Raw genomic sequence first — 56524 nt, 5'->3', positions numbered from 1 at the left:
GAGATTCGGGAAGAGTATTTAGAATTTCCTAAAGGAGATTTCACTCCTGCCTTTCCAGAAGAGACCATTCCTGGTGAGAAAAAATACCAAGAAAGGGAATCTAGAGGAGACCGTGGTGGTCGTGGCCAGAAACCTTCGCGTGGTGGCGAACACCGGGGAGATCGAGGGGATCGTTCTGGCGGTGGCGGAGACCGTGGCGGTCGTGGTAAGGGGAAAGGGGACAAACACCAACCACCAGCCAAGATGGCCCATCCTCATGGACACCCGCAGCATCCAGGCAGTGGTGAGGATCACAAACACCCAGCCAAAATGACCCATCATGAAATGAAACATGGTCACCATCCCAAGGATGGGAAAGGGAAACATCCGCATAAGAAGAATCAGTCAGGAAATAGAAATCAAAAGAACAATGATCCAAGACGAAATCTCTTCGATATCAATGAAGTCAAAAAATCTAAACAAAAGAAACAATCGATTTGGCAGCGAATTCTTTCTATTTTCAAAAAAGACTAGTTCTCTTTTGTTTATGTTTTTTTCCTAATTTCTTAAGTGCGGAAGTCGCCAAACTTCCGCTTTACGGAAAGGGAAACTACCTGGCATTTTCCGATTTAAAATCGATTATGCCCGAACTTTCCACCAAACTAAGAAAATTCACAAGAGTGGGTTCTGTATTTACCCCGCAGGGGAATATTCAGTTTCGTCTCGGTGCGAGTTTTTACACACTCGATGGTAAAATTTATAAAATCCCCAAAGCCATTTTAAAAAAAGAAGAGGATGTTTACCTTCCTCTCGATTTAGTGGAAGCCATTTTACTCAATCTCATTTCCTATGATGTACGTTACGAGTTCAAAGAAACTGAACTTTGGGTTCTTATTCCCAAAGACCCCGTCCCCAAACGAAATATCAATGTGAAAGCCATTGTGATCGACGCCGGGCACGGTGGAAAAGATCCGGGCACTTCGGATCCTACGGGTGCCTTTGAAAAGGATGTGAGCCTTGGTGTGGCTCGTTATACCTATTTGTATCTTCGTAAATACTATCCCGAAATCCGAGTCCAAATGATCCGTAAAAATGATCAGTTTGTGGAGTTGGAAGATCGTTCCAAACTTGCCAATCAAGTTTTGAACGATACAAGGGATGTGGTTTTCCTCAGTTTCCATTGTAATGCCTCGCTTTCTGACAAGGCAGCAGGTTTTGAAGTGTATTACCTTTCGCAAAGTCCGAGCACAGAAGCTGCCCGAGAAACGGCTCTTTTGGAAAACCGCTATGTGGGAAAACACAAGAACCCAGTTGTCTCTCAGATCCAGTCTCAGATGTTGTCCAGTGTCACCCAAAGGCGGTCCCGGAAATTGGCGAGCGCTGTGGCTGAAGAGTATGAAAAGGGTTTAAGTCCCGACATTCCCTCGCGGGGTGTGAAAAAGGCAGATTTTTCCGTCTTGCGAGGAAGCCTTATGCCTGCGGTACTTGTGGAAATGGGGTATCTGACAAACCCTGAGGAAAGTAAAAGGCTGCGGGATAAAAACTACCAAAAGAAAATCGCACGCAGTGTCATCAAAGGAATTCATGAATACGCATCTTCAAAAGATTAAAGAATATCTTCGTTCTCTCAGCAAACTTTTAAAAGTCCTAATTATACGATTTTACAAAATCGGAACGGGAGAAACCAAACTCACTCGCGATTTTATATTTTTATTTGCTTCGTGGTTTTCACTCCTGATTTTTTTTAGTTTTTTTATTTTAGCCGAACAAAATCCCTTTCGGTTGTTTGTTCCCTTCCAGTTGTATTCCTATCCATCCCTTGACCATAGAGAACCAGTAGTGATTTATATTTCGAATGGAGAAGGGGAACAAATCCCCATCCACAGAAAGGTTTTGAAACAAGAAGAAACGAGTGCCTTTATTTACCAACTGGTGGGTGAAGTGGGATCTCCACCTTACTTTGATTCTGTGGAAGCTCTCGCAAAAGATGGGAAGTTGTTTTCTCCTAAAAAACTTTTAGACATTCGGTTTGCTCTGAAACAAACCTGGTTTGTGGAAAAAGGAAATAAACTTGTCATTGATTGGAATGTGGCCATTTTACAAGACGTGATGGAAAAATACAGACTTCCTCGTACCAAATCTGATGAAGCGGATGCTGATGCCGAAGAAGAAAATCCAAATGCTCCGGTGGATACCATCACTTATTATACTGGTGGAACGGAAACGGGACCAAAAGAACCAGAAGAAGTTCTGAACAAACGTAGGATCCAGGCAATGGAGGCCACAATACGGGCGTTAAATGCAAGTCTATTTGAAAACTTCAAAAACCTCGGCACAATCGAACACAAATTTTCCGGGGAAGCCAATGCGGTTTACCACTGGGAAACTCTCTCTCCCCTTGCCACACGCCCTAAATAGGGGTAACCCGAACAATTTCTCCCATTTTTCAAAATTCACTTATGGAAAATGGGAATTTGCCGATCTTCGTAACGGGAAAAGTAGAACTTTTTTTAAAAAAAATAAAACGCTAAAGTTACTAAAATCTCTCCAAAAATCGCAATAACTTGCGAAAAACTCCCAAAACACCTCCATTTCTTCGAATTAATTTCTTTTATCCGATCACCGACATACAAAGGGAACAAATAGAGATTTTAGGCACCAATGGGGCCTGAAAGCCAGACACAAAAAAAAGCGAGAGAAGGGATTCTCTCGTTTGCCAGATCAAGTTTCAAGGAGGAAACCCATGATCATAAACCACAATTTAGCCGCGATCAACTCACATCGCGTCCTCAAGTTCCAAAACGAGGAAGTCTCCAAAAGTATGGAGAAACTATCCTCTGGTATGCGAATCAACCGTGCAGGTGATGATGCATCCGGACTCGCCGTTTCGGAAAAGATGAGAACGCAGGTGAATGGTCTTAGACAAGCAGAGAGAAATACCGAAGACGGTATGAGCCTGATCCAAACTACGGAAGGGTATTTGCAAGAATCGAATGATATCATTCAAAGAATTCGAACACTTGCAATTCAATCGTCTAACGGTATTTATACTGAAGAAGACAGACAAATGATCCAAGTCGAAGTTTCACAACTTATTGACGAAGTGGATAGAATTGCTTCACAAGCTGAATTCAATAAAATGAATTTGCTTCAAGGTGATTTTGCACGTGGATCACGAGCTACCTCCATGTGGTTCCATATTGGAGCAAACCAACACCAAAGAGAAAGAGTGTTCATTGCAACAATGACTGCACGTTCACTGAATCTCAAAGGTCAAAGTGGAGAACTCCTGTCTTTGTCAACTGCTGACAAGTCAAACGATGCGATCGGAACTTTGGATGCTGCGTTAACTCGCATTAGCAAACAAAGGGCAAACTTAGGTGCTTACTTTAACCGTCTTGAGCATGCTGCAAAAGGGCTCATGAACGCTTATGAGAATACCCAAGCCTCCGAGTCTAGGATCCGTGATGCGGATATGGCAGAAGAAACTGTGGCTTTCACAAAGAATCAGATTTTAGTTCAATCTGGTACTGCTATGTTAGCTCAGGCGAATGTTCGTCCACAAGGAGTTCTTTCTCTCCTTCGTTAACATACGTTAACTAAGTGAGTGGTTAGTGTAACTGAAGAGTTGTAATTAGATAATCAGCCGGCTTTCCCCTGCCAGGTGGCAATATGAAAGCTCATCCTTGACACCGGACAGGGATTGTCCGGCTAAGAACGAAACATATACCGTTCTTGGTTATACACAAAGGAGTGTAGGCCAATGATTATCAATCACAACATGAGTGCGATTCAATCACATCGTGCTCTCAAGTTTACACAATGGGATGTAGATAAGACCATGAGGAACCTCTCCACTGGGCAAAGGATTAACCTTGCCGGTGATGATGCTTCTGGTCTTGCTGTTTCGGAAAAACTACGAACACAAATTCGTGGTTTACGTCAGGCCGAAAGGAATACGGAAGATGGACTGAGTTTCATCCAGACTGCAGAGGGTTACCTCGACCAGTCGGCAGAAATCATCCAACGAATCCGGACCCTTGCGATCCAGACATCGAACGGAATCTACACACCTGAGGACAGGCAGCTCGTGCAGGTAGAAGTATCTGCGCTGGTGGATGAGATCGATCGAATCGCTTCTCAAGCAGAGTTCAATAAAATGAAACTGTTTGAAGGAGACTTCGCTCGCAAGTCAACTAAGGCATCGATGTGGTTTCACATGGGAGCAAACGCCAGGCAAAGAGAGCGTTTCTACATTGGAACTATGACTTCGAAAGCTCTAAAGATGTCAGAAGGGGCAGTGAAAATTGCTCTCTCTACACCTGGAAAAGCAGATGAAGCGATTGCTAAAGCGGACTTCGCCTTGAACAAGATCATGAAGCAGAGAGCAGATATGGGAGCTTATCAAAATAGGCTCGAAAGTACTGCTAAAGGCCTCATGGGTGCATACGAAAATATGCAAGCATCCGAATCAAGGATTAGGGACGCAGATATGGCAGAGGAGATGGTAGCGCTCACGACGAAACAAATTCTCGTGCAAAGCGGTACGGCAATGTTAGCGCAAGCCAGTCTTCGGCCAAATTCTGTATTACGACTTTTGAATAATGCTTAAGTCGTAGTAAGGCAAGAGTTGCCTTAAAGACGGTTGCCTCTTCTCGAAGGATACTTCGGGGAGGGGCTTTTTTGTTGATTCATTGGAATGATTCTTAATTTTCTTTTTCCCAGATAGATCATTTCTTAGTGTAACAAGAATTACTTGACGGAAAATAGGCCAGAATTTGGATGTTATCTATGTCAAAAAACGCAGGTTATATGAGAAAAGTTTTATTTTTAGGAATGATATTCGCTTTTATCAGTTGTTCTGAGATTTACTCGCCAATGGGAGTTAAGGGAAAGGATGCGAAAAAACAGATTAGGGATTTGAATAGTAACTTAGACCTGTTGTCGTTACCTCTTCTTTTATCTTCGGCAAGTTCAGCTGGTTCTTCCAGTTCAAGCTCAAGTTTTGTATGCCCGACAGATCCAAACGCCATTCTAGGTTCTGCAAATGATAATACCTCGGCAAATTTTACTTTGCCAGCAGCTAATAATTATGTTGATTTAGATGCAAAAGCAGGTGGCACATTATATTTTCGATCCAATGTTTCTGCTCCCAATACGACCTATATGCTGAAGGTGCTACAGACGGCAAATACTAGTTCTACGGCATCTTGTACCTATACGGTAAGCGCAGGTGTCTGTGCGGGTGCGATCGTTGCGGGTTTGACTTTAACGTCGACAACCACCGCTGATTCTCCATCAAGTTGTCTTGCGATTCGATGTACTACAGCAGCTTATATTAGAATCCTGGCAACAACGACTGCAAGCACCACTCCTTCTTCTGTTAGTAGTTCTTTTTTATCCTTTTTAATAGCTCCAGAAATACAAAAGTCAGTTTCCGGAATCGAGGATGATAAATACTATACAAAAGAATCGTTAGATAAGTGTAAGGAAGGTCTAACTAATATTTCTTTGCTCCAAACAGCAATATTAAGTTCCTCTTTTGGTAACGTCCGAGAAGTTTCCTTTTGTAATAAACCTCTCTCTATTATTTCCTCTGGGTTAGATGGCAATGGAACCGCTGCCTTAAAAGGAAATGAGTGTAAATTAGAGGAAGTGAATTTGTTAGGATTTTAATTTAGGTAACGAGAAAATGTATCTTCGTTGGAATTCGAAGATACATACAATACTTCTATAAATTTTGAAGGATCAATCGTCTGGTGGCTTTGGTTTAATTCGAAGCAAACACTGTAATATGGAAACGATCAATACACCAATTTTGGATGTATCTTAAAGGTAAATAACTTCATTATTTGAATCCATACTAATCCAATCCTAGAAAAAAGGTTGAATCCACTTCGTTTCAGGAGGGATACTTACCAATTACAATGAAATGGATATACTTCTTTCTCGGAGATCCGAAAAAACACTCCCTCGAACATAGACTGTTTAATACGGTTTCTCTTGTAAATGGTCTTCTCAATTTGCTTGGGGTGTTTGGAGTTCTTTATTTAGAAAACTATGTGATTCTCACCGCACTCAATGTGGGTTCAGGCCTACTTATGCTTGTGATGTATTATTTAAGCCGAGTAAAGAGTATCTATTTTTCCTTATATTGGCCTTTCAATTTAACCATTCTCTTTTACCTATCAGCTATGTGGTTTTTTAACGGTGGTTCTCTCGGTGGAAATCATTATTATCTCATCCCGGCCCTTGTCATTGCCCTGATCCTCATTCGAAATCACAATGTGTTTATCGTTTATTCTCTTTATATCCTTTTATCTGCTTCTTTGTATGTTTTAGAATTTTATCATCGCGATTGGGTGACAACTTATGAAACAGATTTGGATCGGTATTTGGATGCCGGGGGAAATTACCTATTTGTCCAAATCCTTACAGGAATTCTGATTTTTATTTTGAGTAGAAACTTAAATGTGGAGAGAAAAAAATCGGAAACATTGCTCTTAAACATTTTACCAGAGTCCATTGCCGATGAGTTAAAAAGGGAAGCCCGTGTGATTCCCAAACGATACGAATCTGCCTCAGTTCTCTTTTGTGATATGGCAGGGTTTACAAAAATTGCAGAGAAGATGAATGCGGAAGAACTTGTCGGAGAATTGGATACAATTTTTCGTGAGTTCGATCGTTTGTGTAAGGAATATAGTTTAGAAAAAATCAAAACCATTGGAGATGCCTACATGGCTGTGGGTGGAATTCCTGAGGAAAATAGGACCAATCCCGTTGATTCGGTGTTATGTGGTCTAGCATTCCAATCTTATATGGCCGAACAAAAAGAAATCCATGCCTTACGAGGAAGGGAGTTTTGGGAGATTCGTCTCGGAATCCACGTAGGTCCACTGGTGGCTGGCGTGGTCGGAACGGATAAATTCGCCTACGATGTTTGGGGAGATACGGTAAACACTGCCAGTCGTCTGGAAAGTTCGGGACTAACAGGAGAGGTGAATATATCTTCCCAAATATTCGCAGAAGTAAAGTCTTACTTTGAATGTGAACCGAGGGGTTTTGTCTCTATCAAAAATAAAGCCGACATTGAAATGTACTTAGTCAAAGGATTTTTACCAGAATATGCTGATATTCTAAATCCCAAACAACCCAATGTTCTTTTCAAACGTCTTTATGAATCGGGAGCTCTTTTTGCAAGTAGTGATGAAATCGAATGAATCTAAATGTGAGGCAAGGTATTTCTATTTCTCTTTTGCCCCTTTTCATTTTCCAGTTTCTATTTTGTGTGAATCATTCTTTAGAAGGAGGGGAGAAGGTAGAAAGCCATACCTTGCAATCAGAACAAACCGAAATTCATTTTTTATCCAATGATTGTAAAAACAAAAAAAAACTTTTGGTTTTCATTCATGGGTCACCGGGTTCTTCTTCTGACTTTCTGTCCTATCTAAACGACAAAGACTTACAAACTCAGTTTTGTATATTGGTTCCAGACAGATTGGGTTATGGACAGTCTATGAACCAAGTATCTTTTCCGGATATCTTTACCCAAGGCAAAGCGATCCATGCTGCTCTTCTAAATTACTTTAAAAAGGAATCCCATTCTTTTACTAACGGATATGTCGTAGGCCATTCTTATGGTGGGCCGGTTTCTCTTGTCATTGCGATGGAGAAAGATCCTTCTTATCCCATTGTTTGGAAATGTTTTTTACTTTCTAGTCCCGCTGATCCAAATTTAGAGGAGTTGTATTGGTATAACAAATTAGCGAGTGTTACGTTTGTCAAATGGATCCTCCCTAAGTCTTGGGTTCATAGCAATGAAGAGATGTATACATTAAAGTCAGATTTGGAAAAACTAACAACAATATTAGGAAATTATCCTTTAGATATTTTTTCTCTTCACGGAGAGATGGATAAGTTGGTTCCTTTAGAGAACATTTATTACTTTACGAAATGGAAACCAATGATAAAACATAAGATTCAAATCTTAGAGGGTGAAAATCATTTCATTCCCTGGACAAGTTTTGCAGAAATTAAAGAGATTTTGTTAACGGAGGGTTCTTAAGTGAAGTTACCAGAAATGGGATCCATTTTTTTTCATGCGGCTCGGTTTGTTGCGGCCATCATCATAGGGCAAACATTGTATTTTAAATTTTCAGGATCCGAAGAATCAAAATTTATATTTTCTGTTTTGGGAATGGAACCTTGGGGGAGGTATGGACTTGCTGTATTGGAAACCTTCTGTGTTTTATTTTTGTTAGTTCCACGTTTTGTGTGGTTTGGAGCCCTTATGGGTTTTAATTTAATGTTAGGTGCTGTATTGTCTCATTTTGTTTTTTTGGGTATTGTGGTGCAAAACGATGGCGGTTTTCTTTTTGTTTTGGCTTTAGTTGTATTTTCTTTATCCACTTATCTTTTGTATGTTGAAAGAAAAAAGATTCCTTATCTAAATGAGTATTGGGATTGATCAGAGAAGCTCGCTTTGTATTTCCGATGGTTTTGCACTAAGTGGTAGAGTTTTTTGTAAGGATATAAGGGAACACCAACTTTATAGTTTTCATAACCGATCTGAAATAGAATTTTCCATTGGCGAAATAATATAGAATAACTTTCAAAAATAGAAAATTTAGGATCATAAAGATTGGTGGATTCACTTGTCGCACCATTCAGTTCAATAATTTTAAAACCAAGTCCTAACTGAAATTTTTCTGGATCAGAAAATCGAATGTCAAACCTTCCAAAATAAAAACCAGGAATGGAATCTCCAATAGAGATGAGTATTTTTTCCATCTCTAATGTCCTCCAATGGTTTCCGTCTTGGAACATACAACCTTGGATATGATTTCCAATGGAACCGATAGGGATGGTTTCCCCTACTTGTAAAATTCTATCTAATTGGTATTTGTTGTGTTTAATATGAGCCTCCTTTTGGAAACGAAACCTGGGATGGTTTGTGATGAGTGTTTTCAGGTCACAGATACCATCTCCTGTGACCTCTGGAAAAACTTTATCGGTAATGGAGAATATCTTTCCTTGTTTCTCTCTGGGGACACGATAATAAAAAACACCCACTTCATAAGGACCTTCTAAATATTCTTGGAAAAGCCAATCCATCGGATAAGATTTGAGGAGGGTGGAAGTTTCTTCAAGCGAGTGCAGTTTTTTGATCAAAAATCCACGTTCGCCTTTGTCTGGTTTGGCGATGATAGGAAATTCTAAGTTTTTTTGGACCATCCAATTTTGAATTCGACTTTCTGGGTCTTTTTCATCTTTAGAAAGAAATTGGTAACTTGCAACCCTATCTCCCGGAATGAGATTTAAGATCTCTGATTTGGATTCTCCGGCAATCCCAGAAGCTAAGATTCCAGGATTCACAACCGTAATGTAACGAAGTCCCCGATACCGTAGAGCCAAATAGAAAAGATAGGGAACAAGGGGTAGGTAAAAGAGAGAAGCCGGCCAAAATTCCAATTGATTGAGTGTTTTTAACAAGAGAATGAATTTCTCTCTTTCCGAGGGATCAATAGTTATGCGTAGAATTCTGTATAAGAGATAGAAACTAAGACCAACACCCAAACTCAAAAGAATTGAATGGTCTGGACTTCCATACAAACTCACTAAATTTCCATAGAGATAAACCAAAGAAACAAAGGTGATTGTCCAAATTGTAACGGCAAACAAACTAATATAGAAAAAAGAAAAGAAGGGAAGGGCAAAAAAACCACTGCTGAAATAGAGAGGAAGCCTGGTCCCTGGGAAAAATCGAGAAAGAAAAATTGACTTCTTATAGTGACGTTTCCAATTCGTGAGGACTTTCGTGGATTCCCATTTTTTTTGAAGGTTGAGTAAAAAATTCCATTTTACGATTCCTCGCCTAACAAGATACCCACCAAGATATAAGAGGCAATCCCCCACAAAAATGCCAAGTCCAGTACTGAGAATGGCTAAGGGTAAGGATAGTTTTCCTTCTTTGGCTAGGAGTCCTGCGGCAATACAAGTCAGGTCTTCGGATACAAAGGTCGAAAAAAAAATCGAAAGTATTGTCACAGAAGAAATCTGAAAGATATTTACAATCGAGGTCAATGGAAAACTAATTTTTTTTTACGTTTTACCAATCTATGGATTTTGTGAATTTGTCCCGTATGCCCAAAATTTTGATTCTGCTTGTCCACCCTGCACTTGAGAAGTCGAAAGCCAATCAAATGCTTTTGGATTCTATCCCAAATTCAGAAAATATCACCTTACATGATTTATATGAAGAATATCCCAATTTTTCTATCAATGTAAAGGCTGAACAAAAATTATTGGCAGACCACCAAATCATTTTATTCCAACATCCCTTGTACTGGTATAGTTGCCCTCCACTTATGAAATTATGGATTGATATGGTACTTGAGGATGGTTGGGCTTATGGACCTGGGGGCAACCAATTGTTAGGAAAAAAATGGATTCAAGTCATTACGACGGGTGGGTCAAGGGATGCTTATTCGAAAACTGGGTTTCATGGGTATGAGACTGAGGACTTTCTTCTCCCTTTTCGTAGAACAGCAGAACTCTGCGGTATGAATTTTCTAAAACCTTTTTTGGTCCAAGGAACTTTTCAGTTGAATGAACTGGATTTACAAAAAGAATCCAACCGGTATTTTAAATTTATCAATCAATTGTTAGGTGGCATTTATGAATGAACTTAGTTTTTTTATCCAAGCTCTGATTTATCTCACAAGTGCCATCATTATTGTACCCATTGCAAACAGGCTCGGGCTTGGATCGGTCCTAGGGTATCTGATTGCCGGAATTGTGATTGGTCCTTTTGTTTTTGGGTTTGTGGGAACAGAAGGAAAAGATATGTTACACTTTGCCGAATTTGGTGTGGTGATGATGCTTTTTGCCATTGGTTTAGAATTGGAATTGGACCTTCTCTGGCGGCTCAAATTTTGGTTACTTGGCCTTGGTGGATTACAAATCATCCTCACCACAGCGATTACGGCAGCCTTTTCTTTTGGATTCGGTTTCCAATGGAAACCGGCCCTGGCTCTTGGTCTGATTCTTTCCTTATCTTCTACGGCCATAGTTTTGCAAACTTTGAAAGAAAAGGGCCTTATGAAATCTGTTTCTGGCCAAGCTGCATTTTCTGTACTTTTGTTTCAAGATATGGCTGTGATTCCTATCCTTGCCATCTTTCCTATGTTAAGCGATTCGGATGTGGCAACTTCCTCTCATGGCCATTCTCTAATTGAACATTTTCCCGGTTATGTGAAAACCTTGGTTGTTCTTTCTGTTGTGATTGGAATCATTCTTGTGGGTAAGTATTTACTCAGTCCTTTTTTTCGGTTACTTGCCAAATCAGGGAATCGGGAAATTTTTACCGGTGCTAGTTTGTTACTTGTCATTGCCATTTCAGTGCTTATGGGAGCTGTGGGGGTGTCCGCTGCCCTTGGGACTTTTCTTGGCGGAGTGGTGCTTGCTAGTAGTGAGTTTCGTCATGAGCTAGAAAGTAATATTGAACCCTTCAAAGGTTTACTGTTAGGATTGTTTTTTTTAAGTGTCGGTGCCTCAATGGACCTACCTGTAGTAATGCAAAGTCCCTCTAAAATTTTAGGAATTGTGTTTGGGATTATTTTTACGAAAGCCCTAGTTCTTTTTTTACTGGGACTTGTGTTTCGGCTTCCGTTAGATCAAAATCTATATTTTTCCTTAGCACTTTCTCAAGTGGGTGAATTTTCTTTTGTACTTTTTGGATATTCGGAAGGTTTGGGTCTTTTCCAAGAGGAGACCATCATTATTCTCGTGGCTTGTGTGGCTGTCAGTATGGCCCTTACTCCCATTTTACTTTTGTTATATGAAAAAACCATTTTTGGATTTTTGGAATCCAAAATCCCCAAAAAACAAACAGAACAAAACATCCATAAACAAGAAAACCCTGTCATCATTTGTGGGTTCGGTCGATTTGGAAACATGCTTGGTCGATTCCTCAGATCCAACGCCATTGGAATTACCATTTTAGATTTTGATGCAGACCGGGTGGAGATGCTTGGTCGGTTCGGGTTTAAGGTTTATTTTGGAGATGCCACTCGTTTGGAGTTATTAGAAGCGGCGGGCCTCGAACATGCCAAGGTCCTTGTGGCTGCTTTGGACAATCCAGAAAAACAAGCGGAACTCATTCGGAACGTGAGCCAACACTATCCCAATATTAAAATCGTGGCAAGGGCTGGGGACAGAGAAGGGGCTTATGACCTGAAGGAAATGGGGGTTCAGTACATCTATCGGGAGACGAGAGAAACGGCTGTGCTTATGGGAAGGGATGTATTGAGACTCCTTGGGACAAGGTCCTATACGGCAGAAAAGGCAAAGAACCTATTTCTCAAACACGATGATGAGACCTTCCATGAACTTTTTGAACTTAGGCAAGACCGCGTGCAGTACATGAGTTTAGCCAAACAAAGAAATGCGGAACTGGAACGATTGATGTTAGTAGACTTAGGTCAGGAAGAAGAATTGGGTAGGGACCCGTGGAGTGAGATGGAGAGGTAAGGTTTGGATTTAAGAGAGAATAGAAAGTAGAAACTCTATTCCCGAATGGTCTTCTTTTTTCTTTCGAGAATAGAGTTTTTTAGAGGGTTTAACTTTTGTTGGTTTCATAGAAAAAATCATTCTAGAAGCCAGTTTGATTTGGGAGACTTGTTTTTCTTTTCCTTTTGTCTTCATAATCTTTAGACTTTCGAAAACAAAAGGAGAGAATCAATCTTTATTTTTTAGAATCGAGGATCTGGTTCCACTCATCCAAAAGTGGTTTTGCTACAGCTAAGACGGAAGTTGTATCGCCTTCGATAGTGATCGATTCCAAAACATCCCCTTGTCGGATGGCATTGACCACTTCTTGGTCGGAATCATCCACAACAGCACCAAATACAGAATGTTTTCCATCAAGCCAAGGAGTCGGGACATGGGTGATAAAAAATTGACTACCGTTGGTTCCGGGACCTGCGTTGGCCATAGAAAGAATCCCTGGTTTGTTGTGTTTTAAACTAGAATCAAATTCATCTCGGAATTTATAACCAGGTCCGCCCGTTCCTGTTCCTAGGGGGCATCCGCCTTGCACCATAAAGTCCGCAATCACTCGGTGGAATTTAAGTCCGTTGTAAAAATTCCTTTGTGCAAGGTTTACGAAGTTTGCTACAGTGTTTGGTGTTTTGTCCGGAAACAAATCGATGCGAATTTCGCCTTTGTTTGTTTTAATAATTGCTCTAAGTGCGCTCATTCATGTATCACAAATCCTTGAATTCCCCTGGCAAGCCGAAAAAAGGTTTGAGTTCCCGCGCCACCCTTATACACTCTAAGTCTGTTTTTGTAGGAGATTCTATCATGAAACCGTTCGTATTGATTTTACTCGTATTTGTTACTATCCCACTGGTTTCGGAATCTTCCAAAAAGAAAAAGGGTAAATCAAAACCGGTTCCGATAGAAAACAAACTCATTGATTATGGTGAGTTTAAAAGAATAGTCAATCGTTCGGAAAAAGAAAGGGAAACACACCGCCTAACTGAAGATCAGTTTCTGAAGTTGATGTCGGAGGAAGGTGTTGTTTTACTCGATGCACGGAGTGAAAGCAGGTTCCATCTTTTGCACATTCAGGGAGCAAAGAATCTCCCCTTTACCGAGTTCACCAAAGAATCGTTAGCCGAAATTATCCCGGAAAAAAAAATCCAAAATTCTAATTTATTGTAATAATAATTTTGAAGGAAACCAGGAAGCCTTTGCGGCCAAGAGTCCTGCGGCATCTCTCAATCTCTCCACTTACAATTCGCTAAAAGCCTACGGGTATGAATCCATCTATGAACTAGGGCCACTCCTCGATGTGAAAAAAACAGTCCTTCCTCTTGTCACAGATTCTCCGGCACCTTGAATTCGGTTGACCATGAATCTTTTGATAGTCTTCTGGAAATAAATTCATGATCCAAGGTGAACTTCTTTCCGATATCATTGAAGCCGTTTCCAATACCTTTGGGAACGAATTTTTAGACAGGCTTACACTCAAATTAGCTTCTACCATCCAGGCGGATTATACCTTCATTGCTATCTTTGATAAGGAAAAATACGAATCAAAGACGATCTCGCTTGTGGCCAACGGAGTGATCGCTGAAAACATGGCTTATTCCTTAAAGGATACACCTTGTGCGCAGGTGTTTGACAATTCTGTTTGTTACTATCCCACTGAGGTGCAAAAATTCTTTCCCTTCGACCAACTTCTGATTGAAATGAAGATTGAAGGTTACATTGGTTCTCCCTTACTCAATTCCAAAAAGGAAGTGATCGGTTTGATTGTAGGTCTTTTTGAAACAGAAATCCATAACAAAGACCAAATCCTTACCTTATTCCAAATTTTTTCAGGAAGGATTGCCGCCGAATTGGAAAGGTCAGAATATGAAAGTCGTTTGGAACAAAACAATCATGAATTGGAATCTCTTGTAGAAGAAAGAACGAGCGAACTCAAACAAACATTAGATGAACTAAAGGAAAGACAAAACCAACTCATCGAATCAGAAAAGATGGCAAGCCTTGGTTTACTTTCCGCAGGCATTGCTCATGAAATCAACAATCCTTTGAACTTTATCCTTGGTGGTTACTTCGGGGTTAGAGGTATTTTAGAAGGCTCTTCTTTAGAATCGGAAAAAACAAAATTGTATTTAGAAGCAATCAAGGAAGGAGTGGAGCGCACGTCCAAAATTGTGAAGGGTCTAAATCAATTCACCCGCAGTGGAGATTCCGTGGATGAACGATTTGACTTACATGATATTTTGGAAAACTGCCTTGTGATGCTTGGTCATTCGCTTAGGGAAAGGATTTCGGTAGAGAAAGATTTCCACTCACAACCATTAGTGGTAAAAGGAAATTCGGGAAAAATCCACCAGGTGTTTTTGAATATACTCACCAATGCCATCCAAGCCATGGAAGGAAGGTCTGGCACCTTAACCTTAGGTGTCAGGTCCACCCGCGATTCTCAGTCTGCGATCATTCTGATCTCGGATACGGGGGTGGGGATACGTAAGGAACACCAAAACCAGATCAGAAACCCATTTTTTACAACGAAAGAACCAGGGAAAGGAGTGGGACTTGGTTTACCAATCGCCTATAAAATCATTCAGGATCATGCAGGTTCTATGGAGATGGAATCGGAATGGGGAAAGGGAACCATCTTTCGGATCAAACTCCCCTTACAAGTATGAATCAAATCACAACCAAACAAAAGTTACTTTATGTGGATGACGAAATCCTAAATTTGTATTTGTTTCGTGAATACTTTCGAAATGAGTTTGAAGTGATTGTTGCTCAATCTGGACAAGAGGCCATAGAGGAACTTGCAGAAAATCAGGATGTAAAATTTGTCATCAGTGATATGCGGATGCCTAAGATGAACGGTTTGGAGTTTATTACAAAAGCCCAGGAAATCCGTCCCAACATTACTTACTGTATCTTAACTGGATATGACCTAACACCTGACATAGAAAAGGCGATTGGGGAAAAGAAGGTGGCTCGTTATTTTTCGAAACCATTTGATCCTACAGAGATTAGTTTGTTTCTCTCTGCAGGAAATGGAGAATAAACCTTTGTTTATTTATTTCTAAATTCGACTTCTACAACGCCACGTTTAGAGCTATTGATGCTAAGCGTTTTACTACTTAAAAAACGAAAACTAGAATCTTTTTTATACATCAACTCTTCGGCAAACATAGATTCTTTTCCCGGATAGGTGAGTTCCCATTCCGATCCATTCATTTCTGTTTTGCGATCATTGATTTGTTTCACAGAAGTGTATTCCATCAAATCGTTTTTGAAGTTAATGGCATCTTCTAGTCCGAGTCCTTTGAATTTTAAGATGACAGTATTTTGTTCTGTAAGTTTGAACCACTCATCTTTGATTTGTTTTCCCACTTTATTCGATACAAGGTTTGCCCAATCTTTGACGGCTTGTTCTCTGGAAACTTCTTGGGTGATGTCAGCCCCCCGTCCTTCCAAACTTCCTGATCCAAAAATTTTACCATCCCCCCAAAGTTGGATGATGCGGTAAGGACCTGTGGCCGCCGAACTTAAAAAATCGGTTTTTTTCCCACCAGGTAAAACCACTGGTTTTTGGTCCGTGGTGGTTACTTTGGCGATAATCAAAACTTCAGCTCCAGAATCTTGGGCCAGAGTGAGAAGAGGACTTCCTTCCTCGACGGAAGTGAGGTCAAGTTTGGCAAGACTAGGATTCTTTTTTAAGAGGGCTGTGAGTTGGGAACTATCCACAACCTTGTTTCCTTTGGTGCGGAGTTTTTCAATGAGTTCTGCTTCTGCAATGTTCGTTGCCGATCCAATGGGATAAGACTTTCCATTGACTACGGTTTGGACAAGGACAGCAATCCTAGGGTTCCCTACGTCATCCAGAAGGGCATCCACGGCAGTGGAAAGTTTGGTTGCTTCCACTTCACAGCGTACGTTCAAACGGATCATGTCTTGAGTATCCAATTTCCATTGTTCTTCACTGATGATGTCGTATTTTTTTACGAAACTGTCCGTTTTTCCATAGAGTTTGGAGCCGAGTGATTGGCCGTCAGACACTCCCGATTTTTCTGTAATCTGTTCGCCTACGAGTTTACGGATGGCATTGAGTTTTGCATCCTTCAAAGCCTTGTTTCTTGCAAGAGCCAAGTCTCCTTGGTAGATAGGTGCCTCTCCCATAGCTGTCACCACGTTGTCTGGAAGCGTAGGTTGTTTTTGGGCTGAATTGGATCCGGCACATGCCAAAATAGTAAGGATGAGAACTCCGGTTAAGGGAGCCAATCGAAGTCGGTTGAACATGAAGGACATTTCTCCTTGAAGATTTGCTATATTATAGAAACATATACTTACATGACCAATTACTTTTTTAGGTTTTCTCTCTGCTTTCTAGTCCTTGCTTGCCATGGGAACACAGTTCCGCAATTTCGTGTTCACCCGAATGATTCCAAGTTGCGGGTGTCTTCGGACATTTTTTATGAAAAAGTCCTCCCGACTATGGCGGGAAAAAAATTGATGCTTGCGACCAATCCTTCGGGAATTGGAACCAATCCAAAAAAGATCATCACATCCTTAGAAAAACATAAAATCACTCTCGAACATTTGATTGGACTCGAACATGGGTTTCTTGGGTTAGAAGAAGAGTTTAGTCAAACCCCTGTCACTATGGACTCTACTTTTAATCGTCCTTTGTATCATATCTATCGGATTAAAGATTCGGAATTACGGGAACTCGTGAAGGAAGTCGATTATGTAGTTTTTGATGTGCAAGATGTAGGTATGCGTTGTTATACTTATTTGAGTGTTCTAAAGCGCCTGATGGATGCGATGAAGAATACTAAAACAAAACTCATTGTTCTCGATCATATCCATGTGGCGATGCACCTTCCTCCTATGGGTGAAAAAATGAATCCTCGTAATTTGAATTTCGCAGGAGAGTTTCCCTCTCTTCTCATCACGGGGATGACCATCGGTGAGGCCACAAGGTTTTATAATAAGGAATATTTAAAAGACAGTGTAGATGTTCTTATCGTTCCGGTAGAAGGATATCGCCGGGGAATGTATTTTGAAGATACGGGAATTCCTTGGACCACTCCTTCACCAAACTTACCTATGGTGGACTCTGCAAGAAACTACCTTTCCTTAGTTTTACTTGAGGGAGTGAATGTCTCTGTGGGTCGGGGAACCCAAGCTCCCTTTGTTTATTTCGGAGCTCCTTGGATGACAAACCCAGAGGAACTTGCGAGTAAACTTGCGAGTATTGGATCGAAATCCTATTATTTTTCTCCTGTGTATTTTAAACCCACCTTTGGTCCCCATAAAGGTAAAATCTGCTCAGGCCTACGAATGAATTTGGTTCGGCCGGACTATGATCCCATCCAACTGGCTTATGATTTGATACGGCTTATGAAAGAAACCTATCCCAATGATTTTAAGTGGAGTAAGGGTGCCTCAAACCATTGGGTAGACCAACTTTGGGGGAACGACCATTTCCGAACTTCTATCAATGAAGGAAAAAGTTTTTCTGACTTCCATAAAACTTATTTATCAGAAGAAGAAAATGAAGGCAAAAAAATTGAGCCTTATTTGTTGTATTGAGGTTAGGATGAAACGGATTCTATTTATATTTTCTATTTTTCTTTTTACGCTCACAGTATTTGCTTCTGAAAAGGAATTAAAAACAGTTCCGAAAAACAAAACAGCCAAGGCTTTGAAATCAGTGGCCTTTGCTACCATTCGCTCTACACTTCTCGTTACCTACGGAGAGGCTGAAGAAAGGGAATCGGTTTACACTCCTTGTTCTGAAAATTTTCCAAGTATGCCGGGAGACTTCCCTTGTAACTATTTGGACTATGAAGGAACCACACTCGAAGTGGCTCCGAGTTCTGGAGTGAGTGCAGGAGAGGCAACAGAAGCATCGGATCCGGAAGATGTATATCCTGGTGGAAAGGTCATCATCAAACTCATCAAACAAAAGTCGCCAAACCTGAATGGAAAGGTGGTTTTTCTTGGTGAAGGAGAAGACCAATTGAAACTTTTTTACGGGCCAAAAGGGCAAATTTCTCATTACCTTTTTCGCCAAACTCTCGTTATTTTTAAATGGGATTCGTCCACTCCGATTCCAAGCCTTGTTGGTTTACTTTTTGTGAATGTAAACAAGGACTATTTTCCTGAAGAAGTAAAAGAGTATTCCTTCTAAATTATGCCAACGATCCAAGGATATGTTAGAAAAATGTCGCACAAAGGTCTAAGGCCTGTTTCCTATTTTTGGGAAACAGCGGTCTATTCTCAAGTAGACAAAAAAGATCTAACAGCAACTGAATCTACTTCCGAAAGCCCAGTGGAGTCTTGGATTGGAAAAAAAATTACCCTAAGTACCAATGATGAAATTCGTTGTCTGCATTGTGGGAAAAAAACAAAGAAGTCTTTTAGCCAAGGCCATTGTTTTACCTGTTTTACAAACTTAGCCGAAAACGATCTTTGTATACTGCGACCAGAAACCTGCCACCACCACAAAGGAACTTGCAGAGAACCCGACTGGGGCCTCAAAAATTGTTTCAAAAAACACACTGTGTATTTTGCGAACTCCAGTGGACTCAAAGTAGGAATTACAAAAGAAAATCCTGTATCCAATCGTTGGGTAGACCAAGGGGCGAGGTTTGGGATTCCCATTTTAGAAGTAGAATCTCGAAGGGATGCAGGCATTTTAGAACATTTTTTAAGTCAGTTTTTGCCAGACAAAACATCTTGGCAAAAGATGGTGGCGGGTGATCCGCCTGACATGGATTTGGTGCGGGAAGCTGGTAAGTTTTTAAACCATTTGGAAAAAAACGAATTCCTTTCTCCTCCTGATAGCAAATCCAAACTTGTTTGGAACCGTTTGGATCTAAAGGAAATCATAGAAATTTCATATCCCATCGATTCCTATCCTGGTAAAATCAAATCCCTCAAACTGACCAAAGAAACTCCCATCACCGATACCCTTGTGGGAATCAAAGGACAGTATCTTTTGTTTCAGTCGGGAGTGATCAATGTCCGTAGTCTCAGTGGTCTTTGGATTGAAGTCTCCGCGTAGAGAGATTCGCTTAAAAGGTGGATTCACCACCAACATTCTGTATGAATGTGATGAGTTTTTACTCGCAGAAAAACCAGCCGGTCTTCCTGTCCATGAAACCAAAGACCCAAACCGAAAAGACTTCACAAGACTTCTTGCCGGGTATCTCAATTTCCCTGAATTACGGACGGCCAACCGGTTGGATTTGGGAACGAGTGGAATTGTTCTACTTGGAAAAACTCCTGATAAAAATAAAGAAATCGATTCATTATTAATGAATGCCGAGAAAGAATATATTTTTTTATGTTCCGGTGTTCCCGATTGGAAAGAGAAACGTTTCGAATGTTTTTTAAAAGATGGTAACAAAGAAGTTCAAATGGTTTGGAGTGGAGGAAAAAAAGCCATCACGGAATTTACCATCCTCTCGCAGCACCCAGAAAAAAAATGTTCTTTTGGACTTGCCAAAATTCTAACTGGTAGGAGGCACCAAATTCGTGTTATGCTTCGTGAACTTGGGCATCCAGTTCTTGGAGATCAGGTCTATTCAAATTCAAAAACTGAGACTGAAGAAAAACGAATGTATTTACATTCCTTTCGATTGTGCTTTACCGACTTCCAAGGTCAAAAACAGTGGGTGGAGACGGAAATCCCAAAGGAATTTTTAGACCGTGTGGGGAAACCACTTTCCGTCCCAAACAAAACAGAATGAAAAACGAAGTTTTCCATCATTTTTTAAAAGAGCAAAAATTATATAAGATCCTTTCTCGGATCGCCAAATATGTTTCGATATTTTTTCTTATCGTTTATTTGTATTTGTTGTTTAGTTCGAGTTATACGGCAAGCCCTCTCATTGTTGTGATCAACTATCTAGCCATCCTCACCAGTTTTTCTGGAATCATTACATTTAAGTACTTCGAAATCCCAACTCTCCTTTTGGCTGTTTTTACAGAAGGAAAGTCGGCAGAGTTTTTCCAATTGGGTTTGCCAGAAAGACAACTCGTTTGGAGAAAGTCCGGCAGGGAAGATGTCCTGCCACCAGATCCTACACCTGAGTTTATCACTATGAACCTTCATTTGTATGACCGTTATCCTTGGAAACGAATCGGGAAAATTTACTCTATGGGATATTTGGTTGTGATTCTCACATCCATTTTCTATTTAACTTCCGTATATCTCGAGACCGGATTTCAAAACTAGGAGAGCAATTTTCCTTGTCTTACGGTCTCTGGATAAAAACCTATCCGTATGGCTTTGAATTGTGGAATTGTAGGTCTCCCGAACGTCGGTAAGTCGACTATTTTTAATGCACTCACTAAGGCAGGAGCGCAAGCTGCCAACTATCCGTTTTGTACAATAGAACCCAACACCGGTGTGGTAGAAGTTCCAGATGAGAGACTAAACCGTTTAGCTGAAGTTTACAAACCCAAACGAACGGTCCCCACAATGATCGAGTTTGTAGACATTGCAGGCCTTGTAAAAGGGGCAAGCCAGGGTGAAGGCCTTGGAAACCAGTTTTTATCTCATATCCGGGAAGTGGATGCCATTTGCCACGTGGTTCGTGCCTTCCAAGACGAAAACATAACACATGTTCACGGTAAGGTCGATCCTATCGAAGACATCACTGTCATTAATTATGAACTTATCCTTGCCGATTTAGACAGTTTAGAAAAACAACAACAACGCGTCGCAAAAACTGCCAAAACCGGAAACAAAGAAGCTACCGAAATTTTAGCAGTTATGGATAAAATCCTAGATGCCCTAAAAAAAGGAAATCGTGCTTCTACCGTGGAACTTGGCGAAGAAGAACAAAAAATTGCCAAAAAATTCAATCTCATTACCATTAAACCAGTGTTATATGTGGCAAATATTTTAGATACCGATGTAAAAACGACTGAAAACCCACTGGTTAAAATCATCGTCGACTTTGCTACCAAAGAGGGAGCACCTGTTGTTGTGTTATGTGGTCGGTTTGAAGAAGAAATTTCAGGACTCGAAAAAGAAGACCAAATTGCCTTTTTAGAAGAAATCGGTGAAAAGGAATCAGGACTATCTAGAATGATTCGTGCCTCTTACAAACTCCTGGGGCTTTTGACCTTCTTTACTGCGGGTGTGGAAGAAGTGAGAGCTTGGACCACCCACCAGGGAAGTACGGGACCTGTGGCTGCAAGTGTTATCCATTCCGATTTTGAAAAAGGGTACATCCGAGCTGAGGTCTTACGTTACGAAGACATTGACCGGACAGGGGATGCAACCAAGGTCAAAGATGAAGGGAAACTCCGAGTGGAAGGGAAAGAATACATTGTCCAAGACGGGGATGTCATTTACTTCCGAGTGAACGCTTAAAAAAGAATCCCGACTTTCGCCGGGATTTTGAAGTGTGAACTAGTTTGGAAAAGAAAGTAGGTTCCTAAAATCAGGAACGTTTCTCACACAATTAATGACTACAAACTGAGACTTTATTGCATCTCGTTCGAAAAAAATTACGATTGTAACATAAAATGATACCGGCCGATCTCTCTGCCGGATTCAAAAATCGCAAGCTCTGGACTGGAATCCAGAGTGATGGGAGAATCGAACATGGAATGGGATCCTAGTTTCGGTAAGGTCTCCACAGGGGCCCCGTCTAAAAACAGTTTGGCCGATAGGCGTTCACAATGGGAAGCCTCAACCGACAGGTAAACTTGGTTTTTCTCGGCATTGGGTTGGAAAATGAAGTCGAAATCACGCCCACCCACTTGCCTGTGGACACGAAAAGCGCCACCGGTAGTATTTCCCGCCCCACGGAAGGCTAGGTCTGGGGAAAGAAGCATCTCTACCAGATCGCTCGTGATGAACTTTAGCTGGTCTTTGATCAATTGTAAGTAGATTTGAATGGTGGAACTCGACTCAGGGAGAACGGTTTTTAAAATCCGATCGACTGTAGGTGAGTCCGCATCTTCCCCTTGGGACATGAGGTATAGCGCTTCTTTTAATTTGAGTCGGTTCATAAATTCATTCGGATCTTTTGGTTCCATAGTATTTATTTCCCCCCGCTAAGGCTTTATTTCCTTTGTAAGGATTTTTTTTATCTTTTCTTTCGCCCGATTGGCCCTTGCGAGGACCGTTCCTAGTGGAACATCCAGGATTTCGGCAATTTCTTTGAATTTGTATCCTTTCAAACGTAGGATGAGAATTTCTTTATGAGCCTCATCTAATCCTTCTATGAGGTCGTAAAACTCTCGTTTCTCTTCCCATGCAAAAAAGACATCTTCTTGGTTCTGTCTATCATCTAAAATATCGATGCTCAAATCCAAAGAAATTCCCTCTCGATACTCATACCGACGAATGGATCTTGTCTGAGACATACTTATATTTTTGGAAATTTCACTTAAATAGATAATAAATGCAGGAAGGCTATCTCCTTTAAATTTTCGCAGGAGGTGGTAATCGTTTTCTGTAAGTTTTAGATACACCTGTTGTGAGGTATCAGTGACTTCGTCCCTGGGAACATAGTGCGCACAAGTACCAACAATGAGTCTGTGGAATTTTCGAATCAACTCTTGCCAAGCAGTACGTTCTCCTAGAAGGCAGTTGTCGATTAACTTCCGAATCTCATCACTCATAGTTCTTTTACGAATTGGACGGAATTTTTACAAGATGTCAGTACATTTTCTAATCTTTTTTGAAAATGATGCGAACGGAAAAGAGTTTGCCGAATAAACCGAACACGAGTTTGGTTTGCTTGTGAAAAAGATGTTTGGTCTTTTGTAGTGAAACGGCCGTAGTCACTGAAAAAACCAAAAAATCCTAATAAACGAATTTTCTGGTTTGTAATTGGAATTTCTTCTAAACAAGTATGGAATTCTTTTAACGAAGGTAGATTCTCTAGGTCAAAATCGGGATCTAACTTCCATTCGTCGAGTAAGGATAAATAGAATTTTTTTGACTCAGAGTTTTCCTCATTTAGATTAGATACAGACCAAGGATTTTGTTTTGAATAATAAAACAATTGATAAGTGTTTTTGTTCTGTTGTTTCATATCCTGCAAAAGTCGAAGGATTAATGTTTTCCTTCTGGTTTCCGGCATTTCTGAATACAAAACTCGGTTGATTGCCAGTGTGTATTCCTTCTCTTTCCCTAGTAGCAAAACTTCCTGAGATTTATATAAATTAGAGAATACGTATATAGTTTTTTCCCATTCCTTTCTTAGTTCTGAAACGAGTGGAATAAGTTCTTCATTTGTTATTTCTGACTCTAGAATTTCAAATTTGGGTAACACAATTAAATCAAAGATTTTTTTCTTCGTCTGTTTTTCTAACTGTGTTACTTCATCTTTGTTTGCTTCTGAACATTGCCTTACTATGAGAATGGCATCATAAAATGAAATATACCGTAGAATTTCAGTTAGGTCTTTGATCTCCGATTGATTACAAATCTTCCAATAGTATAAAAAATCTTGTACTTCTGCGGCAGTTTCTGTTCGAATTATATCCCGAGTTTGCACTCCATAGGCTTGGCTGAATAGGTTTTGGTTCGAGTCGAATGTATTCCATATTTCATCAAAGGATTTGGACTTAGGAAACCATTCTGCAAGCAGAGGAAAGGAGATAAAAAGCAGTAAAATAAAAGTTTTCGGGAGAGACTTCAAAATCCACTCCTGGTTTTGAATTCGTAATACATTTTTTCTTCGGATATATCTTTTGAAAAAATAGAATCTAACAACTCTCTCTTTTGCGAATCGTCTAGTAATTCGTGTTTTGTCGTTAAAAAGGATGTCGCCATTGTGCGGAATTCTGAATTTTTTAAACGGGAGATTTTATCCAGAACAGGGTCTTTGGGAATAACTGTCGAAGTTCTCTGTTTTTTTTGTAAAACGTTTCTTGGTTCAGAAATATCGAAACTCTCTACCCTGATAGGTTCTTTCTTACCTCTTGAAAACACAATGAAAAAAAATAAAAATAACAAAACAAATGTTATGCCTAGGATCCGTCTGGATTGTGAGGTTGGGTTTTGTGTAGAAAAGTGAACCAAACTAATAGCTGTTACTATTTCTTTTGCTGACCCATTGTATAAAGTTTTCCTAATTTTTTCTAAAGACTTGTGTGAGTTTTTTGTCTTTAAAAAGTACTTCCAAAATTTGATCCCAATGTCTTTGGCCATATTGGTTTCTACGGGAAATAAAAATCCTATCACTTCTTTGGCACCAGCTTTTAAAAACCCTGTAGTTAATCCTGATTGTTCATAAGAATCGAAAGAAGAGTAACAACTGTTAAAAAAAACTAAGTTTAGGTTTGAAAAAGAATGTGCAGAAAGATCTTTCGAATTTAAAAAATCATTTTCTCCGACAGGAATACCTCGTTTTTCCGTATGCCCAACATAGTGGAGATACTTTACTGAATTGGTTTCCTCTATGAACCTGATTCTCGTTAGATGATTCTCTTTTAGAATACGGAGTTTGAGTTTTTTTTCAAGGATGGGGTATAAAATCTTACATTCTTCATTTACTGTAGTAATTAGGTTCTGGTTTACTGGGTTACAGACAAGTAGGATCCCGTCGGCTTTTTGTCCGTTTTCTTTTTGAGTGGTTTCGATTCGAATTCCTCTGCGGTAATCCTTATCTTGGAACAAAAAACCTTTGTGGGTGCGCAAAATCTCCCAAGGGATAGGCGAAAATTCTGGATCAATGAGAATTTGGATAGAACCTCGAAATCCAGGATTTCGCCAAAAAGGAAGGGATTTCCCAAATACAATTTGTTCTAAACTATCTGATTTTTTTCCCAATTTTGCTAGGAACTCATCTTTACTCAAGTTTTGGGAAAGAACTCTTTCGACAAAAAGTGACCAGTCCTTTTGGAATTCATTAAGAATTTTGCCAGAGAACTTGGTTGTTTGTTCTACACTTCCAAAGTTTTCTTGTTTTTCTTCCCAAATGCACTCTCCGTCTTTTTCCCCATCTATCGAGTATTTGGCGATAATTCTAAGTTTCATTGTAATTCGATTTTATCGGAACTTGTGGAGTAAATCTTCGATTGCGACGAGTAGGGTATTCACATCTTTTTCATTTGTAAAATAACCCGTAGAGATACGGATACATCGCAAGGCTTCCTCTTCTGAGTAACCCATATGTAAAAGTGATTTGGAAGCTTCTCTGGCTCTCGACTTACAAGAACTTCCCGTTGAGACTAAAACTCCTTTTTCTTCCATCCCGAGTAAGAAAAAATCTACGGATTGAATGGGAAGGATCAGGAAAGTTGTATTGGGAAGTCTATTTGATGATTTTGCGATGATGATACAACCCAAGGTCTCCAATTTTTCTTCAAGCAGTGATTGAAAGTGACTGAGTCGTTTGTTCTTTTCTTCTAAATGCTCAAGTTGGATTTCTGTGACTCGGCGTAAACATTCAATGGCAAAGGTATTTTCTGTACCGGCTCTATGTTCATTTTCTTGGTTACCACCACCAAACACTTGAAAACGAGAGTCTGTTTTGGGAAGGTAAGTGACAGCAGCACCCATTCCAGCCCCAATTTTATGGCCTGAAAATGTAAATCCATCAAATAAAGAATAAGGAACATTGACTTTGCAAAAACCCTGCATCAGATCACTATAAAAAACTTGCCCATATTCTTTTGTTAGTTTAGAAATTTCTTCTGCGGGTTGGATGACACCTGTTTCGTTTCCTGCATAAAGACAAACCACAGGCCTTGGATTTTCTTTTAGTTTTTTTTCTAGATCCTTTAAGTGGATGATTCCTGTTTTGTTCGTTTGGATTAAATCAGAAGTAAATCCATAGGATTCCAAAGCCGCATACATACTAGAATGTTCAAAAGGTGATACAATAACTGAATCTAAAGCAGGATACAAAACACGCAAACTTTGGATAAGAAGATAATTTGCCTCTGTACCTGTCGCAGAAAAAACAAATTGTTTTTCCTGTCCTTTGGTTATGGAAGAAAAATATTTCCTTGTTTGTTCGATTTTTCCTTGGTTTTTTAAAGAAAACCGAGTGATTCCCGAAGGATTAAAATATCCTTCGAGATATTCAGCCAAACAAGTTTCCAGAATTTCAGGAAAAGGTGGGTGTGTGGCATTGTAATCAAAATACTTTATATCATTCGTTAAATGGGATTTCATCGGCTTCTTCGTAGCGACCCAGTTTGCGAAGGACGGATCTAGTTACATTATGATAGGGTTTTAGGATATCGTCTTTTTTGCCACCTACACTTCGTTCGTCGACATTGCGTAGTTTTGGTTTTAGTGCATCCAAAATGGTTAGACTTTTTGAGTTTTCTTTCAATTTGTGGTAAGACTCTGCTTCCTTCATTTTTGATTCAAATTCGTGGACAAGAAGAGCCGGTAGATTGATGTCTTCAATTTCTGCCGCCAGTTGGATATTCGCCGCTTCTTTAAATTCTGTGGCGGCTCGTTTGTAATAGATTTCTTCTTCTCGTCCCAATTGGAAAAAAAGTTCTCCTCGGCGGAATTTAAACTTTAAATATTCTTTTTCATCGGCTCCGACAAAGTAAAGAATTCTTTCATAGATATCATCCATCTCTCTTGGAGAAAAGTTTTTCATTCCAGTGAGTAAGATTTGGCGGAGTAAAGATTCTAAATAATCATTGGCGGAGACTTCCGAAAAATCACTGCGTTTGATGGAAGATAAAACCACACTACGTTTTTGTACGGCACTGAGTCCACTCGGAACCTTTTCTAGTTCGGTAAGTTTTTTTAAAACAAAGTTTTCCGTTTCCAACATGTGGGTTTTATAACCAAGTAAAATTTCATTTGGCCGGCAACTTGCCCAGGCAACCGATTCGATTTTTTTGGGAGCAAGGAGTTCTGGACCAGAAAAACGTAACGCGCGTTTGTAGTAGTCAAGTGCTGTAAGTACTGCGTCAATATGGGAATTCCAGTAATCTTTGGGATTGGGTCCGAGTGTGAGTTCCCCTTGAGGTGCCATTTTTAAGAAGAGGGGTGAGCCCCAGTCCCTAGCTTTTTCTCGCCAAGTCAGTTCTAAAAAATGATCCTCTACATGTTCTTTACTTCGAAAGTACAAACAGGCTTTTTCCATAAGAGCCAAATCCAATGGTAAGATGCTGCCTTTGGTATTTTCTTCAGAGCTGAAGAATTGGTTAATGGTTTGGAGGATGTCTGTTCCACCTTCTTTACGTCCTTCGAGTACAGCATCCCCTTTGGCGATGAGCTGGTGTGCGATCCGAGGATTGGGATAACCAAAAAACGAATTGTAGGCGAGGGTGAATTTGGCAAGGATCGTGTCCTTGTTTCTCAGAATCCATGGGAAAGTGATTGCCCACACGATGAGAACAGCCAGGATGTATTTTAAATTTTCTCGGAAGATTTGGTTCAAGGATTGTCCCTGTTCCCGATCTTTGCCGGAATCTACTGATGTTTCAAGCAATTAAAACTCCAAACCGTCCCTTCCTCATTGTTTTCTTTTGTTTTCTCTCTCTTTCTCTGTTTGCAACCGAGCCTGGGATACGAACCAAAGAATGTTCCTTGTTAGAACCAGGTGTTCCGGCAGATTTTTTCCTTTCTCGTGCCCTTCGGGAACAAGTGGACGGATTTCAGTCCTCCCAACGTAGGAAATCCGAGGATTCCAAACTTTCCTTTGAACGCTCCGTTTCTTTTTTGGATTCCTACCACCTTTGTCTAAAGGAAGTAGGTAAAGAACCAAGTGCACTCAGTTCCGAAACGCAAAGTTTGAACTATTTGGAGTTGGGAAGTTTGGACAAGGCTTGGGAATGGTCGGAAGTTGCCACCCGCAAATCACTAGAAATATCCAAGGACCTCATCCTTTTGCAGACAAGGATTCGGATCCGCCAGGGGGAACTAACCCGGGCCTCGGAAGTTTTAGAGACCTCACTTCATAAGTTTCCAAATGATCCCGACTTTTTGTACCTTCTCGGCAATATCAATTTTGAAAGAAAACTTTGGAACCAGTCTATTTTGTATTATACAGCTCTTTCTTTTGTGATCGAAAGAAGGGATACTCATTCCAAATACAAATTTCTAACGGCCAAAGCTCTGGGTGAGCTTAATTACAAATTGGATTATCCGAAGATATCCATCAAACGTTACAACGAATACACAACTGCTTATAAAAATGATATGGAAGTTTTGTTTCGATTGGCTCAAATTTATTTTGTTTTAGGTGATTTTAAAAATTGCCGCCATTATCTAGAACAAATTAGAGAAAAAAATCCAAGAGACCTCGATGCCTCGTATATGCTTGCAGAAATTTATTATATGGATGCTCGGGATCTTGCGCCCATATATTTTGCTACACTGAAAAAAGAGAAAAAAATTCCGAAAGATGGGATCATCTTCTTGCTAGATAAATTAATTTCTGGATCTAAAACAGGACTCGAAGCCAAACTTAAAACCTATATTCAGGAAAATCCAGGAAGGCTTTCTCCCCGCATTGCACTTTTGGAACTTGCCGAAAAGGAAAAATTTCCAGACTATCAAATTCTCAATGCAGACACGGCTCAGTATGCTTATGAATATAGGCAGTATCTCACTGCAGAAAATATTTTACGCAGAGGTCTTTCGCAGATCAGTACAAAAGAGAATGCAGATGAGGAAAGGTCTTTGTTTTTTGAAAAAATATCTTCCTGCCAAGAGATGCTCGGCCAGTGGCATCATGCTGTGATGTCTACAAAAGAAGCACTCAGGCTCACGAAAGAAACAGAAAAATCGTTTCGATTGCGGTTTCGTTTGGCATATCTTTTCCTGCAAGGTAACTTAAAAAAAGAATCTCTCTCTGTTTCTATTTTGTCCGAAACCATAAAAGAAAATCCCACTCCCACTCACTTCTATCTCCGAGGCCTTGCTTATTTTCAAATAGCAAAATACAAAGAAAGTGTGAATGATTTTAGTGATGCCATCAAACTAGATCCTAAAAATTTCAATTATTACTTCTACCGGGCTACTGCTTTTGATAAGTTAAAACAGTTTGCGGATACAGAAGCAGATCTAAAAACCACAATCTCTCTCAATCCCAATGCTTCCAATGCTATGAATTATTTGGGATATTTATATGCAGAAAAAGACATCAATCCCGAAGAAGCAAATAAACTCTTAAACCAAGCAGTTTCCTTAGAACCAGACAATCCTGCCTACCAAGATAGTTTGGGTTGGGTAATGTACAGAAAAAAAGATTTTAATCGTGCCTTGTTACATTTGAACTTTGCGACTTCTTTGGCTTTGGAAAGAGGGTTTGAAGACCCTGTGATTTATGAACATCTAGGAGATGTGTATTTGGCTAAAAAAGATCCTGTGAACGCTTTGCAATTTTTCAAACTTTCCGAATCCAAATTGAAATCCGAGTCTAACAAGGACTTAGTGGCAAAAATTAAAAAAGTGCAAAAGGAAATTTCGGAATGAACAAAAAACTAATTCTTCTTAATGTTTTATTACTGATAATCTCTTGTCGGTCTGCAGAAGTAGAAGATCCCAATTTTATTGGCCGGGATAAAGAAAAATACCGTTCAGCAAAAGAAGGCGAATCCAAAACTTTACTAAAAGAAATTTTGGACAAACAAACCGAATTTCAAAGTTTTAAATCCGAATTTTCCATGCAGATCCAAACCTTTGTTCCTAAAAAAGATAATGTTTATCTAGATGGGAAACTTTACTTTTCGAAAGAAACCAAACAGATCAAAATTCAACTTATGGATAGTTTTTTTGGGATGGTCTTTACCGAACTCATTGCTGATCCAAACCAAATCCAAATCAAACCAACGAGTACAAAGGAAGTCCAAACGTTTCCGATGGGGGACATCCTCATCCAAGATCCGAATACGAATAAAAAATTTGCCATTCCTTTTCCCGTGATTTATGAATACCTCACAGGAACCTACATAGGTGAAATTCAAAATCCGAAGGCAAAATTTAATATAAAGGATTCGCGAATTGCTCTTACAAAATCTGATGGTGAATACGAATATTTTTTTAAAGAGGGAAACCTGGACAGGCTTGAATTAGCAAGCACCAAACGTGGGTTAAAAGCAATCGCCATTGTCAAAACCAAACCAGAACAAATCCATCCTCCCAAAGAAATCACAACTAAGGTCATTAGTTTAGATACAGAAAAAGAAAATGTTCTCATTCTGATTAAACTAAAAAAATCGCAAATGACGGAACCACCGGCAAATACATTCCGTTTTTAAATGCCCTTGTTTCGTTTTTTTTTCCTTCTGGTTTTAGTTTGTCCGCTTTTCCTTTTTTCAGCAGACCTTCCCGAATCGGAAGAACCTAATTTAGAACTCCCTATAAAGGATCTTTACCATTTCCGAACAGATACAGGGGAGACCATAAAGTTTCCCAAATCCACAAAGTTATGGTTTGGTGGGGATGTCATGTTCAATTGGGGAGTTCGAGATTCCATGCGAACAGAGGATCCATACTTTCCCTTTCGCAGTTTTTCTAGTTTTCTGAAAACCTTTGATTATCGTTTCCTGAATTTAGAAACACCTATCCTGCGTAATACGCCAGCAGTTGACCAAAGAAAGTCCTATGTATTTTTTGGGGAAAGAAGGGATCTTACTGTTTTACGACTTCTTGGAATTGACGGGGTGTTTCTTGGAAACAACCATACCATGGATTTTGGTGAGAACGGTCTTTATGAGACTTTGGAGCTTTTGGATGAGTTTGGAATCCGCCATACGGGTGCCGGTAAACATACTGACGATGCTTTGGTTCCCATCTCTGTCACCAAACAAAACACAGACTACCGCATCTTTTCCTTTTCTGATACAGGAGAAACCAGGTTGTTTTCGGGAACCAAATCCCCTGGAGCCGCTTATTTCCGAGTTGCCACCGCAGAACGACTGGTTAAAAAATCGAAACCAAACCAGGTGAATATTTTATCCGTTCATTGGGGGGTAGAATACAATCCTTTTCCCATGGATACGGAACGGAACGCCGCCAAATACTTGGTAGGTGCAGGATATAAAGTGGTTATCGGCCACCATCCTCATGTTCCACAAGGGATAGAAGTTTTTCCTGGTGGTGTTGTGATTTATTCTCTGGGAAATTTTTTCTTTGGATCCAAAAACCAATACTTAAAACATAATATTTCTGTGGTTTTACATCTTGAGGGCGAAAAACTTTTGTTTGTGGAAGTGATTCCCATCTTTGGTAAACACCAATCGTTACCTGGTGACCATTATTTTTTTCCTTTGGGACCCAAAGATGCAGAAAGTTTTTTAAAAGAGTATTCTATCCTTTGTAAACAACTGGGAACAGAGCTTGTGATCTCGGGAGGAAGGGGTTACGTTTTTTTAGATAAAGAACTAAAAGCCAAACTAAAACCGTAGTGGAACCAACTGCAAACAAGTCCCACCGCAAAAAAGGGAAAACTAAGTTCGAGTAAATTGGTTTTATAAATCGAAAACAACTGCAAAAAAAATCCTGTAAAAAATAAAACGGAAGCCGTTCGTAAAATCCAACCTTTTTCATATAACCAAAAGTAAACGGAGACAATGGCCGCATAACCAAATAAACAAAACCATTTGAGTTGTGATGTGGGTTTTAGATATTCGAGAGAAGGTGCCATCTCTTCTGCTGTTTTTGCATCTAGTACATTTAGGATTAAAATATTTTCGATTAAGTCGGCAAATCCTGCGATCACTAGGAGTAAAACCATCCCCATAAAGATCTTTAAAAATATGGGTCGCACCTTTCTTCCTGCATAATGGCCAGTATAGGTAAGAAATGCCAAATAACAGAAGATAAATCCAAAGTCAAAATAGTGAACCCTTCGGTATTCGGAAGATAAATTGAAAAAGTCGATGGTATCGGGGATTCCAATCAGGTCCTGGACTTGTTTAGGGGTTTCTGCCATCTCAAGACCGAGTAGGGTGGATTCAAATCCAGAGTGGTTGTCGAGGGCTGGTTCTTTTGGGGTGATGTGGTTTAAAAACCCAGCATAGAGTGCTAAAAATAGACCAAGGCCGAGGCCCCAAACTTCTGGAAAATTTGATTTTTCACCCATAAAAATGTTAGAAATTACATGGAAATGGAAGGGTTTGGGAACTCCAAGAAGAAATTCCATTGACCCTGACCCCCATTGGCAAAACCCTAGTGGAAACTAACAAATTCTTCTACCTACAAGTGTTTCTATGTAGGTATACCCATAGGAGAAATATGAGAAACTACGAAATCACGAATATTCTTCGTGAAGGTAATGTAGAAGAGACGAAGTCTGCAGTAAAAGACTTACTCTCCAAATACAACTTCACGATCCAAGGCGAAGAGGATTGGGGTTCTAAAAGACTCTGGCATCCCGTTGGACAAGACGAACAAGGTCACTTCACACTCATCAAGTGTTCCGGATCCCCTACAGAAGTTTCAAAGATCGAACATGAGTTCAAACTCAATGTAAACATCTTAAAAACCCTAGTAATCAGGGCAAATGGCTAACGATCTCAACAAAGTACTACTCATCGGTCGAATGACCCGTGATCCGGAATTTAAATCGGTGAACGGAAGTTCTGTTGTCAATTTTTCAATTGCGAATAACAGAGTTTATGTGACTAACGGTGAAAAGAAAGAGGAAACTCATTATTTTGACTGCGTTGCATGGGGCCGACTCGCTGACATATTAAAACAATATGCTGGCAAGGGAAAACAAGTAGCGATCGAAGGCAGACTTCAACAACAGTCCTGGGAAACTCCTGAAGGCAAAAAAGCCACAAAAATCCGTGTTTATGTCGAATCCGCACAATTACTGGGCGGCCAAGGACAAGGTGGTGGTGGATCAGGTGGTGACCGTTCTGACAGTTCAACTTCTTATGATTCCGGCGTAAGTAGTGGTTATGATGATTATCCAGCCGGTGACGATGACATTCCTTTTTGATAGGTTATGATAATGAGCGAAACGACAAATACTGAAGAAACAAGAACAGATTCCCGTGAGAGTATGGACGGGATGGAAGACGACGATAAAGGCGGATTCCGTGGTAAAGACGGAGAAGGCAAATTCGGCCGTAAAAACGCAAAATATAAAAAGAAAGTATGTAAGTTCTGCGCTGACAAAGCCTTACTTGCAGGACTTGATTACAAACGAGTAGACATCTTAGAAAGATTTGTTACCAATCGTGGTAAAATCATTCCAAGAAGAATCACTGGAACTTGTGGTAAACACCAAAGAGCTCTAGCTCGTGAAATCAGAAAATCCAGATCTATCGGCTTATTGCCGTTTAAAGTTCTGTAGGAGTAACGGATGAAAGTTGTATTGCAAAAAGATGTATTGAATCTTGGTGATGCTGGTGATGTGAAAGAAGTTGCGGATGGTTACGCACGTAACTTCCTCATTCCTAGAAGATTTGCAGTCCGTGCAAATGATGGAAACACAAAATCCGCAGTCCACCAAAAGAAACTTGCTGAACTAAAACGTGATAAACGTGTGAAAGTGATGAAAGAACTTTCTTCTTCTATCGAAGGTAAAACTTACGAGATAAAAGTGAAAGTGGGTGAGAACGACAAACTTTTCGGTTCTGTAACAGCGAATGACATTGCACTCGCAATCAAAAACACTGGTGTAGAACTCGACAAACGCAAACTAGATTTAGGTGAGCCACTAAAGTCAGTGGGCGAATATAAAATTAAAGTTCGTTTGGCTGAAGGTGTTGTTCCACAAATCATAGTTAAAGTCGTCGGCCAAACATAGTTTTACGCTAACGTTTTTTCGATGAATTCTAACCCCCTTCAGGAGATAGAGTCTGAGAAGAACTTAATCGGTTACCTACTCATGAGAGGGGTAGCCGGGCAGGAAGACTTAGGTCTAAGCCCGGAAGACTTCTACATGGACAGTCATAGACGTATCTTTGAAGCTGTCACAGATCTCATCAGTGAAGGGATTTCCATCGACCTAGTTACGGTCACAAACCAAATGCGGGAGAAACGTCTTTTTAAAGATGAATCCCGCGACTTGGAATACATCACTTCCCTCTACAAAGATACCGTTCCTTTCCAACCACTGGACTATTATGTTCGGCGAGTGAAACGGATTTCGGATCGTCGTAAATACGTCGAAGCTTTAAACCAAGCCATAGATAAAGTAAAAATAGAACCTGGGGAAAACGATTCTGTATTTAGTCTTGTAGAACAGTCGCTTATGGACATCTCTCGCCAAGAGAGGTCCAAGGGTTTAAGAAAAGTAAAAGATGATGCCAATGCACTCATTGACTACATCAAAAACGTTGTGGCGGCAAGCCAAAATGGAACCGGTGGGATCAATGGATTAAAAACCCATTTTACTGGTTTAGATATGGCAACCACAGGTCTTAAGTCACACGAACTTATGATCCTTGCGGCACGTCCCGGTAACGGGAAAACAACCTTTGCCCTAAATATTGCTGCCAATGCAGCTTTAAAGGAACGTAAAACGGTTGTTATTTTTTCCCTTGAGATGAGTCGGATCGAGTTACTTTTGAAACTGATCAGTGCGGATGCAAGGATTGATTCTTATGCTTTAAAAGCGGGGACTTTGACTTCGGCACAAATGACCCAACTCAAAGATAGTATTGGAAATATCACTTCTGCTAGTTTGTACATTGATGATTCTGGGTATTTGACCATCCAAGAATTTTCGGCAAGACTGCGCCAACTCAGGACTACAGAAGAAGTGGGGCTAGTGATTGTGGATTATTTACAGCTAATGAGTGATCCAAAAGCAGCCATGGGGGGAAGGCAACAAGAGGTTGCCAATATTTCCAGGGGACTGAAACAAATGGCACGGGAAGTGGGTTGCCCCATTATCGCTTTATCGCAGATGAACCGTTCCATTGAAAACCGATCCAAAGACCAAAGGCCGCAACTTTCCGACTTACGGGAGTCAGGTGCCATTGAGCAGGATGCGGATATTGTATGTTTTATATATCGGGAAGAAATGGTGAAACCTCCCGAAGAGCTAGACCCAAACAAAAGGGGAATGGCTGAGATCATCATCGCCAAAAACAGGGCGGGTGCAACGGCCGATTTTCCATTGATGTTCAATCCGAAGATCAGCCGTTTCGACAACGTTCCATTATAAAGAGGTTTTCAATTGAATCAGTGGGTAACATCAGAATATAAAAATAGAATGAGTGCAACGAGTGTATCGGATGCATCTGTTGGTAAAACTTTATTCCTTTCCGGATGGGCATTTCGTACCCGTGACCAAGGGGGAGTGATCTTTATCGACCTTCGTGATCGTTCCGGAATTTTACAAATTGTAGCTCGTAAAGAAATTTTAGGGGACGACTTCGTAAAAGTAGAAAAAATTCGTTCTGAGTTTGTAATTGCGGTAAAAGGAAAACTATCACTTCGTGATGCAGAATCGGTAAATCCCAAAATGGAGACCGGCAAATACGAGTTAATTGCTGAATCTGTTGAAATTTTAAACACATCCAAAACTCCTCCCTTTACCTTAGATGAGTTTGATCCGTCCGGCGAAGAAATTCGTTTGAAGTATCGTTACTTGGATATGCGCCGCGAAGAACTTCGTGATCGTTTGATCCTACGCCACAAACTAACCTTTGCTTTGCGAGAATATTTAGATAACAAATCCTTTTTGGAAATTGAAACTCCTATTTTAAATAAATCCACTCCGGAAGGGGCACGTGACTTTTTAGTTCCTTCTCGTTTGAATGCTGGAGAGTTTTATGCTTTGCCGCAGTCTCCCCAACTTTTCAAACAGATTCTTATGATTGGGGGAATGGAACGTTACTTCCAAATCGTAAAATGTTTTCGAGATGAAGACTTACGAGCAGACCGCCAACCTGAATTCACTCAGCTTGATATGGAGTTTTCTTTTGTCACAGAAGACGACATCCGCTCCGAGATAGAAGCCATGTGGGCGTATGCTTTAAAGAAAGTGTTTCACTTAGAAGTGAATGCACCCTTTATGACCATGCCGTATCATGTGGCTATGGAAGAATACGGTTCGGACAAACCAGACATTCGTTTTGGAATGAAACTGGTGAATGTATCCGAGATTGTAAAAGACGCTGATTTCCAAGTATTCAGTGCTGCTGTTTCCAGCGGTGGGGTGGTAAAAGCCATTTGTGTTCCCGGTGGTTCTGTGATTTCCAGAAAAGAAATCGAAGACCTGACCGGTTGGTTGTCTCGGGACTTTCGTGCGAAAGGTCTTGCTTACATGAAACATGGGGCAGCGGGCCTCGAGTCCACCATCACCAAACGTTTCACTCCGGAAGCACTTGCGGCGATTGCAAAAGCCGTAGGATCGAAAGAAGGGGACATGGTTTTCTTCGGAGCTGATTCTTCTAAGATTGTAAATGCTTCTCTTGGGGCACTGCGTTTGAAATTATCTGAAAAATACGATCCACCTAAGGTTCCTTATAGTTTCCATTGGGTCGTGGATTTTCCTATGTTTGAGTTGGATGAAGCCACAAAAACTTGGACCTTCCTCCACCATCCTTTTACTTCGCCCAAAGAAGAAGACTTTGATAAACTAAGAGATTGGAAAGCAGGGAAATCAGTTGACCTTTCTACGATTGGTGCTAAAGCTTATGATCTAGTTTTGAATGGAACGGAAATTGGTGGTGGTTCGATTCGGATTCACAATCCAGAAATCCAAAGCCTTGTTTTGGAAGCCATTGGAATTGGCGAAGAAGATGCAAAATCCAAATTTGGATTTTTACTCGATGCCCTTTCTTTTGGAGCTCCACCTCATGGGGGAATTGCTTTTGGTGTGGATCGGATTATGATGTTACTCACGGGTGGAACTTCTATTCGGGATGTCATTGCTTTCCCAAAAACACAAAAAGGAACTTGTATGATGAGTGAAGCACCGGGGCCTGTCGATGCAAAACAGCTTGAAGAACTAAAGCTCAGGGTAGTCACTATCTAATATGGATGAAAGTTTTACATTTCAGGAAGAATCCCTCTACCAAACGGTTTGTGGGATTGGAGACAGCAAACTCCCGTTATGGGAAAGTCGACTCAATGTAAAACTCATCCCTCGGGGAAAATCTCTTATCATCCAAGGGAGCGAGGACCAAGTTCAAGTTGCCTTGGATACCTTCCACAAAGTGGAAGAAAATTTCAAACGTAGACCTGACAAAGCTGAGTATTCTTTTTTTGATATTGATTACCTTGTGAATAAGGTAAAAGACTCGAGTGGTGGTTGGCCGACCCCCGGCTCCTCTGACTTCCAAAAGGAAGGAGAGAGTTGGACCCCGAGAGACAAAATCTTTGTTACCTTTAAAGGAAAACCCATCTTTCCTCGCACCAAAAACCAAGAAAGTTTTGTGGATAGCCTTCACAAAAACTACATCACTATTGCTATGGGTCCTGCTGGAACGGGAAAAACATTTTTATCCATTGCGACTGCGTGCCGGATGATGCAAACCGGGGAAGTGGACCGGTTGATTCTCACTCGTCCGGCGGTGGAAGCCGGAGAGAACTTGGGATTTTTACCGGGAGATTTAACACAAAAAGTAAATCCTTATTTACGCCCCATCTATGATGCGTTACACGAATGTATTGGTTTTGAAAAAACAACAGAGTATCTGCAAGTGGGTAAAATTGAGATTGCACCCATTGCTTTTATGAGAGGGCGTACTCTCTCTCATTCCTTTATCATTTTAGATGAAGCGCAGAACTGCACTTTGCCTCAATTAAAAATGTTTCTCACTCGTTTTGGTAAAAAATCCAAAATGGCAATCTCCGGGGATGCCACCCAAATCGACTTGGCTCACGGGCGTTCCGGACTAGAAAAAACAGTGTATACCCTTCGTAATCTAAACGGAATTGAAACGATTTTCTTTGGGAGAGAGGATATTACACGCCACCCAATCGTCGAATCTATTGTCAGGCGATTCGAAGAGAACGAAAGTCTCTTCTCTAAAAAACCATGAAAAAGATTTTAGATTCCTCCATGACTCAAGTAACAGACTTTCTAACAAAAGTTAGGCCAGTCTCTGTTGTCAGAAACATACAAATCATTCTGGTTTCGCTTACACTCCTTTTTGTGACTTATGTACTTTCGATTCCTTTTTTTGGGCAAACAAGTGTTAATACGGACCCGGATGGATTGTTTTCCGAAGGTAAAATTGCTCCAGAGACCATTCAATCGGTAAAAGAATTTTCTTACGAAGATACAGAAAAAACAAACGTTGAGAAACAAAAAGCAAGCGCCAGTGTTCCGTTTGCTTTTGATAAAGACTTCGGAGTTTTAGTCGCAGGAATTGATACGAATCTTTCGGAAGATATCGAAATCCTACGCACCATCCTCGCTGAAGGAAAGGGAACTCCTGCTGGGGTGAAGGACAAAATTCCCAGATGGCGTAACCGCACCAATGAAGAAATCCAAGCCATTTTGGATTATCCGAAAAAAGACAAATTAAAGAACTTTATACAACAATATACAAACTTAATTTTTTCCAAATATTGTATTGTAAAAGAAGACTTAAGTTTTGCCAGAGATTTGGACAAAGCAGGGGCCAAGATTCGTAACATTGGAACCCAAGACCAAACGTCCATCATCGATGGAAATTTAGTGATCCCAAGATCCCAAATTTATAAAGAGGGACCTGTTGCTTCCGTATTATCTAAGTTAGCTTCTGAGAAATTGCCAAATGTCTCTGAATCACTTCTGAAAGCTGTCTCTCGGATTGGACTGTATTATGTATATTCCTATCCTGCGTGTAATTACAATCCGGAAGAAACAGAAAATGCTCGTATGCGGGCTACGAATTCCGTTCCGATTCAAAAGAGTCGGATCCAAGCCAATGAAGTGATTGTTCGTGCAGGAGACGTGATCACTCCCGAAGTCAAATTAAAGTTAGAGATGATGAATCGTTATGCAACAAGGGCCAACTTGGCATCGATTGTTTCTATTTTTCTAACCCAATGTGTTCTGATTGTGATCGTTGGGTTTTATCTCATTCGTTACAGACCCAATCGGTTGAATGATCTTTCCAGTAATTTGATTATCTTTTTTACACTTTGGATTGTGATCGCCTCGATTTATCTTCTTTCCAAGATCTTTTATGCAACTGACAGTGATTTATCGGCAGTATACTATTTTGGAATGTTTGTTCCTGTTGGGATGCTCTGTTTACTTCTTGGCTTTGTTTATGACGAACAACTTTCCATTGCCATTGGATTTTTTCTTTCCTTTGCTGTATTCTTTGCTTCTCGTTACAACCCAACGTCCTTTATGTTGGCCTTTACTGTTGCTGTGATGAGTTCGATTTATGGAAGGCGACTTCTCAAACGAATTGATTTTTTAAAGGCAGGTTTTTTACTAACCTTTGTCCAAATCCTGATTACCACCGCCGGGTATTTGTTTGATGGAAGAGAATTTTTTGTGGTCACAGGGTCTGGTTTTTTTCGGGACTTAAGTAATTCCAATTTATTTAGAATCACTGTGATGTGTTTTATCAATGGATTTGCTAGTGCCACTGCGGTTCAGTTTTTACTTCCTTTGTATGAATATGTATTTAATATTCCTACGCGTTTCAAACTGATTGAACTTGCTGACACTGGCCATCCTCTTTTGCAACAACTTCTCACCAAAGCCCCGTCGACTTATACACATACGTTTATGGTGGCAGCGTTGTCAGAACGTGCAGCTCAAAATCTAAACTTAGATAGACTTCTTGTTCGTGTGGGTGTGTATTTTCACGATATTGGAAAAATACCTAATGCTGGTTTTTTTGTCGAAAATCAACATTTAATTCCAAAACCAGAACATATTGATAAAGATAATCCTGCCTTGGCCGCAAAGACTGTCATTGATCACGTGTTAGATGGAATTGAGATGGCTAAAAAAGCACGTCTTCCTCGGGAGATCATAAGTTTTATACCAGAACACCATGGAACTTCGACCATGGCATTTTTTTATCATAAGGCGTTACAGGATATTTCTGCCTCTGCTCGTAAAAATATTAACAAAAAAGATTTTCAATACCCAGGTCCGAAACCACAAAGTAAAGAAACAGGGATTGTGATGATTGCTGATTCTTTGGAAGCTGCATCACGTTCGTTAGACGAAGTTTCGCAAGAAAGTTTGGATGAACTGATTCGTAAAATCATCAATTCCAAATTGGCAGAAAACCAATTAGACGAAAGTGGTCTTACCATTGGTGATTTGGAAATCATCAAAGCCAGTTTTAAAGAAGTACTACTTTCAAGTTTACACCAAAGGCCTAAATACCCAAAACCAGAAGATACCAAAGCATTGGAAGCTGCTGGTACTAAAAAAACTAAAAAATGAATTCTTCACTTATGGTTTTGACTCATTGGAACGACCAGTGGGGGGATTCAAGTATCAGACCTGAATTAGTTTTGGAAAACTGTGAACGGATTCTCCAATACCTTAGTCCCGATTTTTTAAAGTCCTTAGAACTTTCCATCCTAGTTGTGGATGATCGCCTTATGCAAGAAATCAATCGGGAGAGAAGGGGCTTAAACAAAACCACTGATGTTTTATCTTTCCCTCTTTATTCAGAATCACCGCCCATCCCCTTTCAGATCTTAGGTGAAGTTGTCATCTCTATGGATACCTGCATTCTCCAAGCAAAAGAAATTGGACATAGTCTCGTGGATGAGTTCTATCGCCTGCTAGTGCATGGAATTTTACATTTGTTTGGGTATGACCATGAAACAAATGAAGACGATGCCATCCTTATGCGTAAAAAAGAAGATGAGTGTTTGGATTTGGTGTTTGAAAGATAAATGGCCATTCGAAAAGAAAGAGGGATTGTCATCCAAAGTCGAGATATTGGAGATAGTGACAGAGTGATTAGTCTTGCTGGTGAAACGCAAGGTAGGATGAATTTTTTAAGTAAAGGAATTCGTAAGTCCAAACGTCGCGCCATCATCACCACAGAGCTTGGATCTCTCGTGGAACTTGATTATTATGATCAAGCTGAGAAGGATTGGAAGTCTATTAAGGAAGTCCATCTTGTGAACCGGTATGATGAATTAAAATCTGATTATCTGGGTACGTTGTTTGTACTTTATCTGACAGAACTTACTTCGATGATTTACCCTGAAGGGGAAAGTCATCCCTTTCTTTTCCAACTTCTCTCGGGGAGTTTGGATACATGCAATGAAAAGGGTTTTCAGAAACAAATCCTTCCCTTTTTTAAATTGCGAGCCTTATCTCATATGGGCCATTTCCCAACAGAATTCTATTGTCATACTTGTGGGGAGGAGGTCCTTACTAAACAAGCGGCCTACTTTTCTGTGGATGACCGTGAATTTTTATGTTCTGATTGTCATCCTATTCCCAAAGATCATTTGCCTGTTTTGAAACTATTTCATACTATGTTATCAAAGAAATTTTCAAACGTAGTGGGTATGTTCCCTCGGGAAACGGAGTATAGGGATGGGGATCTGATTTTGAATCAGTTTTTGCGTTCTCTATTTGGAAAAGAGTTAAAAACATACTTCGAGTTTTACAAAACGATAGGGTATTTATGAATTCTCTCACTAAAACAATTTTACTTTGTATGACTCTTTCTGTTTTTTTTGCTTTGGTCCAACTTCTCTTAAAGGGAGAGGACTTGCGAAAAAATAGAAAAAATATAACGGGAAAAGATCAATCCGAAACTTTTCAATCCACTCTCAGGGAAGAAAAAGAAAGTATTCCTCATTTTGTAACTAGGTTCAAACAAAGAAGTTTTGAACTTTGGCAGAATTCGGACAAACTTAAGATGGAAATCAAATATTAAAAAATGAATGTAAATCAACTATTAAAACAACTTGTATTATCTGAATTAGAGAAAGCAATCGATCTTTATCTAAATAAAAATAACCTTACCTCCGTTAAAGATTCATTAAAAATTCGAATCGAATATTCGAGGGATGAAAAATTTGGAGACTACTCTTCCCCTTTCGCTTTAGAAAACAAAAATGTATTAAACAAAAATCCGAAGGAGATTGCGGAAGCGGTCCTTATTGAAATTAATAATGATTCTATGTTCGAGTTTGTTAGTTTTTCCCCTCCCGGTTTTATCAATTTCCGAATTCATTCTGATTATTTGAATCAATATGTGGCATCTGTCATGTCACCCGGTGTTCAGTTTGCAGAATCACCGAAAAAAGAAAAAATCCTTCTCGAGTTTGTTTCTGCCAATCCTACAGGACCCATGAATATTGTCTCCGCTAGGTCTGCCGCTTATGGGGATGCACTGGCAAACTTACTTACAAGCCTTGGTCATAGCGTCAAACGAGAGTTTTATGTGAATGATTATGGAAACCAAGTGTATTTGCTTGGTGTCGCAGTTTTACTGCGAATTTTTGAAACCAAAGGTGAGGCCATTAGTTTCCAAGAAGAGGAATCTGAGGAGTCGGTAATCGAACTCATCAAAAAAAGAATTCTTCCTAAGGAAAGTTACCGAGGCGAATACATTAAAGACATTGCCATTCAATGTTTGGAAGACCAAACAAGCACCAAATTTGTATTTGATTCTGTAGCCAAAGAAAACTGGGATGAGGTGATTGACTTTCTTTCTCGTTATGCAGTGGATTACAATTTAGGCCGACAAAAAGAAGATCTGGCACTCTTTGGTGTGAACTTTGATTTGTTCTTTAGCGAACGTAGTCTCCATGAAGCGGGTGACGTGGAAAAGGTTCCTTCTATTTTGAAAACAGAAGATGTGACAACTATTGATGGAAAACTCCATTTCCTTTCCACTTTATACGGAGATGATAAGGATCGTGTGATCCGAAGAGAGGATGGCCGGCCTACCTATTTGATGGCAGACATTGCTTACCATTACAATAAGTTCACACGAGGATTTGATACTCTGATTGATATTTGGGGACCGGACCATTACGGATACATTGCCAGATTAAAAGGGGCAGTGAAATCTTTTGGAAAAACGGAAGAGAGTTTCAGGATTCTTATCGCGCAACAGGTCAATTTGATTGAGAACAAAGAAAAAGTAAAAATGAGTAAACGTTTGGGAATTTTCCAAACCATGAGGGACTTACTTTCTTATTTGGGCAAACAAGGTAAGGATGTGGGAAGGTATTTTTTCTTAATGAGAAGCTCCGATGCCCCGCTTGATTTTGATTTGGATTTAGCCAAAGATGAATCCGATAAAAACCCTGTATTCTATATTCAGTATGCGCATGCAAGGATCTGTTCTATCTTTCGTGAATTACAAGTTCCTATGGAATTCAAACCCCTGGAATCAGAAATTTCTGTGGAATTTTTAAAACAAGAAGAACGGACACGACTTCTCTTTTGGGTAGCAAGACTCCAAGAAGAAGTATATGACACTGCTACAAGTTTTGAACCACATCGGCTTACAAACTATTTACAATCACTCAGTAAGTCGTTCACAAAGTTTTATTCACAAAAAGACAACCGGATCAAAGACAAATCGGGAAGCGAAAGAGATACACTTCTTGTCCTTGTATTGTATACTAAGTTGGCATTAGAAAGTGGACTCAAACTTCTTGGAATTTCTGCACCTGAGAAAATGTCAAAAGAAGAGATATAAAAGAATTCCAATGGAAGCACCATACATTGTCATTGTTTCGACTGGTTCTGAGATTACCGCAGGTCGTAGTTTGGATACAAACTCTGGTTGGATGGCAAACCAACTTTTTGAACTTGGTTGGAAGGTAAAAAAGTTCATCGCTCTACCTGATGATCCAGATCTCATTCTTTCTGAGTTACAGGTTTTGAAAGAGCTGACAGAAACAAGACCAGTCCTTGTTCTTATGACTGGTGGTCTTGGCCCGACAGAAGACGATTATACTTTAGAAACCGTTTTAAAACTGAGTAAAAAAAAGTCTTATTCAGTAGAAAAAGCTAAGATCCGTTTGCAACGTATTTATGAATCCAGGGGAAAACAATACAGCGATATCTTACCTACAGTCCTTCGCCAAACGCATGTTCCCGAAGATTGCAAAACTCTAGACAATACGGTGGGAATTGCCGTAGGTTTTGTGGAGCCAATCGGACCTAACTCCTATTTGGTTTGTATGCCAGGGGTTCCTTCCGAAATGAAGGAGATGTTTAAACGTAGACTTGTACCTGAGCTCAAACGAATTTATCCCCGTGAAAATTTAGTCCAAAGGACTAAATGGTTGTGGAATATCGGTGAGTCTTTGTACCAAAAGGACTTTGTGGAAGCACTCAGAGAAGAGCTTTTTAAAAATGTAGACTGGGGAGTTACGGCAAACCGGGGTTATATTAAATGTATTTTTCAATCGACTGATTCTAAACAGTTAGATACAATCATTCAAAGATTAGAAGCGCAGTATCCAAAAATTATTTCTGATGATGTTTTCGAATTCGTACATGAATACTTACTCGCTGAAAAGTTGACAATTGCTGTGGGAGAAAGTTGTACAGGCGGTCTTCTTGGAAAAAAACTAACAGAATCTCCGGGTTCTAGTTCTTATTTTGTAGGCGGATTTTTGACCTATTCAAATCAAATGAAAGAATCTTTGTTAGGTGTTCCCCGTGATACATTGAATAATTTCGGTGCTGTGAGTAAAGAAACAGCAGAAGCCATGGCAAAAGGGATTTCTGAAAAAACAAAAGCCGATTATTGCGTTTCTATCACTGGGATTGCGGGGCCTGACGGGGGAACTGAGTTAAAACCTGTGGGAACTGTTTGGATTGGCTTAAAAACTCCTGATGGTTCTATCCAAACCCATTCTTATCTTTTTCCTGGAAACAGAGAAGGAATTCGAGAAAATGCGAGTAATACAGCATTATTTTTATTATACCAGTCATTAAAACAAAGGAACGTTTAACATGTGGCAGACGATCATCTATTCATTTTGTTTTTTCCTATTATTCTTTTTTAGTTGGGATGTGGATATGAATCTTGTTCCGAGCATCCGTGAAACTTGGGTATGGAACAGTGAAGGAAGATTTGGAACTACTTCTCCGAAAATTGGGGAAGATCCTTTGAAAACAATCAATGGATACAAAGTAGGGGGCAGGTATTATTCTTTTCGAACTGAGAAATTTTTAGAAGCAGATCCTAAGTATTTAGTCGACTTTCCTTTACTAACAAATGGATATCTATTGTATGAAAAGATTGGAGATGAGGTTAACTTTTTCTCGGACGCAGGAGAACTTTTTTGGAAAAAACCAATCAATTCCTATCCACGGAGTGGATACTTTGCCTCTCCTGTTTTATATTTATCGGGTGATAATAATACTGTCTTTTTAATGGATGAAAGTGGCAACAAGGTCGGCAAATCAGAGTTAAACGGAAGATTTTTAACCGATTACCAATTTGATTCCAAAAATAAAGGTGTAATTGTTCTCTTTTCTGGTGGCGAATTATACCGTTTGGATGAAAAGGGGAATGTTCTCTTTGAAAAAGAACTCTCCAGGGACAAAAAGGATTCGTTCTTTAAATCAGTATCTTTGTCTCCTGATGGAAAATTTTCTTCGATCCATTATTCCTTGTTAGATAAGGATTTTATTGAAGTGTTTGATGAATCGGGGGAATCGGTCGAAGAGTTTTCTCTCCCTAAGTTCTACCCACATAAACTTTATTTTGTCACTGGAAATGATGGATCTGTGATTTTTAATTTACCTGATTCTTTGGCATTTTACAAGGATGGAAAATTGGTTTGGGAGAAAACCAAATCCAAGGTCGGTGGGGTATACCAATCCATTTTTAATATGGACTCGATTTACGTGGCTGTTATAGAATCAGAAATTCAAGTTTATAATACAAATGGAAGTTTGATTCGTTCCAAAAGAATTCCCCCATCCGAGTTACCGGTTCGGTTTTTTCCTGGAAAAACAAATTCCGCATTCTATATGCAATCAAAATCTGATTTGATGCAGTTTCAAATTTTTTGAGTTCTCACAGGTGTAAATGAATCCAGAAATTCAATACAAATTGGATTTAATTAGGTTTTGGATTTTGAATCCACTTCATAAATAGAAAGTGATTTAAAACCAGTCCGTCCTTCCCGATTAATCATCGCTATGGTTTCTGTACATACGCCCGGTTCAATATTGAATATGAGTTGGTCTGAGATTTCCCGACAAATATAAAGTCCACGGCCATGGCTATCTTCTAATCCTTTGGGGAAACCTGTAGAATCATCGATACTAATATGCCTGTCTAACCTGTGTAAAATTTCTTCCTTTCGAAGAGAGCCAAATTGATCGCGAACAACAATAAAAATTGTACTTTCAGTGGCGCCGTATCCAATTAGGAAATAATCATCTGGCATCAGTTGGATATTGTCTAAGGGGACTACCATGTCATGGCTTGGGATTTCAAATTGGTATTTGTATTCTCCTTCGTGAGTGCGAGGAGCACGAATCATTGCATTGGAAGTTAATTCTTCTAACACTTGTTGGATGGCTTTTGGGGCACCTAATTGGATTAGATTTTTAGAGATTTTTCCGCAGAGAATTGATCTGTCTTGATCCGATTTGATTTGTTTGTAAATAATGCCGTTTGTTGGAGCCTCTTCAAACTCACTATTAAAATTGTCGCTATAAACTTTGAAATCGTTTGAAAAATATTTTTCGATTCCAAAGATATCTTTGGAAAGAAGTTTCTCTACCATTACTTCGATTAGGTGGATGTCTAAAAAACTATATTTTGGAATTATATTCCAAATATGAAGATCTTTTGCATATTTAATGTATTCATTAATATTGTAGGCAGTCATTAGCGCATAGAGTACATGCGGAAATTCTTTTTGGATGAGTTTGACTAAGTCAATTCCCGACTTACCGGGAAGACGAATGTCTGTAATGGTTAAGTCAATTTTTTCGTTCGTTAGATACCAAACTGCCTCTTCAAAATGTTCAGCACCGAAAACATTGTATTTTGTGCTGAGTAAATCCATAATTGCTTCGCGAATGGAATGGATGTCTTCAACTATAAGGATTGATTTTTTCATGGATTTTGCTCCGTGATATCGTTTGTAAGAGGAAAGGAAATGGTAAAACGAGTTTTTTGTTCTACGGACTTCACCGAAATATTACCATCATGTTCTTTGACAATGGAGTGACAGATCGAGAGTCCAAGACCCGTCCCTGTGCCCGATTTATTACTAGTAAAAAATGGATCAAAAATCTTTTGGATGATGGCATCGGGAATTCCACCCGCATTGTCTTCCACAATGATATGGAGCCAGTTTTTTGTTTTTCGAAGTTCAATTGAGATCTCTCCCGGCCTATAATCGAATGCCTGTAAAGAGTTACGAAATAAATTCATAAACAGACGTTCCATCTTCCCTGGGTGAAAAGGAAATTGGTATTCATAATCGCAGGAGATCCGCCAAACTATGTTTTTACTCAAATGGGGATAAAGACGAATCACTGTATCTTTAGCACGGTTGATGGTTTCAACAATATCTCCGAGAGTCACTTTTACTTTATCTGTTTTTGCAAAAGAAATGATATCCGAGACAATGATCGCAGCTCTCGAAATATCATTTTTAATCATATCCAATCTTTTTTCAATTTGTTCAGGAGGTTGGTTTTGCCAATTTGCTTTTAGATTCTGTAGTGTTAGGCTAATTCCTGTTAGCGGGTTATTTAACTCATGGGCAATTCCGGAAATTAAAATTCCAAGAGAGGCAAGGTTTCGCATTCGGAATGATTCTTCTTCTTTGTCTCTTTGTTTGGTGACATCAGAGATTTTTTCCACCATCCAAAATAGATCTTCTTGTTTGGGATAGGGATAAAATTCGAGTAAGAGAGTTTGTTTTTTATCCTCTGACCGAAAAAAAATCTCTCTTGTGATGGGAGTGGAATAAGTTTGGTTTTTGTCTTTGGGTTTGACGTTAATTTTGGGACAATAAGGGCAGATGTCACTTCGTTGGTACAAAACTTCATAACATTTACGATCAAGAAGTTCATCATATTTATTGTTTTTGGCAAATAGAATGGTCGCAAGGTTTGCTCTTTGGATATTAAAATCCGAATCAATGAGAACCAGTGGATCTTGTACCACATCGTAAATGGCTTCAAGTTCCCTTGCTTTTTCTGCCACTTTTTCAACGGATGTTGAGTCGCTATTTTGAGAATTTTCAGGCAAAATCAATACCCTAAAGACTGGTTCAATTGTTTGAACATGGACTTTTGACTTTTATTTCCACCAGTTTTTTGTAAGGCGGAGATAGAAGTCAGTTGGCTATGAAAGTCTAAAAGAAATTTGATATAAAAATCTTTTTTGAAATCATTACGTTCCCCTTTGATTTCATCATTACGAAGAGAAGAGAGTGGAAAACTATCTGACCCGTCCAGGCCTGAAAAACTAATCACCATATCGTTGAGTGATGTATCGAGTGGAGATGTATCTGTGATTTTAGTTTTTGTTTTTTGTTCGATTTCTGTATCTTCTGTAACTACTAAAACTTCTACTTTAGAAAGAACGGATCCATTGAATTCGAGGAGGATCGATTTTTCTTCCGAATGTTTGATTCGGTTTTTATTTTGTGGGTCTGGATCTACTTTGTATTTGCGAATGCGAATCCCTGTCCGATTGGGATAGGTTCCAATAAAATGTATGGTTGTGTTCGCAGGTAAAGAAGTGAGATGTTCGTAGGTAAGAAGCTCCCTAGCTTTAGCGATTTCTCGGTAAAGGCTAAGGATTTCCTTATCTAATCTAGTTTCTTTTTCGGAAATGCCAGTCTCAGCAAAGAGGCTGACACAGAAGAAGAATAAATTAAGGAGTAGTAGTAGGAGCCGGTACTTCGGAAGGTGTTCCATCAGTTTCTACCGGAGCTTCTAAACTTGGTTCTAGATCGGGAACTAAAACTTCGTCTTTTTTAGCGAATACAAAGGATAGTGCCAAAGAGAGAACGATGAAAAGAATCGCTGCCACTCTTGTGGTTTTTGTCATCACGTCAGCAGTAGATGCTCCAAATACTGATTGGCTGGCGGTAGATCCACCTAACATTCCTGCACTTCCGCCTTTTCCAGTTTGGATCATGACAAGAAGGATAAGAAAGAGTGAAAGTAGAATAAAAAGTGTGAGGATGGTTCCTGCAAAAAATCCCATAGTGTTTCCTTATTTCAAAAGTCCTAAAAATGAATCTAATTTTTGACTGGCTCCTCCTACGAGGCCACCGTCTATGTTTGGTTTGGTGAGTAGATCTTTGATATTGTCCGGTTTTACCGAACCACCATAGAGAATTTGAATTTTCTCTGCGATCGCACTGGCACCCACAAATAAATTACCAATTTCCTTACGGATAAAGGCATGTGCTTCCTCTGCCTCAACTGGTGTTGCCACCTTTCCTGTTCCTATGGCCCAAACAGGCTCATAAGCAATCACAAGATTAACGAATAGGTCACTTGTAATGTCTTTGAGTCCTTTTTTGATTTGGTCTTCTAAGACAGTAAATGTATTTCCTTTTTCTCGTTCTGCCCAGGTTTCTCCCACGCAGTACACCACGCGAAGTCCCGCTTTTAAGAAGTGAGAAATCTTTTGGTTATCAAACTCGGAAGTTTCCCCAAGAAATTGGCGTCTTTCGGAGTGACCCACAAGAACGGTTGTGATGCCGAGCTCGGCAAGTTGGACTGGAGAGATTTCTCCGGTCATTGCCGTGAGTCCCGATTGATAAGCATTTTGTGCTCCAACAATCAGTTTCGATCCCTTGGCAATTTGCGAGACAGACTCCAAGTGCAGAGCACTTGGGAAAACCATCACTTCATGAAGAGAGGAATCACTCGCAGATACCAAACCTTTGGTGATGGTAACGGCTTCCGCTAATGTCAAATTCATCTTCCAGTTTCCAGCAATGATCTTCTTTCTCATCTTATTTTTCTTCCTTAGGGAGTAAACATTGTACACCGGGTAGGGCACGTCCTTCTAAAAATTCTAAGGAGGCACCACCACCAGTGGAAATATGAGTGATTTTGTCCGCCACTCCCGCTTTGTTTACAGCGGCAATCGAGTCCCCACCACCCACAACGGTTTTAGCTTTGGATTTACTGATGGCTTTTGCAATTTCGATGGTCCCTTTGGAGAACTTATCCATTTCAAACACACCCATCGGTCCATTCCAAAGAATGGTTTTGGCTTCTTTGATTGCCTTTACATAATTGTCGATGGTTTTCGGCCCAATGTCCATCCCCATCCAACCGTCCAAAATCCCCATTTTGTCAACGGATTTGGTTTTGGCGTTGGGATCAAAAGCATCCGCAATGATATGGTCCACGGGGATTTGGAGGTCAACCCCTTGGATTCCAGCACGATCAATGAGTTGGAAGGCTTGGGATTCAAATTCCGGTTCCACAAGGGATTTTCCCACGGGAACGGCTCTGGATTTGAGGAAGGTATAAGCCATTCCTCCGCCAATGAGGAGGTGGTCTACCTTCTCGAGGAGATTTTTTAAAATGGCAAATTTAGAGCTGACTTTGGAACCACCAACGATGGCCACAAAGGGACGTTCCGGTTTGGCAAGTAGGCTACTCAAAACTTCGATTTCTTTCCGCATGAGCAGTCCCGCAAAAGCCGGAAGTAGGTGTGCCACACCTTCTGTAGAGGCATGGGCACGGTGAGCAGTTCCGAAGGCATCGTTTACGTAAACATCTGCCAGTTTGGCCAGTTCTTTGCAGAAACCGGCCGCATTTTCCTCTTCTTCTTTATGGAAACGAAGATTTTCTAAAAGGAGAATTTCTCCTTCTCCCAGTGCATTCGTTTTCTTTACCACGTCCGAGCCAATCACAGATTCCGAGAAACTAACTTTGGTTTTGACAAGTTCGGAAAGAACATCAAACACCGGTTTCATGGAATATTTGGCCTCAGGGCCGCCTTTGGGGCGACCTAAGTGACTTCCGAGAACGAGTTTTGCTCCTTTGGAAATGAGTAATTCCAAAGTGGGAAGGGTTTTTTCAATTCGAGTTCTGTCCGTAGCTTTGCCGTTTTCGACAGGGACATTGAAGTCCACACGAACAAAAACTCGTTTTCCTTTTAGATTTTGTTCTTCTAGAAGAGGTAATTTCATCTTAGCCTTTTTTTGCCATGTAACGAACGAGGTCGAGCACTCGGTTAGAGTATCCCATTTCATTGTCATACCAAGAAACCAGTTTGAAGAAAGTAGAACTCAGTTCAATACAAGCATCTGCATCAAAAATAGAAGAACGAATGTCTCCAAGGAAGTCGTTAGAAACTACCATATCTTCTGTATAACCAAGGATTCCTTTCATAGAACCTTCGCTTGCTTCTTTCATTTTCTTTTTGATTTCAGCAAGGCTTGTTGGTTTTTCTGTGCGAACCGTTAAGTCTACAACCGATACGTCTGGAGTGGGAACTCTAAAACTCATACCAGTGAGTTTTCCGTTCACTTCAGGGATACAAAGTCCTACTGCTTTTGCAGCCCCTGTGGATGCTGGGATGATGTTTTGAGCTGCTCCTCTACCACCACGGAAGTCTTTTTTAGAAGGTCCGTCAACGGTTGGTTGGGTTGCTGTCATCGCATGGATGGTAGTCATTAGGCCTTCTACGATTCCAAAGTTGTCGAGAACTACTTTTGTGATCGGAGCCAGACAGTTTGTAGTACAAGAGGCATTCGACACTACATTGTCTTTTGCAGAATCGTATTTTTCATGGTTCACACCCATTACAAAAGTAGGGATGTCTTTGTCTTTGGCAGGAGCTGAGATCACCACTTTTTTGGCACCGGCTTTGATGTGTTTTTCAGCACCCACTCGGTCAGTAAAAAGACCAGTAGATTCGATCACAAAGTCCACTCCGAGTTCTTTCCACGGAAGTTTTTCTGGGTCTCTTTCTGAGAAGGTTTTTACTTTTTTGCCATCGATAATGATTTCGTTGTCTGTGTGAGATACTTCACCGTCAAAACGACCGTGAGTGGAGTCATATTTAAATAAATAAGAAAGGTTGTCCGGTGTAACAAGATCGTTGATTGCAACGAATTCTAAATTGGGATCTTTGATTCCTGAACGAAGCACCAGTCGTCCGATGCGACCAAAACCATTGATTGCGATTTTTACCATGAGTTTCTCCTAAAAGGCTCGTATCTAGAGATGAAACGATTTTTTAATTACAGAATTTCGAATTCAGGGTCTCTGTCACTCATTTTAAGACCTAAAGGTGCGTAGAAGCCTTAAGAAATTCAGAATTTCCGCCCATAACTGCCTATAATTGTCAGGGCAATCGTCCGAGAGGATTTTAAACTACTGGATGGATTTTGAAAGAGAGCGCAAAAAGCGGTTTGGGCCGAACAAAAGATTTTAGATTCGTTCCTCAGATTTGACAGTGCATTCGGGAAAAGGTCGAGGGCCCAATTTTTGTGGACTTACCTTTGGTTCTTACTGCCTAATCGTTGTTTGTTTTTGTCATACAAACCAACCAACAATTTGTCTCCATCTGTATTCCCTTCCAGAAAACGAATCCCTGCATACTTTGCTTCCAAATAAAGCTCCGTCTCTCCCTCTTGGAAAAAATAGGACTCAGCTCCAATTTTGAGGTCATAATCACTTCGGTAGTATTGTAAACAAAATTCGGAAGCTTTTAGGTCAGCAAAATTGACTTGTAACCGAACAGGGAGGAACACTTCTTCTTGGATTCGAAAGACTAGACATCCTCGTTTTGGTGCCTCTGCATTTTCTTCACTTTCCAAAAAACTCCAGTCATAATTAAGAACCATATAGTCCCCCTGGAATAAGGACCTCGGGTCTCGAGGAAGGAGGGGTAGAAAAACCAATCGACCCTCTTTACGGATTGTCTCTTTTTTTACGACAGCCTGGGTGAGAAATCCAGATAACAGAAGTAAGTTGACTATGAGTAAAAGGGATATTTTTTCTTTCATCTTTTTTTGCCCATAGGGGAGAGACGTAAACAAAAATAGGCGCAGAAAAATAGAAGAGAGGAACCTAACATCAGTTTGGATTTTTCCAAAAGGGTGGTATCTAGGTCGTAATAAAAAGCAAAGTAAAATAACCCAAGAGAAAACCAGGCCAAGTAAGAAAGGAAAGGAATCCCCCTGACAAACCCAATGAGGAGTAGGAAAAAGGAAACAATGATTCCAGGAGTTTCGAGTGTGGGAAAAAAGATTAGACCAAAAAAAAGAATCACAGATCCGAACGTGAGGGAATTGGTTTTGATTTTTAGTTCTTTGTAGAGTAAAACACCTCCTGCAAAAAAGAAAACGAAAGACTGAAACTCTGCAATTTGCGGACTTTGTTTTAATTCTGGGACAAAAGAAAAACCTGCCAAACACAAAAGCGAAATGCTGAGAGAGTAAGGTAGGTTTTCGAAGTTTTCTTTTCTATTTTTAGGATATGTATAATGGTATACTAAAAACAAACAAGCACTTGTTAGAATAGGGATGAGGAAAAGAATTTTATATTCATAAAGTAAAACTCCTGAAAATACAAAAAACAGAATGGGGGATAAAAATCTTTGGATGGGGTTGGAAAATAGGAAAAAGAAGGTAAGTTGGAAAATTAAAATGATCCAGAGAATCGAGGTATCTTCCGGTTTAAAAATATCATACAAACCAAAAAGAAATAAAAAAAATCCTTGGTATAAAAAAGAAAAAAAGACGGATCCATAACTTTGTTTTTTTGTCCTTCTCGGGATAAACGATAACACGGAAGCTGAAATCATCACAAAGAATCCCAAAAAAAGATCTAGTTGTTTGTTGTTCAATAAACCAAGGACAACCAAACAGAGTAAAAAAAATCCGCCCGCAAGAAGGGATCCAAAAAAACTTAAAAGTTCAATGTACCAAGGAGATTTCATGGTTTGCCTTCTTCGATGGGTATTGGCTTTCGTAGGTTTTGCAGATGAGAGACTGCCCAAATCGTATAACCTGTGATGAAAAGTCCAAACTGTAGAAAACTAACACCGGAACTATATGCCCAAATCTGAAAGATGTCGGCGGATTTTAAGATCACTTGACTGAGCCCAAAAAGTAAAATAAAACTTAGGTTCATCAATCGAAATCGAAACCATCGATAGTAGGAATAAAAAACGCCATAAAAAACGAGGGGTAGTAAAATTTGATAAAATAAATAAGAATGGCCCGAATCTATTTCCTTATGATTTCTAAATAAATTTACGTTTACCAAATTAAGAAAACCTAAAGAGAGTAACAGCCCAAGGACCGAAAGAAATGATTTAGTTTTGGTAGAAAATCGATCCGTTTTGAACCAATCAAAAACGATACCAGTCCCACCAAAGATTAGTGAGGTGATACTAAATAAAATAAAAGATCCATTCCCCTCTACCTGCTTGGAATACAAAAAAACTGTGGTAGCACTAAGGACCATCCAAAGACCAGTCACCACTCCTGACCGGGAAACTGGTATTAAGAGAAGGGTGAGTGCCGCCCAACCCAAAAAAAGGTCATAAACATCTGCTCCCGTTTGGTAAATTTGTCCAAAGACTAGAATTTCCGTTCCTGTGAGGAAAAAAATAAGGGTAAGGCCAATTTCAAAATAGATTGGTTTTTTTCGAAAGATAATGGTGACCGCATACGAGAGAAGGATTAGAAATCCAACGAGGCCAAGTTTCACAAATCGATCGAGAAAACTCCAGTTGAAGGCGACTAGAAAAAAAATTCCAGAAAGGAAAAGGGCAGTACCAATCAGTAGTAAAGTGGATTCAAAAAATCGAACCCAATCTTCTACACTTCTTTTTACCATAAGGTAGCGATGACATGGCCTTCTTGTATGACACCTAAGGTCCTAGAATCCACGCCGAGTTCTCTGTTGTCAGCGAGTAGGAAAAATGATTTTTCGGGAACTGTCAGTTTTGGCATATCATCGGATTCTGTTTTACCAGGAGGGATCATGGGAATGTCATTCGATGCGGACTCAGGAAAACTTGTGGGATCAAGAAGGGCACCATTACGAAAGACCATACGCTTTTGTACATAGATCGTGTCACCCGGTTTACCCACAATCCTTGCAATCAATACCGACTTGGGATCAAGTGGAGACCGAACCAAAACTACATCACCAATTCCTAAGTGTTTGGATCGAAACAAACGATTGAAGTAAGCCGTGGATCCATTTTTTAAAGTGGGTTCCATAAACTGGTTTGGAATGTGAACGGGAGTGAAAACATAGTATTTAACTAAAATAGCAGAAATAAGTCCTGCAAACAAGGGGATGAGAAATGCATAGAACCTTGTTTTGAATGGTACTTTGTTTTTTGGTTTAGACATGGAAATAATTGATCTCTCTTCGTAGACTTTCTGATAATTGGTTCATGGTTTGAGAACTGGATTTAGTTCCTTCACTGGACATGGCGGTGGTTTGTGCATGGTTATTGATTTCTGACATAGATCTGGAAATTTCGAGCATCGCCATTTTTTGTTCGTCGGTGGCCTCTTTGATCATTTCCGAGAGTTCGCGAATTTGAGTGACACCTTCGTTAACTTCCTCGTTGGTTTCAATTTGTTTTCTGACGACAGAACGAATCTCTTTTGTCATCTGGTTGATGGAGTTAACTCCAGAAATGGTTTCACTTAAAATCACTATGGACTGATCAATTTTTTCCTGGCCTTGTTGGATCTCACCTTCGTTCTGTTTGATGAGCTCTTCAATATCATCAATCGATTTTGCTGTTTTATCTGCGAGTTTGGATATTTCATCGGCAACCACAGCAAATCCTCTTCCGCTAGCACCAGCCCTTGCGGCTTCGATGGCGGCATTCAGTGCCAGTAAATTGATTTGTTCGGAGATATTGTGAATGATTTCAACAACATTGGTCATCTCTGAAGATGACTGATAGATTTTATCCATGGAAAGTTTCATCTCTCCGAGAGACTTCTCACCTAACTTGGCATCGTTTGTGATCTCTTCCACTCTCACATCTGCAATTTGGAATTTTTTGTCAATTTCGGAAACCGCCCCGTTGAGCTCTGTCATTTTTTTCATCAGTGAAGCCAAGGTAAAGGATTGGGTTTCTGTTCTTTGGGCTACACTTTCAATTCCCGCTGTAATTTCCTCGACGGATGCAGAAATTTCTTCGCTACTTGCTGCTTGGTTTTGTGCGGCATCAGAAAGGG

The 56524-nt window shown here is 40.0% G+C and carries 59 protein-coding genes and 1 pseudogene (2 of these 60 only partly in view); 37 read left to right on the top strand and 23 right to left on the bottom strand.

Annotated elements, in window-relative coordinates; translation table 11 throughout:
* From LEP1GSC199_RS12605 to LEP1GSC199_RS12565, 9 genes are all read left to right on the top strand, one after another.
* Positions 1-513 carry the final stretch of a DEAD/DEAH box helicase gene (locus LEP1GSC199_RS12605; protein ID WP_002983300.1) on the top strand. 1107 nt of this gene lie to the left of the window's left edge, so 513 of the gene's 1620 nt are visible here — the last part of the coding sequence; its start codon lies off the left edge, out of view; it ends in the stop codon at positions 511-513.
* Positions 514-593: 80 nt separating this feature from the next.
* Complete coding sequence (locus LEP1GSC199_RS12600) at positions 594-1589, top strand: N-acetylmuramoyl-L-alanine amidase family protein (protein WP_051999764.1); 996 nt, start codon at positions 594-596, stop codon at positions 1587-1589.
* Positions 1564-2397, top strand: coding sequence for an LIC_10740 family protein (locus LEP1GSC199_RS12595; protein ID WP_002982253.1), 834 nt, complete (start codon positions 1564-1566; stop codon positions 2395-2397). The genes LEP1GSC199_RS12600 and LEP1GSC199_RS12595 overlap by 26 nt, the downstream gene beginning before the upstream one ends.
* Before the next feature lie 325 nt (positions 2398-2722).
* A complete protein-coding gene (locus LEP1GSC199_RS12590) occupies positions 2723-3568 on the top strand; it encodes a flagellin N-terminal helical domain-containing protein (RefSeq protein WP_039926723.1) in 846 nt (281 codons plus the stop codon).
* A 174-nt stretch (positions 3569-3742) separates the two neighbouring features.
* On the top strand, positions 3743-4591 hold the full coding sequence (locus LEP1GSC199_RS12585; RefSeq protein WP_002982274.1) for a flagellin N-terminal helical domain-containing protein: 849 nt from the start codon (positions 3743-3745) through the stop codon (positions 4589-4591).
* A gap of 179 nt (positions 4592-4770) precedes the next feature.
* Positions 4771-5655 carry a TIGR04452 family lipoprotein gene (locus LEP1GSC199_RS12580; RefSeq protein WP_002983172.1) on the top strand — a complete coding sequence of 295 codons (885 nt, stop codon included), beginning with the start codon at positions 4771-4773 and terminating at the stop codon, positions 5653-5655.
* 251 nt (positions 5656-5906) lie between these two features.
* Positions 5907-7199: an adenylate/guanylate cyclase domain-containing protein gene (locus tag LEP1GSC199_RS12575; RefSeq protein WP_002983154.1), complete on the top strand. Its 1293-nt coding sequence runs from the start codon at positions 5907-5909 to the stop codon at positions 7197-7199.
* Positions 7196-8044: an alpha/beta fold hydrolase gene (locus LEP1GSC199_RS12570; RefSeq protein WP_002982393.1), complete on the top strand. Its 849-nt coding sequence runs from the start codon at positions 7196-7198 to the stop codon at positions 8042-8044. The genes LEP1GSC199_RS12575 and LEP1GSC199_RS12570 overlap by 4 nt, the downstream gene beginning before the upstream one ends.
* Positions 8045-8446 (top strand): hypothetical protein, encoded by a 402-nt coding sequence (locus LEP1GSC199_RS12565; RefSeq protein WP_002983274.1) that lies wholly within the window; start codon positions 8045-8047, stop codon positions 8444-8446.
* On the opposite strand, the gene LEP1GSC199_RS12560 is transcribed toward LEP1GSC199_RS12565, so the two are convergent.
* Positions 8422-10062: a DedA family protein gene (locus LEP1GSC199_RS12560; RefSeq protein ID WP_232420770.1), complete on the bottom strand. Its 1641-nt coding sequence runs from the start codon at positions 10060-10062 to the stop codon at positions 8422-8424. The genes LEP1GSC199_RS12565 and LEP1GSC199_RS12560 overlap by 25 nt on opposite strands.
* A 59-nt stretch (positions 10063-10121) precedes the next feature.
* Between LEP1GSC199_RS12560 and LEP1GSC199_RS12555 the strand changes: the two genes are divergently transcribed.
* The gene (locus tag LEP1GSC199_RS12555; protein ID WP_002982952.1) at positions 10122-10664 is read left to right on the top strand and encodes an NAD(P)H-dependent oxidoreductase; all 543 of its coding nucleotides are present in this window, start codon (positions 10122-10124) and stop codon (positions 10662-10664) included.
* Positions 10657-12510 carry a monovalent cation:proton antiporter-2 (CPA2) family protein gene (locus LEP1GSC199_RS12550; RefSeq protein ID WP_002982449.1) on the top strand — a complete coding sequence of 618 codons (1854 nt, stop codon included), beginning with the start codon at positions 10657-10659 and terminating at the stop codon, positions 12508-12510. The genes LEP1GSC199_RS12555 and LEP1GSC199_RS12550 overlap by 8 nt, the downstream gene beginning before the upstream one ends.
* Positions 12511-12519: 9 nt before the next feature.
* Here LEP1GSC199_RS12550 and LEP1GSC199_RS21460 read toward each other — a convergent pair whose 3' ends face one another.
* Positions 12520-12684 (bottom strand): hypothetical protein, encoded by a 165-nt coding sequence (locus LEP1GSC199_RS21460; RefSeq protein WP_002982297.1) that lies wholly within the window; start codon positions 12682-12684, stop codon positions 12520-12522.
* 40 nt (positions 12685-12724) lie between these two features.
* A complete protein-coding gene (locus tag LEP1GSC199_RS12545; RefSeq protein ID WP_002983165.1) occupies positions 12725-13237 on the bottom strand; it encodes a peptidylprolyl isomerase in 513 nt (170 codons plus the stop codon).
* A gap of 104 nt (positions 13238-13341) precedes the next feature.
* Between LEP1GSC199_RS12545 and LEP1GSC199_RS12540 the strand changes: the two are divergent.
* The 3 genes and pseudogenes from LEP1GSC199_RS12540 (at position 13342) to LEP1GSC199_RS12530 (ending at position 15580) form a co-directional block, all read left to right on the top strand.
* Positions 13342-13882: pseudogene (locus LEP1GSC199_RS12540) on the top strand (rhodanese-like domain-containing protein).
* Positions 13883-13928: 46 nt separating this feature from the next.
* Complete coding sequence (locus LEP1GSC199_RS12535) at positions 13929-15203, top strand: sensor histidine kinase (protein ID WP_002983070.1); 1275 nt, start codon at positions 13929-13931, stop codon at positions 15201-15203.
* The gene (locus tag LEP1GSC199_RS12530) at positions 15200-15580 is read left to right on the top strand and encodes a response regulator (RefSeq protein ID WP_039926721.1); all 381 of its coding nucleotides are present in this window, start codon (positions 15200-15202) and stop codon (positions 15578-15580) included. The genes LEP1GSC199_RS12535 and LEP1GSC199_RS12530 overlap by 4 nt, the downstream gene beginning before the upstream one ends.
* A gap of 8 nt (positions 15581-15588) precedes the next feature.
* On the opposite strand, the gene LEP1GSC199_RS12525 is transcribed toward LEP1GSC199_RS12530, so the two are convergent.
* Entirely contained in the window at positions 15589-16815 is a 1227-nt protein-coding gene (locus tag LEP1GSC199_RS12525; RefSeq protein ID WP_002982616.1) for a lipoprotein LipL46, read from the bottom strand.
* Between the two features lie 51 nt (positions 16816-16866).
* Here LEP1GSC199_RS12525 and LEP1GSC199_RS12520 point away from each other — a divergent pair, with 51 nt between their 5' ends.
* From LEP1GSC199_RS12520 to ychF, 6 genes are read left to right on the top strand one after another with little or no spacing between them, the layout of a single operon-like run.
* A complete protein-coding gene (locus LEP1GSC199_RS12520; RefSeq protein ID WP_039926719.1) occupies positions 16867-18111 on the top strand; it encodes an exo-beta-N-acetylmuramidase NamZ family protein in 1245 nt (414 codons plus the stop codon).
* Entirely contained in the window at positions 18074-18712 is a 639-nt protein-coding gene (locus LEP1GSC199_RS12515) for an LIC_11883 family protein (protein WP_232420769.1), read from the top strand. The genes LEP1GSC199_RS12520 and LEP1GSC199_RS12515 overlap by 38 nt, the downstream gene beginning before the upstream one ends.
* Before the next feature lie 3 nt (positions 18713-18715).
* Complete coding sequence (locus LEP1GSC199_RS12510) at positions 18716-19588, top strand: DUF2797 domain-containing protein (protein WP_039926717.1); 873 nt, start codon at positions 18716-18718, stop codon at positions 19586-19588.
* The gene (locus LEP1GSC199_RS12505) at positions 19545-20276 is read left to right on the top strand and encodes an RluA family pseudouridine synthase (RefSeq protein WP_002982973.1); all 732 of its coding nucleotides are present in this window, start codon (positions 19545-19547) and stop codon (positions 20274-20276) included. Before LEP1GSC199_RS12510 ends, LEP1GSC199_RS12505 begins: the two co-directional genes overlap by 44 nt.
* Positions 20273-20764 carry a hypothetical protein gene (locus LEP1GSC199_RS12500; protein WP_002982997.1) on the top strand — a complete coding sequence of 164 codons (492 nt, stop codon included), beginning with the start codon at positions 20273-20275 and terminating at the stop codon, positions 20762-20764. The genes LEP1GSC199_RS12505 and LEP1GSC199_RS12500 overlap by 4 nt, the downstream gene beginning before the upstream one ends.
* Before the next feature lie 48 nt (positions 20765-20812).
* Positions 20813-21910 (top strand): redox-regulated ATPase YchF, encoded by a 1098-nt coding sequence (gene ychF, locus LEP1GSC199_RS12495; RefSeq protein WP_002982313.1) that lies wholly within the window; start codon positions 20813-20815, stop codon positions 21908-21910.
* A 137-nt stretch (positions 21911-22047) separates the two neighbouring features.
* Here the strand turns inward: ychF and LEP1GSC199_RS12490 are convergent, their stop codons facing one another.
* From LEP1GSC199_RS12490 to LEP1GSC199_RS12465, 6 genes are read right to left on the bottom strand one after another with little or no spacing between them, the layout of a single operon-like run.
* Positions 22048-22581 carry a hypothetical protein gene (locus LEP1GSC199_RS12490; protein ID WP_002982654.1) on the bottom strand — a complete coding sequence of 178 codons (534 nt, stop codon included), beginning with the start codon at positions 22579-22581 and terminating at the stop codon, positions 22048-22050.
* Between the two features lie 18 nt (positions 22582-22599).
* Positions 22600-23169 carry an RNA polymerase sigma factor gene (locus LEP1GSC199_RS12485; RefSeq protein ID WP_002982288.1) on the bottom strand — a complete coding sequence of 190 codons (570 nt, stop codon included), beginning with the start codon at positions 23167-23169 and terminating at the stop codon, positions 22600-22602.
* Positions 23166-24194 (bottom strand): hypothetical protein, encoded by a 1029-nt coding sequence (locus LEP1GSC199_RS12480; RefSeq protein ID WP_002982811.1) that lies wholly within the window; start codon positions 24192-24194, stop codon positions 23166-23168. Before LEP1GSC199_RS12480 ends, LEP1GSC199_RS12485 begins: the two co-directional genes overlap by 4 nt.
* On the bottom strand, positions 24191-25534 hold the full coding sequence (locus LEP1GSC199_RS12475; RefSeq protein ID WP_002982579.1) for a CHAT domain-containing protein: 1344 nt from the start codon (positions 25532-25534) through the stop codon (positions 24191-24193). The genes LEP1GSC199_RS12480 and LEP1GSC199_RS12475 overlap by 4 nt, the downstream gene beginning before the upstream one ends.
* 12 nt (positions 25535-25546) lie before the next feature.
* The gene (locus LEP1GSC199_RS12470; protein WP_002982231.1) at positions 25547-26677 is read right to left on the bottom strand and encodes a cysteine desulfurase family protein; all 1131 of its coding nucleotides are present in this window, start codon (positions 26675-26677) and stop codon (positions 25547-25549) included.
* Positions 26655-27911, bottom strand: coding sequence for a hypothetical protein (locus tag LEP1GSC199_RS12465; protein ID WP_039926713.1), 1257 nt, complete (start codon positions 27909-27911; stop codon positions 26655-26657). The genes LEP1GSC199_RS12470 and LEP1GSC199_RS12465 overlap by 23 nt, the downstream gene beginning before the upstream one ends.
* Positions 27912-27949: 38 nt before the next feature.
* On the opposite strand from LEP1GSC199_RS12465, the gene LEP1GSC199_RS12460 reads away from it, so the two are divergent.
* The 3 genes from LEP1GSC199_RS12460 to LEP1GSC199_RS12450 are packed head-to-tail and all read left to right on the top strand — an operon-like array spanning position 27950 to position 31884.
* The gene (locus tag LEP1GSC199_RS12460; protein WP_002982903.1) at positions 27950-29950 is read left to right on the top strand and encodes a tetratricopeptide repeat protein; all 2001 of its coding nucleotides are present in this window, start codon (positions 27950-27952) and stop codon (positions 29948-29950) included.
* Entirely contained in the window at positions 29947-30735 is a 789-nt protein-coding gene (locus LEP1GSC199_RS12455; RefSeq protein WP_002982656.1) for a hypothetical protein, read from the top strand. The genes LEP1GSC199_RS12460 and LEP1GSC199_RS12455 overlap by 4 nt, the downstream gene beginning before the upstream one ends.
* Positions 30736-31884, top strand: a complete 1149-nt coding sequence (locus LEP1GSC199_RS12450; protein ID WP_002982342.1) for a CapA family protein — start codon at positions 30736-30738, stop codon at positions 31882-31884.
* On the opposite strand, the gene LEP1GSC199_RS12445 is transcribed toward LEP1GSC199_RS12450, so the two are convergent.
* The gene (locus LEP1GSC199_RS12445) at positions 31839-32621 is read right to left on the bottom strand and encodes a hypothetical protein (RefSeq protein WP_002982729.1); all 783 of its coding nucleotides are present in this window, start codon (positions 32619-32621) and stop codon (positions 31839-31841) included. The two genes, LEP1GSC199_RS12450 and LEP1GSC199_RS12445, sit on opposite strands and share 46 nt — an antisense overlap.
* A 92-nt stretch (positions 32622-32713) precedes the next feature.
* Between LEP1GSC199_RS12445 and rpsF the strand changes: the two genes are divergently transcribed.
* The 14 genes from rpsF (at position 32714) to LEP1GSC199_RS12375 (ending at position 46370) form a co-directional block, all read left to right on the top strand.
* Positions 32714-32989 (top strand): 30S ribosomal protein S6, encoded by a 276-nt coding sequence (gene rpsF, locus LEP1GSC199_RS12440; protein ID WP_002973803.1) that lies wholly within the window; start codon positions 32714-32716, stop codon positions 32987-32989.
* On the top strand, positions 32982-33425 hold the full coding sequence (locus LEP1GSC199_RS12435) for a single-stranded DNA-binding protein (RefSeq protein WP_039926711.1): 444 nt from the start codon (positions 32982-32984) through the stop codon (positions 33423-33425). Before rpsF ends, LEP1GSC199_RS12435 begins: the two co-directional genes overlap by 8 nt.
* Before the next feature lie 72 nt (positions 33426-33497).
* Positions 33498-33782 (top strand): 30S ribosomal protein S18, encoded by a 285-nt coding sequence (gene rpsR, locus LEP1GSC199_RS12430; protein ID WP_198012760.1) that lies wholly within the window; start codon positions 33498-33500, stop codon positions 33780-33782.
* 9 nt (positions 33783-33791) lie between these two features.
* Positions 33792-34238 carry a 50S ribosomal protein L9 gene (rplI, locus tag LEP1GSC199_RS12425; RefSeq protein WP_002982956.1) on the top strand — a complete coding sequence of 149 codons (447 nt, stop codon included), beginning with the start codon at positions 33792-33794 and terminating at the stop codon, positions 34236-34238.
* 21 nt (positions 34239-34259) lie between these two features.
* A complete protein-coding gene (gene dnaB / locus LEP1GSC199_RS12420; RefSeq protein ID WP_039926708.1) occupies positions 34260-35603 on the top strand; it encodes a replicative DNA helicase in 1344 nt (447 codons plus the stop codon).
* Positions 35604-35615: 12 nt separating this feature from the next.
* Positions 35616-37421, top strand: a complete 1806-nt coding sequence (gene aspS / locus LEP1GSC199_RS12415; RefSeq protein WP_039926706.1) for an aspartate--tRNA ligase — start codon at positions 35616-35618, stop codon at positions 37419-37421.
* A gap of 1 nt (position 37422) precedes the next feature.
* A complete protein-coding gene (locus tag LEP1GSC199_RS12410; protein WP_002982548.1) occupies positions 37423-38430 on the top strand; it encodes a PhoH family protein in 1008 nt (335 codons plus the stop codon).
* Positions 38427-40793: an HD family phosphohydrolase gene (locus LEP1GSC199_RS12405; RefSeq protein WP_002982876.1), complete on the top strand. Its 2367-nt coding sequence runs from the start codon at positions 38427-38429 to the stop codon at positions 40791-40793. The genes LEP1GSC199_RS12410 and LEP1GSC199_RS12405 overlap by 4 nt, the downstream gene beginning before the upstream one ends.
* Positions 40790-41254: an rRNA maturation RNase YbeY gene (gene ybeY, locus LEP1GSC199_RS12400; RefSeq protein ID WP_039926705.1), complete on the top strand. Its 465-nt coding sequence runs from the start codon at positions 40790-40792 to the stop codon at positions 41252-41254. The genes LEP1GSC199_RS12405 and ybeY overlap by 4 nt, the downstream gene beginning before the upstream one ends.
* Entirely contained in the window at positions 41255-42004 is a 750-nt protein-coding gene (gene recO / locus LEP1GSC199_RS12395) for a DNA repair protein RecO (RefSeq protein ID WP_002982412.1), read from the top strand. It abuts the gene before it with no gap.
* A complete protein-coding gene (locus LEP1GSC199_RS12390; RefSeq protein WP_002982930.1) occupies positions 42001-42255 on the top strand; it encodes a hypothetical protein in 255 nt (84 codons plus the stop codon). The genes recO and LEP1GSC199_RS12390 overlap by 4 nt, the downstream gene beginning before the upstream one ends.
* A gap of 3 nt (positions 42256-42258) precedes the next feature.
* Positions 42259-44034, top strand: a complete 1776-nt coding sequence (gene argS / locus LEP1GSC199_RS12385) for an arginine--tRNA ligase (protein ID WP_002982691.1) — start codon at positions 42259-42261, stop codon at positions 44032-44034.
* Positions 44035-44044: 10 nt separating this feature from the next.
* Positions 44045-45301, top strand: a complete 1257-nt coding sequence (locus LEP1GSC199_RS12380) for a nicotinamide-nucleotide amidohydrolase family protein (protein ID WP_002982981.1) — start codon at positions 44045-44047, stop codon at positions 45299-45301.
* Position 45302: 1 nt separating this feature from the next.
* Positions 45303-46370 (top strand): hypothetical protein, encoded by a 1068-nt coding sequence (locus tag LEP1GSC199_RS12375; protein WP_002982500.1) that lies wholly within the window; start codon positions 45303-45305, stop codon positions 46368-46370.
* Between the two features lie 50 nt (positions 46371-46420).
* On the opposite strand, the gene LEP1GSC199_RS12370 is transcribed toward LEP1GSC199_RS12375, so the two are convergent.
* The 12 genes from LEP1GSC199_RS12370 to LEP1GSC199_RS12315 all read right to left on the bottom strand — a co-directional run.
* Positions 46421-47431, bottom strand: a complete 1011-nt coding sequence (locus LEP1GSC199_RS12370) for a response regulator transcription factor (RefSeq protein WP_002983270.1) — start codon at positions 47429-47431, stop codon at positions 46421-46423.
* Complete coding sequence (locus tag LEP1GSC199_RS12365) at positions 47428-48573, bottom strand: LIC_12097 family sensor histidine kinase (RefSeq protein WP_002983062.1); 1146 nt, start codon at positions 48571-48573, stop codon at positions 47428-47430. The genes LEP1GSC199_RS12370 and LEP1GSC199_RS12365 overlap by 4 nt, the downstream gene beginning before the upstream one ends.
* Positions 48574-48575: 2 nt before the next feature.
* Complete coding sequence (locus LEP1GSC199_RS12360; RefSeq protein ID WP_002982427.1) at positions 48576-49247, bottom strand: LIC_12096 family protein; 672 nt, start codon at positions 49245-49247, stop codon at positions 48576-48578.
* The gene (secG, locus tag LEP1GSC199_RS12355; protein ID WP_002982856.1) at positions 49204-49539 is read right to left on the bottom strand and encodes a preprotein translocase subunit SecG; all 336 of its coding nucleotides are present in this window, start codon (positions 49537-49539) and stop codon (positions 49204-49206) included. Before secG ends, LEP1GSC199_RS12360 begins: the two co-directional genes overlap by 44 nt.
* Positions 49540-49548: 9 nt before the next feature.
* Positions 49549-50298 carry a triose-phosphate isomerase gene (gene tpiA, locus LEP1GSC199_RS12350; RefSeq protein WP_002983285.1) on the bottom strand — a complete coding sequence of 250 codons (750 nt, stop codon included), beginning with the start codon at positions 50296-50298 and terminating at the stop codon, positions 49549-49551.
* A gap of 1 nt (position 50299) precedes the next feature.
* Positions 50300-51490 (bottom strand): phosphoglycerate kinase, encoded by a 1191-nt coding sequence (locus tag LEP1GSC199_RS12345; protein ID WP_002982441.1) that lies wholly within the window; start codon positions 51488-51490, stop codon positions 50300-50302.
* Position 51491: 1 nt separating this feature from the next.
* On the bottom strand, positions 51492-52499 hold the full coding sequence (gene gap / locus LEP1GSC199_RS12340; RefSeq protein WP_002973650.1) for a type I glyceraldehyde-3-phosphate dehydrogenase: 1008 nt from the start codon (positions 52497-52499) through the stop codon (positions 51492-51494).
* Positions 52500-52801: 302 nt separating this feature from the next.
* Positions 52802-53314, bottom strand: coding sequence for a GDYXXLXY domain-containing protein (locus tag LEP1GSC199_RS12335; RefSeq protein ID WP_002982660.1), 513 nt, complete (start codon positions 53312-53314; stop codon positions 52802-52804).
* Positions 53311-54249 (bottom strand): DUF4401 domain-containing protein, encoded by a 939-nt coding sequence (locus LEP1GSC199_RS12330; RefSeq protein WP_002982806.1) that lies wholly within the window; start codon positions 54247-54249, stop codon positions 53311-53313. The genes LEP1GSC199_RS12335 and LEP1GSC199_RS12330 overlap by 4 nt, the downstream gene beginning before the upstream one ends.
* Positions 54246-55154: a DUF2157 domain-containing protein gene (locus LEP1GSC199_RS12325; protein WP_002983055.1), complete on the bottom strand. Its 909-nt coding sequence runs from the start codon at positions 55152-55154 to the stop codon at positions 54246-54248. Before LEP1GSC199_RS12325 ends, LEP1GSC199_RS12330 begins: the two co-directional genes overlap by 4 nt.
* Positions 55148-55678: a signal peptidase I gene (lepB, locus tag LEP1GSC199_RS12320; RefSeq protein ID WP_002982787.1), complete on the bottom strand. Its 531-nt coding sequence runs from the start codon at positions 55676-55678 to the stop codon at positions 55148-55150. The genes LEP1GSC199_RS12325 and lepB overlap by 7 nt, the downstream gene beginning before the upstream one ends.
* Positions 55671-56524: the end of a methyl-accepting chemotaxis protein gene (locus LEP1GSC199_RS12315; protein ID WP_002982493.1), read on the bottom strand. Its footprint extends 1642 nt past the window's final position; 854 of the gene's 2496 nt are visible here — the last part of the coding sequence; the start codon falls outside the window, past its right edge; it ends in the stop codon at positions 55671-55673. The genes lepB and LEP1GSC199_RS12315 overlap by 8 nt, the downstream gene beginning before the upstream one ends.

It is taken from the genome of Leptospira vanthielii serovar Holland str. Waz Holland = ATCC 700522 (assembly GCF_000332455.1).
In the GTDB taxonomy this organism is placed as follows: Bacteria; Spirochaetota; Leptospiria; order Leptospirales; family Leptospiraceae; genus Leptospira_A; species Leptospira_A vanthielii.
This window is presented reverse-complemented; position numbering and strand designations above follow the sequence as displayed.

What these genes read in the sequence shown, in the direction of transcription:
- LEP1GSC199_RS12525 (WP_002982616.1), bottom strand. Translation starts at nt 16,815, where the DNA reads ATGTTCAACCGACTTCGATTGGCTCCCTTAACCGGAGTTCTCATCCTT.
- LEP1GSC199_RS12390 (WP_002982930.1), top strand. Translation starts at nt 42,001, where the DNA reads ATGAATTCTCTCACTAAAACAATTTTACTTTGTATGACTCTTTCTGTT.
- LEP1GSC199_RS12335 (WP_002982660.1), bottom strand. Translation starts at nt 53,314, where the DNA reads ATGAAAGAAAAAATATCCCTTTTACTCATAGTCAACTTACTTCTGTTA.
- LEP1GSC199_RS12550 (WP_002982449.1), top strand. Translation starts at nt 10,657, where the DNA reads ATGAATGAACTTAGTTTTTTTATCCAAGCTCTGATTTATCTCACAAGT.
- LEP1GSC199_RS12535 (WP_002983070.1), top strand. Translation starts at nt 13,929, where the DNA reads ATGATCCAAGGTGAACTTCTTTCCGATATCATTGAAGCCGTTTCCAAT.
- gap (WP_002973650.1), bottom strand. Translation starts at nt 52,499, where the DNA reads ATGGTAAAAATCGCAATCAATGGTTTTGGTCGCATCGGACGACTGGTG.
- LEP1GSC199_RS12490 (WP_002982654.1), bottom strand. Translation starts at nt 22,581, where the DNA reads ATGGAACCAAAAGATCCGAATGAATTTATGAACCGACTCAAATTAAAA.
- recO (WP_002982412.1), top strand. Translation starts at nt 41,255, where the DNA reads ATGGCCATTCGAAAAGAAAGAGGGATTGTCATCCAAAGTCGAGATATT.
- LEP1GSC199_RS12580 (WP_002983172.1), top strand. Translation starts at nt 4,771, where the DNA reads ATGTCAAAAAACGCAGGTTATATGAGAAAAGTTTTATTTTTAGGAATG.
- dnaB (WP_039926708.1), top strand. Translation starts at nt 34,260, where the DNA reads ATGAATTCTAACCCCCTTCAGGAGATAGAGTCTGAGAAGAACTTAATC.
- tpiA (WP_002983285.1), bottom strand. Translation starts at nt 50,298, where the DNA reads ATGAGAAAGAAGATCATTGCTGGAAACTGGAAGATGAATTTGACATTA.
- LEP1GSC199_RS12585 (WP_002982274.1), top strand. Translation starts at nt 3,743, where the DNA reads ATGATTATCAATCACAACATGAGTGCGATTCAATCACATCGTGCTCTC.
- LEP1GSC199_RS21460 (WP_002982297.1), bottom strand. Translation starts at nt 12,684, where the DNA reads ATGAAGACAAAAGGAAAAGAAAAACAAGTCTCCCAAATCAAACTGGCT.
- LEP1GSC199_RS12575 (WP_002983154.1), top strand. Translation starts at nt 5,907, where the DNA reads ATGAAATGGATATACTTCTTTCTCGGAGATCCGAAAAAACACTCCCTC.
- LEP1GSC199_RS12520 (WP_039926719.1), top strand. Translation starts at nt 16,867, where the DNA reads ATGACCAATTACTTTTTTAGGTTTTCTCTCTGCTTTCTAGTCCTTGCT.
- LEP1GSC199_RS12500 (WP_002982997.1), top strand. Translation starts at nt 20,273, where the DNA reads ATGAAAAACGAAGTTTTCCATCATTTTTTAAAAGAGCAAAAATTATAT.
- LEP1GSC199_RS12375 (WP_002982500.1), top strand. Translation starts at nt 45,303, where the DNA reads ATGTGGCAGACGATCATCTATTCATTTTGTTTTTTCCTATTATTCTTT.
- LEP1GSC199_RS12450 (WP_002982342.1), top strand. Translation starts at nt 30,736, where the DNA reads ATGCCCTTGTTTCGTTTTTTTTTCCTTCTGGTTTTAGTTTGTCCGCTT.
- LEP1GSC199_RS12570 (WP_002982393.1), top strand. Translation starts at nt 7,196, where the DNA reads ATGAATCTAAATGTGAGGCAAGGTATTTCTATTTCTCTTTTGCCCCTT.
- LEP1GSC199_RS12370 (WP_002983270.1), bottom strand. Translation starts at nt 47,431, where the DNA reads ATGAAAAAATCAATCCTTATAGTTGAAGACATCCATTCCATTCGCGAA.
- LEP1GSC199_RS12505 (WP_002982973.1), top strand. Translation starts at nt 19,545, where the DNA reads ATGTCCGTAGTCTCAGTGGTCTTTGGATTGAAGTCTCCGCGTAGAGAG.
- LEP1GSC199_RS12410 (WP_002982548.1), top strand. Translation starts at nt 37,423, where the DNA reads ATGGATGAAAGTTTTACATTTCAGGAAGAATCCCTCTACCAAACGGTT.
- LEP1GSC199_RS12405 (WP_002982876.1), top strand. Translation starts at nt 38,427, where the DNA reads ATGAAAAAGATTTTAGATTCCTCCATGACTCAAGTAACAGACTTTCTA.
- LEP1GSC199_RS12345 (WP_002982441.1), bottom strand. Translation starts at nt 51,490, where the DNA reads ATGAAATTACCTCTTCTAGAAGAACAAAATCTAAAAGGAAAACGAGTT.
- LEP1GSC199_RS12545 (WP_002983165.1), bottom strand. Translation starts at nt 13,237, where the DNA reads ATGAGCGCACTTAGAGCAATTATTAAAACAAACAAAGGCGAAATTCGC.
- LEP1GSC199_RS12460 (WP_002982903.1), top strand. Translation starts at nt 27,950, where the DNA reads ATGTTTCAAGCAATTAAAACTCCAAACCGTCCCTTCCTCATTGTTTTC.
- LEP1GSC199_RS12445 (WP_002982729.1), bottom strand. Translation starts at nt 32,621, where the DNA reads ATGGAATTTCTTCTTGGAGTTCCCAAACCCTTCCATTTCCATGTAATT.
- LEP1GSC199_RS12475 (WP_002982579.1), bottom strand. Translation starts at nt 25,534, where the DNA reads ATGAAACTTAGAATTATCGCCAAATACTCGATAGATGGGGAAAAAGAC.
- LEP1GSC199_RS12435 (WP_039926711.1), top strand. Translation starts at nt 32,982, where the DNA reads ATGGCTAACGATCTCAACAAAGTACTACTCATCGGTCGAATGACCCGT.
- argS (WP_002982691.1), top strand. Translation starts at nt 42,259, where the DNA reads ATGAATGTAAATCAACTATTAAAACAACTTGTATTATCTGAATTAGAG.
- LEP1GSC199_RS12595 (WP_002982253.1), top strand. Translation starts at nt 1,564, where the DNA reads ATGAATACGCATCTTCAAAAGATTAAAGAATATCTTCGTTCTCTCAGC.
- LEP1GSC199_RS12555 (WP_002982952.1), top strand. Translation starts at nt 10,122, where the DNA reads ATGCCCAAAATTTTGATTCTGCTTGTCCACCCTGCACTTGAGAAGTCG.
- LEP1GSC199_RS12515 (WP_232420769.1), top strand. Translation starts at nt 18,074, where the DNA reads ATGAAGGCAAAAAAATTGAGCCTTATTTGTTGTATTGAGGTTAGGATG.
- ychF (WP_002982313.1), top strand. Translation starts at nt 20,813, where the DNA reads ATGGCTTTGAATTGTGGAATTGTAGGTCTCCCGAACGTCGGTAAGTCG.
- lepB (WP_002982787.1), bottom strand. Translation starts at nt 55,678, where the DNA reads ATGTCTAAACCAAAAAACAAAGTACCATTCAAAACAAGGTTCTATGCA.
- secG (WP_002982856.1), bottom strand. Translation starts at nt 49,539, where the DNA reads ATGGGATTTTTTGCAGGAACCATCCTCACACTTTTTATTCTACTTTCA.
- rplI (WP_002982956.1), top strand. Translation starts at nt 33,792, where the DNA reads ATGAAAGTTGTATTGCAAAAAGATGTATTGAATCTTGGTGATGCTGGT.
- rpsF (WP_002973803.1), top strand. Translation starts at nt 32,714, where the DNA reads ATGAGAAACTACGAAATCACGAATATTCTTCGTGAAGGTAATGTAGAA.
- LEP1GSC199_RS12360 (WP_002982427.1), bottom strand. Translation starts at nt 49,247, where the DNA reads ATGGAACACCTTCCGAAGTACCGGCTCCTACTACTACTCCTTAATTTA.
- LEP1GSC199_RS12470 (WP_002982231.1), bottom strand. Translation starts at nt 26,677, where the DNA reads ATGAAATCCCATTTAACGAATGATATAAAGTATTTTGATTACAATGCC.
- ybeY (WP_039926705.1), top strand. Translation starts at nt 40,790, where the DNA reads ATGAATTCTTCACTTATGGTTTTGACTCATTGGAACGACCAGTGGGGG.
- LEP1GSC199_RS12380 (WP_002982981.1), top strand. Translation starts at nt 44,045, where the DNA reads ATGGAAGCACCATACATTGTCATTGTTTCGACTGGTTCTGAGATTACC.
- LEP1GSC199_RS12590 (WP_039926723.1), top strand. Translation starts at nt 2,723, where the DNA reads ATGATCATAAACCACAATTTAGCCGCGATCAACTCACATCGCGTCCTC.
- LEP1GSC199_RS12330 (WP_002982806.1), bottom strand. Translation starts at nt 54,249, where the DNA reads ATGAAATCTCCTTGGTACATTGAACTTTTAAGTTTTTTTGGATCCCTT.
- LEP1GSC199_RS12510 (WP_039926717.1), top strand. Translation starts at nt 18,716, where the DNA reads ATGCCAACGATCCAAGGATATGTTAGAAAAATGTCGCACAAAGGTCTA.
- rpsR (WP_198012760.1), top strand. Translation starts at nt 33,498, where the DNA reads ATGGAAGACGACGATAAAGGCGGATTCCGTGGTAAAGACGGAGAAGGC.
- LEP1GSC199_RS12455 (WP_002982656.1), top strand. Translation starts at nt 29,947, where the DNA reads ATGAACAAAAAACTAATTCTTCTTAATGTTTTATTACTGATAATCTCT.
- LEP1GSC199_RS12485 (WP_002982288.1), bottom strand. Translation starts at nt 23,169, where the DNA reads ATGAGTGATGAGATTCGGAAGTTAATCGACAACTGCCTTCTAGGAGAA.
- LEP1GSC199_RS12530 (WP_039926721.1), top strand. Translation starts at nt 15,200, where the DNA reads ATGAATCAAATCACAACCAAACAAAAGTTACTTTATGTGGATGACGAA.
- LEP1GSC199_RS12325 (WP_002983055.1), bottom strand. Translation starts at nt 55,154, where the DNA reads ATGGTAAAAAGAAGTGTAGAAGATTGGGTTCGATTTTTTGAATCCACT.